55 protein-coding genes (2 of these 55 cut by a window edge) are annotated in these 57,671 nt (G+C 53.8%); 23 read left to right on the top strand and 32 right to left on the bottom strand.

What is annotated here, in order from left to right; genetic code table 11:
- Positions 1-1,125 carry the 3' portion of an MFS transporter gene (locus AC6HVW_RS11470; protein ID WP_071680444.1) on the top strand. Its footprint begins 267 nt before the window's first position, so only the last 1,125 of its 1,392 coding nucleotides appear in the window; its start codon lies beyond the left edge, outside the window; its stop codon occupies positions 1,123-1,125.
- Positions 1,126-1,212: 87 nt separating this feature from the next.
- Here AC6HVW_RS11470 and htpX read toward each other — a convergent pair whose 3' ends face one another.
- The 4 genes from htpX to AC6HVW_RS11450 form a co-directional block, all read right to left on the bottom strand.
- Positions 1,213-2,091 carry a protease HtpX gene (gene htpX / locus AC6HVW_RS11465; RefSeq protein WP_021178212.1) on the bottom strand — a complete coding sequence of 293 codons (879 nt, stop codon included), beginning with the start codon at positions 2,089-2,091 and terminating at the stop codon, positions 1,213-1,215.
- 266 nt (positions 2,092-2,357) lie between these two features.
- Complete coding sequence (prc, locus tag AC6HVW_RS11460) at positions 2,358-4,406, bottom strand: carboxy terminal-processing peptidase (RefSeq protein ID WP_071680446.1); 2,049 nt, start codon at positions 4,404-4,406, stop codon at positions 2,358-2,360.
- 19 nt (positions 4,407-4,425) lie between these two features.
- Entirely contained in the window at positions 4,426-5,139 is a 714-nt protein-coding gene (proQ, locus tag AC6HVW_RS11455) for an RNA chaperone ProQ (RefSeq protein WP_021804621.1), read from the bottom strand.
- A gap of 95 nt (positions 5,140-5,234) precedes the next feature.
- A complete protein-coding gene (locus AC6HVW_RS11450) occupies positions 5,235-5,732 on the bottom strand; it encodes a GAF domain-containing protein (RefSeq protein WP_021178215.1) in 498 nt (165 codons plus the stop codon).
- Positions 5,733-5,972: 240 nt separating this feature from the next.
- Here AC6HVW_RS11450 and yebS point away from each other — a divergent pair, with 240 nt between their 5' ends.
- The 3 genes from yebS (at position 5,973) to rsmF (ending at position 11,427) form a co-directional block, all read left to right on the top strand.
- Entirely contained in the window at positions 5,973-7,220 is a 1,248-nt protein-coding gene (gene yebS, locus AC6HVW_RS11445) for a membrane integrity lipid transport subunit YebS (RefSeq protein ID WP_071680831.1), read from the top strand.
- Entirely contained in the window at positions 7,189-9,822 is a 2,634-nt protein-coding gene (locus AC6HVW_RS11440) for a PqiB family protein (RefSeq protein ID WP_071680447.1), read from the top strand. Before yebS ends, AC6HVW_RS11440 begins: the two co-directional genes overlap by 32 nt.
- Positions 9,823-9,990: 168 nt before the next feature.
- Positions 9,991-11,427, top strand: coding sequence for a 16S rRNA (cytosine(1407)-C(5))-methyltransferase RsmF (rsmF, locus tag AC6HVW_RS11435; protein WP_071680448.1), 1,437 nt, complete (start codon positions 9,991-9,993; stop codon positions 11,425-11,427).
- 3 nt (positions 11,428-11,430) lie between these two features.
- On the opposite strand, the gene AC6HVW_RS11430 is transcribed toward rsmF, so the two are convergent.
- The 6 genes from AC6HVW_RS11430 to AC6HVW_RS11405 all read right to left on the bottom strand — a co-directional run bounded on the left by AC6HVW_RS11430 (position 11,431) and on the right by AC6HVW_RS11405 (position 17,419).
- On the bottom strand, positions 11,431-12,402 hold the full coding sequence (locus tag AC6HVW_RS11430) for a Csu type fimbrial protein (RefSeq protein WP_071680449.1): 972 nt from the start codon (positions 12,400-12,402) through the stop codon (positions 11,431-11,433).
- Entirely contained in the window at positions 12,399-14,921 is a 2,523-nt protein-coding gene (locus AC6HVW_RS11425) for a fimbria/pilus outer membrane usher protein (RefSeq protein ID WP_497569436.1), read from the bottom strand. The genes AC6HVW_RS11430 and AC6HVW_RS11425 overlap by 4 nt, the downstream gene beginning before the upstream one ends.
- 18 nt (positions 14,922-14,939) lie before the next feature.
- Positions 14,940-15,737 (bottom strand): fimbrial biogenesis chaperone, encoded by a 798-nt coding sequence (locus AC6HVW_RS11420; protein WP_071680451.1) that lies wholly within the window; start codon positions 15,735-15,737, stop codon positions 14,940-14,942.
- 18 nt (positions 15,738-15,755) lie between these two features.
- Positions 15,756-16,280: a Csu type fimbrial protein gene (locus AC6HVW_RS11415; RefSeq protein ID WP_071680452.1), complete on the bottom strand. Its 525-nt coding sequence runs from the start codon at positions 16,278-16,280 to the stop codon at positions 15,756-15,758.
- Between the two features lie 11 nt (positions 16,281-16,291).
- Positions 16,292-16,810 carry a Csu type fimbrial protein gene (locus tag AC6HVW_RS11410; protein ID WP_071680453.1) on the bottom strand — a complete coding sequence of 173 codons (519 nt, stop codon included), beginning with the start codon at positions 16,808-16,810 and terminating at the stop codon, positions 16,292-16,294.
- A gap of 63 nt (positions 16,811-16,873) precedes the next feature.
- A complete protein-coding gene (locus AC6HVW_RS11405) occupies positions 16,874-17,419 on the bottom strand; it encodes a Csu type fimbrial protein (protein WP_021804630.1) in 546 nt (181 codons plus the stop codon).
- 507 nt (positions 17,420-17,926) lie between these two features.
- On the opposite strand from AC6HVW_RS11405, the gene AC6HVW_RS11400 reads away from it, so the two are divergent.
- Positions 17,927-18,175, top strand: coding sequence for a DUF1480 family protein (locus AC6HVW_RS11400; RefSeq protein ID WP_021178226.1), 249 nt, complete (start codon positions 17,927-17,929; stop codon positions 18,173-18,175).
- Between the two features lie 53 nt (positions 18,176-18,228).
- Here the strand turns inward: AC6HVW_RS11400 and AC6HVW_RS11395 are convergent, their stop codons facing one another.
- The gene (locus AC6HVW_RS11395) at positions 18,229-18,834 is read right to left on the bottom strand and encodes a cysteine peptidase family C39 domain-containing protein (protein WP_021804632.1); all 606 of its coding nucleotides are present in this window, start codon (positions 18,832-18,834) and stop codon (positions 18,229-18,231) included.
- A 3-nt stretch (positions 18,835-18,837) separates the two neighbouring features.
- Entirely contained in the window at positions 18,838-19,224 is a 387-nt protein-coding gene (locus tag AC6HVW_RS11390) for an ASCH domain-containing protein (protein WP_021804633.1), read from the bottom strand.
- A 338-nt stretch (positions 19,225-19,562) separates the two neighbouring features.
- Here AC6HVW_RS11390 and yniD point away from each other — a divergent pair, with 338 nt between their 5' ends.
- Complete coding sequence (gene yniD, locus AC6HVW_RS11385; protein WP_223499378.1) at positions 19,563-19,670, top strand: small membrane protein YniD; 108 nt, start codon at positions 19,563-19,565, stop codon at positions 19,668-19,670.
- On the opposite strand, the gene AC6HVW_RS11380 is transcribed toward yniD, so the two are convergent.
- Positions 19,667-19,855, bottom strand: a complete 189-nt coding sequence (locus AC6HVW_RS11380; protein ID WP_059200596.1) for a hypothetical protein — start codon at positions 19,853-19,855, stop codon at positions 19,667-19,669. The genes yniD and AC6HVW_RS11380 overlap by 4 nt on opposite strands.
- 172 nt (positions 19,856-20,027) lie before the next feature.
- Here AC6HVW_RS11380 and AC6HVW_RS11375 point away from each other — a divergent pair, with 172 nt between their 5' ends.
- Positions 20,028-20,237: a DUF2767 family protein gene (locus AC6HVW_RS11375; protein WP_021804636.1), complete on the top strand. Its 210-nt coding sequence runs from the start codon at positions 20,028-20,030 to the stop codon at positions 20,235-20,237.
- Between the two features lie 151 nt (positions 20,238-20,388).
- On the opposite strand, the gene AC6HVW_RS11370 is transcribed toward AC6HVW_RS11375, so the two are convergent.
- Both AC6HVW_RS11370 and AC6HVW_RS11365 read right to left on the bottom strand, forming a co-directional pair.
- On the bottom strand, positions 20,389-20,961 hold the full coding sequence (locus AC6HVW_RS11370) for a HutD/Ves family protein (protein WP_071680454.1): 573 nt from the start codon (positions 20,959-20,961) through the stop codon (positions 20,389-20,391).
- Positions 20,961-22,331: a formimidoylglutamate deiminase gene (locus AC6HVW_RS11365; protein WP_071680455.1), complete on the bottom strand. Its 1,371-nt coding sequence runs from the start codon at positions 22,329-22,331 to the stop codon at positions 20,961-20,963. Before AC6HVW_RS11365 ends, AC6HVW_RS11370 begins: the two co-directional genes overlap by 1 nt.
- A gap of 183 nt (positions 22,332-22,514) precedes the next feature.
- On the opposite strand from AC6HVW_RS11365, the gene hutC reads away from it, so the two are divergent.
- The 5 genes from hutC to AC6HVW_RS11340 all read left to right on the top strand — a co-directional run bounded on the left by hutC (position 22,515) and on the right by AC6HVW_RS11340 (position 27,984).
- Positions 22,515-23,270 (top strand): histidine utilization transcriptional repressor HutC, encoded by a 756-nt coding sequence (hutC, locus tag AC6HVW_RS11360; RefSeq protein WP_021804639.1) that lies wholly within the window; start codon positions 22,515-22,517, stop codon positions 23,268-23,270.
- Between the two features lie 194 nt (positions 23,271-23,464).
- Positions 23,465-24,682 (top strand): imidazolonepropionase, encoded by a 1,218-nt coding sequence (gene hutI / locus AC6HVW_RS11355; protein WP_071680456.1) that lies wholly within the window; start codon positions 23,465-23,467, stop codon positions 24,680-24,682.
- Entirely contained in the window at positions 24,682-25,482 is an 801-nt protein-coding gene (hutG, locus tag AC6HVW_RS11350) for an N-formylglutamate deformylase (protein ID WP_071680457.1), read from the top strand. Before hutI ends, hutG begins: the two co-directional genes overlap by 1 nt.
- Positions 25,483-25,829: 347 nt before the next feature.
- Positions 25,830-27,365 carry a serine hydrolase domain-containing protein gene (locus AC6HVW_RS11345; RefSeq protein WP_071680458.1) on the top strand — a complete coding sequence of 512 codons (1,536 nt, stop codon included), beginning with the start codon at positions 25,830-25,832 and terminating at the stop codon, positions 27,363-27,365.
- A gap of 445 nt (positions 27,366-27,810) precedes the next feature.
- Positions 27,811-27,984, top strand: a complete 174-nt coding sequence (locus tag AC6HVW_RS11340) for a hypothetical protein (protein WP_021178238.1) — start codon at positions 27,811-27,813, stop codon at positions 27,982-27,984.
- A gap of 61 nt (positions 27,985-28,045) precedes the next feature.
- Here AC6HVW_RS11340 and AC6HVW_RS11335 read toward each other — a convergent pair whose 3' ends face one another.
- The 5 genes from AC6HVW_RS11335 to AC6HVW_RS11315 all read right to left on the bottom strand — a co-directional run bounded on the left by AC6HVW_RS11335 (position 28,046) and on the right by AC6HVW_RS11315 (position 33,579).
- Positions 28,046-28,924: a nucleoside-specific channel-forming protein Tsx gene (locus AC6HVW_RS11335; RefSeq protein ID WP_021804643.1), complete on the bottom strand. Its 879-nt coding sequence runs from the start codon at positions 28,922-28,924 to the stop codon at positions 28,046-28,048.
- A 394-nt stretch (positions 28,925-29,318) separates the two neighbouring features.
- On the bottom strand, positions 29,319-29,591 hold the full coding sequence (locus tag AC6HVW_RS11330) for a hypothetical protein (protein WP_071680459.1): 273 nt from the start codon (positions 29,589-29,591) through the stop codon (positions 29,319-29,321).
- Positions 29,592-29,676: 85 nt separating this feature from the next.
- Entirely contained in the window at positions 29,677-30,570 is an 894-nt protein-coding gene (gene yddG / locus AC6HVW_RS11325) for an aromatic amino acid DMT transporter YddG (protein ID WP_071680460.1), read from the bottom strand.
- A gap of 92 nt (positions 30,571-30,662) precedes the next feature.
- On the bottom strand, positions 30,663-32,033 hold the full coding sequence (locus tag AC6HVW_RS11320) for an APC family permease (RefSeq protein ID WP_071680461.1): 1,371 nt from the start codon (positions 32,031-32,033) through the stop codon (positions 30,663-30,665).
- Positions 32,034-32,160: 127 nt separating this feature from the next.
- Positions 32,161-33,579, bottom strand: a complete 1,419-nt coding sequence (locus AC6HVW_RS11315; RefSeq protein WP_071680462.1) for a glutamine synthetase family protein — start codon at positions 33,577-33,579, stop codon at positions 32,161-32,163.
- 236 nt (positions 33,580-33,815) lie between these two features.
- Between AC6HVW_RS11315 and puuD the strand changes: the two genes are divergently transcribed.
- The 5 genes from puuD (at position 33,816) to AC6HVW_RS11290 (ending at position 38,921) form a co-directional block, all read left to right on the top strand.
- Positions 33,816-34,577, top strand: coding sequence for a gamma-glutamyl-gamma-aminobutyrate hydrolase (gene puuD / locus AC6HVW_RS11310; RefSeq protein WP_021178244.1), 762 nt, complete (start codon positions 33,816-33,818; stop codon positions 34,575-34,577).
- The gene (gene puuR, locus AC6HVW_RS11305; RefSeq protein WP_021178245.1) at positions 34,574-35,131 is read left to right on the top strand and encodes an HTH-type transcriptional regulator PuuR; all 558 of its coding nucleotides are present in this window, start codon (positions 34,574-34,576) and stop codon (positions 35,129-35,131) included. Before puuD ends, puuR begins: the two co-directional genes overlap by 4 nt.
- A 15-nt stretch (positions 35,132-35,146) precedes the next feature.
- Complete coding sequence (puuC, locus tag AC6HVW_RS11300) at positions 35,147-36,643, top strand: aldehyde dehydrogenase PuuC (RefSeq protein WP_071680463.1); 1,497 nt, start codon at positions 35,147-35,149, stop codon at positions 36,641-36,643.
- 10 nt (positions 36,644-36,653) lie between these two features.
- Complete coding sequence (locus AC6HVW_RS11295) at positions 36,654-37,934, top strand: NAD(P)/FAD-dependent oxidoreductase (RefSeq protein WP_071680464.1); 1,281 nt, start codon at positions 36,654-36,656, stop codon at positions 37,932-37,934.
- A gap of 339 nt (positions 37,935-38,273) precedes the next feature.
- Positions 38,274-38,921: a winged helix-turn-helix domain-containing protein gene (locus AC6HVW_RS11290; protein ID WP_059200586.1), complete on the top strand. Its 648-nt coding sequence runs from the start codon at positions 38,274-38,276 to the stop codon at positions 38,919-38,921.
- Between the two features lie 57 nt (positions 38,922-38,978).
- On the opposite strand, the gene AC6HVW_RS11285 is transcribed toward AC6HVW_RS11290, so the two are convergent.
- Complete coding sequence (locus AC6HVW_RS11285) at positions 38,979-39,608, bottom strand: LysE family translocator (RefSeq protein WP_021804652.1); 630 nt, start codon at positions 39,606-39,608, stop codon at positions 38,979-38,981.
- Positions 39,609-40,146: 538 nt separating this feature from the next.
- Here AC6HVW_RS11285 and AC6HVW_RS11280 point away from each other — a divergent pair.
- Complete coding sequence (locus tag AC6HVW_RS11280) at positions 40,147-40,308, top strand: YnfU family zinc-binding protein (RefSeq protein ID WP_021178250.1); 162 nt, start codon at positions 40,147-40,149, stop codon at positions 40,306-40,308.
- Positions 40,309-40,594: 286 nt separating this feature from the next.
- Here AC6HVW_RS11280 and AC6HVW_RS11275 read toward each other — a convergent pair whose 3' ends face one another.
- The 8 genes from AC6HVW_RS11275 to icd all read right to left on the bottom strand — a co-directional run bounded on the left by AC6HVW_RS11275 (position 40,595) and on the right by icd (position 49,734).
- Positions 40,595-41,182 carry an AAA family ATPase gene (locus tag AC6HVW_RS11275; RefSeq protein ID WP_071680466.1) on the bottom strand — a complete coding sequence of 196 codons (588 nt, stop codon included), beginning with the start codon at positions 41,180-41,182 and terminating at the stop codon, positions 40,595-40,597.
- 14 nt (positions 41,183-41,196) lie between these two features.
- The gene (locus AC6HVW_RS11270) at positions 41,197-43,776 is read right to left on the bottom strand and encodes a fimbria/pilus outer membrane usher protein (protein ID WP_497569435.1); all 2,580 of its coding nucleotides are present in this window, start codon (positions 43,774-43,776) and stop codon (positions 41,197-41,199) included.
- A gap of 75 nt (positions 43,777-43,851) precedes the next feature.
- On the bottom strand, positions 43,852-44,556 hold the full coding sequence (locus tag AC6HVW_RS11265) for a fimbria/pilus periplasmic chaperone (protein WP_497569434.1): 705 nt from the start codon (positions 44,554-44,556) through the stop codon (positions 43,852-43,854).
- Between the two features lie 58 nt (positions 44,557-44,614).
- A complete protein-coding gene (locus tag AC6HVW_RS11260; RefSeq protein ID WP_071680469.1) occupies positions 44,615-45,160 on the bottom strand; it encodes a fimbrial protein in 546 nt (181 codons plus the stop codon).
- A 536-nt stretch (positions 45,161-45,696) separates the two neighbouring features.
- A complete protein-coding gene (locus tag AC6HVW_RS11255; RefSeq protein WP_254698902.1) occupies positions 45,697-46,677 on the bottom strand; it encodes a fimbrial protein in 981 nt (326 codons plus the stop codon).
- Between the two features lie 203 nt (positions 46,678-46,880).
- Complete coding sequence (locus AC6HVW_RS11250) at positions 46,881-47,093, bottom strand: hypothetical protein (RefSeq protein WP_497569433.1); 213 nt, start codon at positions 47,091-47,093, stop codon at positions 46,881-46,883.
- A 276-nt stretch (positions 47,094-47,369) separates the two neighbouring features.
- Positions 47,370-47,903: a fimbrial protein gene (locus tag AC6HVW_RS11245; protein WP_243849141.1), complete on the bottom strand. Its 534-nt coding sequence runs from the start codon at positions 47,901-47,903 to the stop codon at positions 47,370-47,372.
- Positions 47,904-48,480: 577 nt separating this feature from the next.
- Positions 48,481-49,734, bottom strand: coding sequence for an NADP-dependent isocitrate dehydrogenase (icd, locus tag AC6HVW_RS11240; protein WP_021804667.1), 1,254 nt, complete (start codon positions 49,732-49,734; stop codon positions 48,481-48,483).
- 140 nt (positions 49,735-49,874) lie between these two features.
- On the opposite strand from icd, the gene rluE reads away from it, so the two are divergent.
- The 5 genes from rluE to purB all read left to right on the top strand — a co-directional run bounded on the left by rluE (position 49,875) and on the right by purB (position 54,177).
- Complete coding sequence (rluE, locus tag AC6HVW_RS11235) at positions 49,875-50,501, top strand: 23S rRNA pseudouridine(2457) synthase RluE (RefSeq protein WP_166734806.1); 627 nt, start codon at positions 49,875-49,877, stop codon at positions 50,499-50,501.
- A 9-nt stretch (positions 50,502-50,510) separates the two neighbouring features.
- Positions 50,511-50,957 carry an NUDIX hydrolase gene (locus tag AC6HVW_RS11230; RefSeq protein WP_021178254.1) on the top strand — a complete coding sequence of 149 codons (447 nt, stop codon included), beginning with the start codon at positions 50,511-50,513 and terminating at the stop codon, positions 50,955-50,957.
- A gap of 95 nt (positions 50,958-51,052) precedes the next feature.
- Positions 51,053-52,156, top strand: coding sequence for a tRNA 2-thiouridine(34) synthase MnmA (gene mnmA, locus AC6HVW_RS11225; protein ID WP_021178255.1), 1,104 nt, complete (start codon positions 51,053-51,055; stop codon positions 52,154-52,156).
- 2 nt (positions 52,157-52,158) lie between these two features.
- Complete coding sequence (gene hflD, locus AC6HVW_RS11220) at positions 52,159-52,785, top strand: high frequency lysogenization protein HflD (protein ID WP_071680474.1); 627 nt, start codon at positions 52,159-52,161, stop codon at positions 52,783-52,785.
- A 21-nt stretch (positions 52,786-52,806) separates the two neighbouring features.
- The gene (gene purB / locus AC6HVW_RS11215) at positions 52,807-54,177 is read left to right on the top strand and encodes an adenylosuccinate lyase (protein ID WP_021804671.1); all 1,371 of its coding nucleotides are present in this window, start codon (positions 52,807-52,809) and stop codon (positions 54,175-54,177) included.
- Positions 54,178-54,282: 105 nt separating this feature from the next.
- Here the strand turns inward: purB and AC6HVW_RS11210 are convergent, their stop codons facing one another.
- The 3 genes from AC6HVW_RS11210 to AC6HVW_RS11200 all read right to left on the bottom strand — a co-directional run.
- Positions 54,283-54,891, bottom strand: coding sequence for a maltose acetyltransferase domain-containing protein (locus AC6HVW_RS11210; protein WP_497569497.1), 609 nt, complete (start codon positions 54,889-54,891; stop codon positions 54,283-54,285).
- A gap of 23 nt (positions 54,892-54,914) precedes the next feature.
- On the bottom strand, positions 54,915-56,177 hold the full coding sequence (locus AC6HVW_RS11205) for an MFS transporter (RefSeq protein ID WP_166735183.1): 1,263 nt from the start codon (positions 56,175-56,177) through the stop codon (positions 54,915-54,917).
- A 214-nt stretch (positions 56,178-56,391) separates the two neighbouring features.
- On the bottom strand, positions 56,392-57,671 hold the 3' portion of the coding sequence (locus tag AC6HVW_RS11200; RefSeq protein WP_497569432.1) for a beta-galactosidase. Its footprint extends 1,813 nt past the window's final position; the window shows 1,280 of its 3,093 coding nt (coding positions 1,814-3,093); the start codon falls outside the window, past its right edge; the stop codon is at positions 56,392-56,394.

Raw genomic sequence — 57,671 nt, 5'->3', positions numbered from 1 at the left:
CTGGTATTCAGCATTACCTCGTTATTCTGCGCCCTGTCCGATTCACTATTCACCTTGACGATTGCCCGCGTACTACAAGGGTTTGGTGCCGCAGCGATTATGAGCGTCAATACCGCCCTGATCCGCATTATCTACCCACAACGCTTTCTTGGCCGAGGCATCGGGATAAACTCGTTGATCGTAGCCTTCTCTTCCGCCGCCGGGCCTACGGTCGCCGCCGCCATTTTATCCGTGGCCTCTTGGCAGTGGCTATTTGCCATCAACCTGCCGATCGGCATCGTCGCACTGATGCTGGGGATGAAATTTTTGCCGGCTAACAGCCAGAAAAGCAGCAATCAGCGCTTTGACCCTACCAGCGCGGTGATGAATGCCCTGACGTTTGGTCTACTGATCACCGCCATCAGCGGTTTTGCCCAAGGCCAAAGCCTGCTGCTGATTGCCGCTGAAATCGCGGCGTTGCTGGTGATTGGTTACTTCTTTGTGCGCCGTCAGTTGCGGCAAACATCCCCTTTACTGCCGGTGGATCTGCTACGCATCCCTATTTTTGCGCTGTCTATGGGCACATCGATCTGCTCTTTTGCCGCCCAGATGCTGGCCATGGTGTCGTTACCCTTCTTCCTGCAGGCCTCTCTGGGCCGTGACGAGGTGGCGACGGGTTTGCTATTAACTCCCTGGCCGTTGGCCATTATCGTGATGGCGCCGATTGCAGGCCGCCTGGTGGAGCGTGTTCATGCGGGGTTACTGGGAGGGATTGGTTTGGCGACTTTCGCGCTCGGCTTGTTCCTGCTAGCGCTGTTGCCACATAACCCGACGGATCTGGATATCATCTGGCGCATGGTGCTGTGCGGTGCGGGCTTTGGGTTATTCCAGTCGCCTAACAACCACACCATTATTTCTGCCGCCCCACGTCACCGCAGCGGCGGAGCCAGTGGCATGCTGGGCACTGCGCGATTATTGGGGCAAACCTCTGGCGCGGCGCTGGTGGCCCTGATGTTCAACCTGTTCCCCACCAGCGGCACACACGCTTCGTTGGTGTTGGCGGGGATCTTCGCCAGCGTCGCTGCCGTAGTGAGTTGCCTGCGTATCACTCAACCCCGTGCGAATCTCGCTGAACCTGGCAAATAGCTTATCGGACGCAGCATGCATGTTATCTGCGGCGCCCGCTTGAATAGCAAAAACCCCGGCGAGCCGGGGTTTTCGTTTGATACCGGGTTATTTCAGATACTGGCCGGAACGCAGCGCTTCGATACGCTTGTCCAACGGCGGGTGCGACATAAACAGCTCGCTGAACGACTTGGATTTGCCGTTGATGCAGAAAGCCATCAGGGTGCCCGCTTCCTGCGGTTCATAGCTGGTTTTCAAGCGTTGCAGCGCAGCGATCATCTTCTCGCGGCCGACCAGTTTGGCTGAACCCGCATCGGCGTGGAATTCACGATGACGTGAGAACCACATGGTGATAATGCTGGCCAGAATACCAAATACCAGCTCCAACACCATCGAAACGCCGAAATAGATCATTGGGTTGCCGTTACCTTCACCTTCCCCATCGCGGTTACCGAGGAAACCGGCGGCCACCTGGGCAATCAGGCGCGACACGAAGATCACGAAGGTGTTCACCACCCCTTGGATCAGCGTCATGGTCACCATGTCGCCATTGGCAACGTGGCTGATTTCGTGGGCGATCACCGCTTCCGCCTCATCACGGCTCATGCTTTGCAACAGGCCGGTACTGACTGCCACCAGCGATGCATCGCGGCGAGCGCCGGTCGCAAAGGCGTTGATGTCCGGTGCCTGGTAGATGGCCACCTGCGGCATGGCAATACCCGCCTGCTGCGATTGGCGGCGCACCGTGTCCAACAGCCAGCGTTCGGTTTCGTTACGCGGTTGCTCAATCACTTCCCCACCGACGGAGCGCAGCGCCATCCATTTGGACATCAGCAGTGAAACAAACGCACCGCCAAAACCGAACAGACCGGCCATGATCATCAGGCCCTGAACGCTACTGGATTGGATCCCTGTCAGGCTAAGCACCAGCCCGAAAACCAACATCACCGCCAGGTTGGTGAGCAGGAACAAAGCTATACGCATCATAGAATGTTTACTTCCTCGTTATTTGTTAACAAAACGCGACCTCAGATACCCAGATCTTATGGGCATTGGTCACAATTTCAAGATTGGCAGGCCATTAAGCCACTAAAAATACGTAACTTTACAAAGTCACGAAGAAACAAGGGTTTTACAAAGTGTAAACGATCTCTGAGCCCAGAGTGGAGACCTCAACAGAAATTTTAGTGCGGGTATGGCAAAAAAAAAGCGCACCCGAAGGTGCGCTCGATAGCGTTAAACCCGCAAATAACTTACTTGGCGGCGGCCGTCTGTTGCGATGGCTGCTGCTTTTCGTTATTGGCCAGATCCAGTGCGATCTTGACCGTTTCATCCAGATACGGATCCGGTTCCTTGTAGTCCTTTGGCAGGTCTTCCAGGGACTTCAGCGGTTTCTTACCCTCACGCTCCAGACGCTCATTAATACGCTTCAGGCGCGTAGCATCATCGTCATGGTTCTCTTTCTCACGGGTAGCCAGATTAAGAGAAACGATGTTGCGCTTGTCTTTCAACGCCTTGTAATGGGCAATATCCTGCGCGATGTATTGGAACTCTGGATCCTTGGCGATACGCTGCGCATGGTCTTTCAGCAGTTGCGGTTCAAACGGTTTCAAATCACCGGTTTTGGTGTAGGCAGCTGCATTGACGCTATCCCACGGCATGGCGTTATCTTCGAAGCTCTCGCCGGTTTCTGCCGGATCGATCCCCGTTGGCATCAGAATATCTGGCGTGACGCCTTTACGCTGGGTGCTGCCACCGTCAACGCGGTAGAACTTCTGGATGGTGTACTGGACAGAACCCAGTGCAGGCCATTCAGGACGCAGCATCTGATCGTAAATCCGGTTCAATGAACGGTACTGCTGCACCGTGCCTTTACCAAAGGTAGGCTCACCCACGATCAGCGCACGACCATAGTCTTGCATTGCCGCAGCAAAAATCTCGGAAGCGGAGGCGCTGAAGCGGTCAACCAGCACCACCAGCGGGCCTTTGTAGTAGACAACGCCGTCGTTATCCGCATCTTCGCGGATCTTGCCGTTGTTATCACGCACCTGAACAACCGGGCCACTTGGGATAAACAAACCAGAAAGCGATACCGCCTCGGTCAATGCCCCGCCGCCGTTGCCACGCAGATCGATAATCAGACTGTCGACATTCTGCTTGGCCATCTTTTGCAGCTGGACTTTAACGTCATCGGTCAGGCCAACGTAGAAGCCAGGGATGTCCATCACTGCGACCTTCTGCTTGCCGACGGTCTTGATAGTCATTTTAACTGCGCGATCTTCCAGGCGGATACGCTCACGAGTCAGCGTAACTATCCGGGTTTTGGTGCCTTTACCTGCCGGCAGGATCTCCAGGCGAACCTTGCTGCCCTTCGGCCCTTTGATCTGCGAGACGACGTCGTCAAGACGCCAGCCGATCACGTCAACCATCGGTTTGCCTGCCTGGCCAACGCCGACAATACGGTCGCCAACGGCGATCGCCTTGCTCTTGGCTGCCGGGCCGCCTGCCACCATGGAGTTGATCACGGTGTAATCATCATCCATCTGCAACACGGCACCAATCCCTTCCAGCGAGAGACTCATCTCGGTATTGAACTGTTCGGTATTGCGTGGAGACAGGTAGTTGGTGTGCGGATCGATTTCGTGGGCAAACGCGGTCATGATCAGCGAGAACACGTCTTCGCTGTTGCTTTGCGTCAGGCGTTTGATCGCAAACTGATAACGCTTGGTCAGTGTGTCACGGATCTCTTTATCCGTTTTGCCGGTCAGCTTCAGGTTCAACTGATCGTATTTGACCTTGGCATCCCACAGACGGTCCAATTCAGCCTTGTCTTTCGGCCACGGCGCTTTGCTGCGGTCGACGTCAATGGTGTCGTTGCCGGTGAAGTTCATCGGCTTGTCGAGCAACGATAGCGCATACTGATAGCGCTCAAAGCGGCGTTTTTGCGCCAGATTGAACAGCGCATAAGGCGTAACCAGTTTGCCGGATTTCAGCTCTTCACCCAGCGTGCTGCGTTTGTCGGCAAATTGCGCGACGTCGGAGGCCAGCAGCACATTGTGGCTGTAGTCCAGCATATTCAGGTAGCGATCGAAGATCTTGCCTGAAAAATCCGCATCCAGAGCAAACTGGCGATAATGAGAGCGAGTGAAGCGCGAAGTTACGCGCTCACTCACGGTTGCATGTTCAGCTTCCTGCTCAAGCTTGGGCAGTTGATCGATGCGGATGTTGGCTGTATCCGCTCCGTAACTGACACCCGCCCACAGCAAAGCCGCAACTGCGGTTAATCTGACAAATTTGTTCATGCCTTGGTTGGCCTCCGTATCAGAACTGCAAGTGTTCTGCGCGCACAATCATCGCCAGACCGGAGGAGAGCTGTACACGAACGCCATCTTTAGCGATTTCGAGTACGGTTGCGTCCATCGCGCTCTGACCTGCTCTGACTTTGATTTCCTGGCCAATTTGCAGTTTTGAGATGTCTGTGACTGGCACATGACGCGGCTGGCTGGCCTCTTTGGCTACACGAGGTTCACGAGCTTGCTGTGGGCGTGCTTGTTGTGGGCGCGGCTTGCGGTTCTCTGCTGCGGCTCCGCCTTCACGACGTACGGCTGGCTTTTTGCCGGCAGGACGCGGACGACGAGGCTCGGCAGTGGCAGACTCACCAGCAGCTTCACGTTTTTTGGCATTCTGTTCGGCACGCTGTGCCTGAACGCGCGCTTTGGCTTCTTCAAGCTGCTGGCGAGCATGATCGACATGCTGCTGTTCCAGCTCACCGCACGGGTTACCGTCCAGGTCTACACGCTGGGCGCCAACTTTGACACCGTACAGGTAACGCCAGCTTGAGGTATACAGGCGCAAAGCTGAACGCAGCTGCGTTTTGCTGAGGTTCTCTTCCCCTTGTACACGTTCTACCAGATCCTGAAAAATACCGATTTTCAGCGGGCGTGCTTCGCCTTCGGCGCTAAAGCAGAGCGGGAAACGCTCGGCAAGAAAAGCAATGACTTCTTTAACTGTGTTCAACTTGTGTTGATTTTCCATGAAATTTCCTGATTACAACGGGTTGCCAACAAGCCGCAGGCATGAACAGGCGTCATTATAATGACGCCATCGCTAAATGCCACGTTAACCGTAGATCAACTTGCCGCTACAGTGACATATTTCGCAAAATTGCTCTGTGCCAGCCGTGCGCAAAGCCCCGCCACCACTGCTTTCAGGCCGATTTCGTCCTGTTCATCGAAGCGTTGATAAACTGTGCTGTCGATATCCAGAACACCGATGACCTGACCACTGACGTCTAACGGCAACACAATTTCCGCGTTGCTGGCGGCATCGCAGGCGATATGTCCAGGAAATGCATGAACATCGCCAACGCGCTGCACCTGATTCTGCGCCGCTGCCGTACCGCACACGCCCTTACCCAACGGGATCCGCACGCAGGCAATCTTGCCTTGGAACGGACCTAGCACCAGTTGATGGCCTTCCATCAGGTAAAAACCGACCCAGTTCACGTCATCAAGACGCTCATTGAGTAGCGCACTGGCGTTAGACAATGCGGCGATAAAATTATCTTCCCCATCCAGCAATGCGCTCAAATCGCGTTTTAATTCCGCGTAGAATGATTCTTTAGTCATGATTAACCGTTCAAATACTCAAATAGCCCCGACTTAACCCGTATAAAATAAGCATTAAATGCGTATAGCCACAAGGTTAATCATCTGTTGCTTCACAAAACACGGTACAACAGGGTATGTTTGCCGTCTAAAAATCATTTGTAACCTGCGATGCTAATCCCTTTTTACCGGTTGATGGCATTGACAGGTTGGTTTTCAAGCTACGCTAAGTAGACCTCAGGTCGCCAAACAGCACTCATGATGAAGATACTCGCCATTACCGGCCCGCTCTCCAAGGCTCGCCACCAACGCTGTTGTGAATGCGATTTGCTGTTCACGTTGCCGCCGTTAACCCGCAATCAAGCCGCCTACTGCCCACGTTGCAACGCCAAAGTGGTGAATGGCCGCGACTGGTCAATGACCCGCCTGACCGCCGTAGCCGTCACCATGCTATTGCTGATGCCCTTTGCCTTTAGCGAGCCGTTGATCAGCATTCGCCTGCTCGGCACGAAGATTAACGCTAGCCTGTTGGAAGGCATCTGGCAAATGAGCAGCCAGGGGGATCCGTTTACCGCCAGCATGGTCGCCTTCTGCACCATCGGCGCGCCGCTGACACTATCACTGTCATTGCTGTACCTATGGTTTGGCCATGCGCTCGGCATGAACCTGCGGCCAGTGCTGCTGATGCTGGAGCGTCTGAAAGAGTGGATCATGCTCGATATTTACCTGATCGGCATGGTGGTCGCGGCGATCAAGGTCAAGGAATATGCAGATATTGAACCCGGCAGCGCCCTGATTGCCTATCTGGCATTGACCCTGCTCAGCCTGCTGACGCTGATCCACATGAACCTGGAGCAGATGTGGGAACGCTACTATCCGCAGGAACAGCCAGAGGGCAAACCAGAGGCGTTACACGTCTGCCTGGCCTGCCATTTTACCGGTTTTCAGGATGAGCGTGGCCGCTGCCCCCGCTGTCATGTGCCGATGCGCCATCGCCAGCCTTATAGCCTGCAAAAAACCTGGGCCGCGCTGATTGCCGCCATCGTGCTGCTGATCCCCGCCAACCTGCTGCCGATCTCGGTGGTCTACGCCAACGGCGCGCGTATGGAAGATACCATTTTCAGCGGCGTCGTTTCGCTGGCCAACTCGGGCAACATGCCAATCGCCGCCATCGTATTTATCGCCAGCGTCCTGGTGCCCTTTACCAAGGTGATCGTACTGCTGGTGCTGCTGTTCAGCATTCATTTCAAAACGTCGCACAGCCTCAAAACCCGCATTCGGCTGCTCCGGCTGGTCACCTGGGTTGGCCGCTGGTCGATGCTCGATCTGTTCGTGATCTCGTTGATGATGTCGCTGATCAATCGCGACCAACTGTTATCTTTTACTATGGGGCCAGCAGCTTTTTACTTTGGGTCTGCGGTTATTTTAACTATCCTTGCCGTACAGTGGCTGGACAGCCGATTGATTTGGGATGCACATGCAACAGGAAACGCCGAATACGCCGACTGAGGCGCGGGTCAAAAACAAGCGCCGAATCTCGCCATTCTGGTTACTGCCGTTTATCGCCCTGCTGATTGCCGGGTGGCTGGTCTATACCAATTACCAGGAGAGCGGCAATAGTGTCACCATAGACTTCCAGTCTGCGGCGGGTATTGTCGCTGGCCGTACGCCGGTACGTTACCAGGGTGTGGACGTGGGCACCGTGCAAAGCATTTCGCTGAGTAAGGATCTGCGGAGTATCGTGGTTGAAGCCAGCATCAAGAGCGATCTGGAAGACTCACTGCGGGAAGGCACACAATTCTGGCTGGTCACGCCCAAAGCCTCGTTGGCTGGGGTGTCCGGCCTGGATGCGCTGGTCGGTGGTAACTACATCGGCATGATGCCGGGCCGTGGAAAACCACAAACCCACTTCACCGCGCTGGATACGCAACCGAAATACCGCCTGAATACCGGCGAGCTGATGATCCACCTGCAAGCAGACGACCTCGGTTCCCTGAACACCGGCTCGCTGGTCTATTATCGCAAGATCCCGGTCGGTAAAGTGTATGACTACACTATTTCGCCGGGTAACAAGGGCGTGATCATCGACGTGCTGATCGACCGCCGCTTTGCCAATCTGGTGAAGGACAACACACGTTTCTGGAACGTTTCCGGTTTTAAAGGCGATTTCAGCCTGTCCGGTGCCAGCGTGCAGATGGAAAGCCTGGCCGCGCTGGTAAACGGTGCGATAGCCTTTGACTCCCCGCTAGACGGCAAGCAGGCCAAGGCCGATCAAAACTATACGTTGTATCCGGATCTGGCCCGTAGCCAGCGTGGGGTTAACATCTCACTGGACCTGCCCGACGGCAACAGCCTGAGCGAGGGGCACACGCCGCTGATGTATCAAGGATTGCAGGTCGGTACCTTGACTCGTCTGGCTCTGCAACAGGATAGCAAGGTCACCGGCGAACTCACCATCGACCCTTCGGTGGTCGATCTGATGCGTAGCGGCACACGCATTGAGATGCGCAGTCCAAAAATCAGCCTTAACGACGCCAAGCTGAGCCAGCTGTTAACCGGCAACACCCTGGAATTGGTGCCGGGTGAAGGTGAACCCCAGCAGCACTTTACCGTGTTGGACAGCAGTAAAACGCTGCTGCAACAGCCTGGCGTGGTGACGGTCACCTTGAATGCCCCGCAAAGCTACGGCATCGACGTTGGGCAGCCATTAATCGTGCACGGTATCAAGGTCGGCCAAATCCTGACCCGTACCCTGACCGACGGCGGTGTCACCTTTACGGCAGCGATCGAAGCTCAGCACCGCAGCTTGCTGCATAAAGACAGTAAATTCGTGGTCAACAGCCGGGTGGATGTCAAATTCGGGCTGGACGGCGTGCAAGTGTTAGGTGCCAGCGCTCAGGAGTGGCTAGACGGTGGCGTACGCCTGATCCCCGGGGGTAAAGGCGAGCCGGACGCGCAGTATCCGCTGTACAGCAACGCGGAAAAAGCCGCCGAGGGCATCGTCGGCAACAGCCCACTGCCCACCTTGACGCTTACCGCCACCAGCCTGCCAGATGTGCAAGCCGGCTCGGTGGTGTTATACCGCAAGTTCCAGGTGGGTGAGATTGTCAACGTACGGCCCAAGGCCAACGAGTTTGACGTTGAGGTTTATATCAGCCCGGAATACCGCAAGCTGTTAACCAGCGAAAGCATTTTCTGGGCGGAAGGTGGTGCCAAAGTGCAATTGAACGGCAGCGGCCTGACAGTGCAGGCTTCCCCGCTCAACCGCGCGCTGAAAGGCGCTATCAGCTTTGATAACCTGCAGGGCGTAACGCTGGATAAAGGGGCCAAACGCGTGCTGTACGCCTCCGAAACCGCCGCTCGCGCCGTGGGTAGCCAGATCACGCTACGCACCTATGATGCCAGCAAACTATCCCCCGGCATGCCAATACGCTATCTGGGCATTGATATCGGCCAGCTTGAATCACTGAAGTTGGCACCGGAGCGTAACGAGGTGTTGGCCAAAGCAGTATTGTACCCAGAGTATGTGAAAACCTTTGCCCGTCTCGGCAGCCGTTTCGCCATCGTTTCACCGGAGATTTCTGCCGCTGGGGTCAATAATCTTGACTCCCTGTTGCAGCCCTATATCAACGTGGAACCCGGCCACGGCGGATCAATGCGTACTTTTGAGCTGCAGGAAGCCAGCATTACCGACTCCCGCTACCTGGATGGCCTGAGCGTGATCCTGGACGCCGCCGAGACCGGTTCGCTGCAAATTGGCACGCCGATCCTGTTCCGTGGCATTGAAGTGGGTACCGTGACCGGTTTCTATCTGGGGGCGATGTCAGATCGCGTGCACGTCTCGCTGCGAGTCAGCAAGAAATACCAGCATCTGGTGCGTAACAACACCGTCTTCTGGCTGGCCTCTGGCTATAACCTGCAGTTTGGCCTGACGGGCGGCGTGATCAAGAGCGGTACCTTCCAGCAGTTTATTCGCGGCGGTATTGCCTTTGCCACCCCACCTAGCATTCCACTGGCCCCTAAAGCCACGCCGAACAAACACTTCCTGCTGAATGCGGAAGAGCCTAAAGATTGGCGCGAATGGGGCACCGCCATCCCAAGGGACAACTGATAGCTCTCGGCAGGGTTCAATGTTCTGAACCCTGCCGCTCCCCCCAAGATAATCCATACCATTACTGCTTTGCCATCCATCTCATTGACCGAAACTTGCCGGTATTCTCAGGCAGGCAGTTTATGGTAAACTAGCCCCTTCGATTTTTTTCCGCCCTGAGAGCTCCCTGTGGCTAAACCTGCCCCTGCTTTTTTGCCTCCTGCTTTTCTCGACGCAACTCGCGCCATCATGCCTGACCATTTATCCATGGATGACTTCATCGCTATTTGCCAGCAACCCTTGCGGCGTAGCCTGCGGGTCAACACGCTGAAAATCAGCGTTACGGACTTTCTGGCGCTGGTCAAAGACTACGACTGGCGGCTGGAGCCCATCCCCTGGTGCCCCGAAGGATTTTGGATCGAGCGCGAGGATGAGGCATTACGGCTGGGCAGCGCGGCTGAGCATCTAAGCGGCCTGTTCTACATTCAGGAAGCCAGCTCCATGCTACCGGTGAGCGCCCTGTTTGCCGAGCGTGAAACCCCGCGCCGAGTGCTGGATGTCGCCGCAGCACCAGGTTCGAAAACCACCCAGATCGCCGCGTTGATGGGCAATCAGGGCGGCATTGTCGCCAATGAATATTCGGCCAGCCGAGTCAAGGTGTTGCATGCCAACATCAGCCGCTGCGGCGTCAAAAATACGGCGCTGACCCATTTCGACGGCCGGGTGTTTGGCGCAGCCTTACCGGAAAGCTTTGATGCCATCCTGCTGGATGCGCCCTGCTCTGGTGAGGGCGTGGTGCGTAAAGATCCGGATGCCATGAGCAACTGGTCGCCAGAAAGCGTAGCCAGCATCGCGCAAACCCAGTGGGAACTGATCGACAGCGCCTTCCACGCCCTGGCCCCCGGCGGCGTGATGGTTTACTCCACCTGCACGCTGAATGCACAGGAAAATCAACAGGTGATACATCAACTGTTGGCAACCTATGGCGACGCCGTCAGCATTGAGCCGCTGGGTGACCTGTTCCCACAAGCGCAACTGGCCCTCACTCCAGAAGGCTTCCTGCACGTCTTCCCACAGATTTATGACAGTGAAGGCTTCTTCGTCGCCCGGCTACGCAAAAATCACAGCGTTCCGGCCTTGGCCAAACCGAGCTATAAGCTGGGCAAGTTCCCTTTCGCCCCACTTTCGGCCCAGGAGTCCGCACTGGTGGCGCAGGCTGCCGCAGCCTCGGGTTTGGTCTGGGATGAAACCAGTAAATTATGGGCGCGGGATAAAGAAATCTGGCTGTTCCCAGCCGCGCTGGAGCCTTTGGTCAGCAAAGTGCGTTTTTCACGCATTGGCGTTAAGTTGGCGGAACGCTTCCCAAAAGGGTTCCGCTGGCAGCATGAGGCGGTGATCGCCTTGGCTGCCAGTGGCAACCCACAGACTTTTGAGCTCGATGCAGCACTGGCCCAGGAATGGTTCCATGGCCGCGATCTCTACCCCTCGCAACCCCCACAGAGCAATGAGTGTATCGTTACTTATCAGCATCAACCGCTAGGGCTGGCCAAACGGATCGGCAGCCGGATTAAAAACAGCCTGCCCCGCGAACTGGTGCGCGACGGAGTACTAGATTTCCATCAATGACGTCTAATAGGCGACGGTAATCGTGACAGTGTCACTATAGCTCCCCGCAGGCTGGTTGTTTTGCGACAGGTTAACCGAGGCGGTATAGGGAAAGGATTGCGAGGTGCCCGTGCCCGTCGCGTTGCTATTGGTGGCGGCGGTCCAAACGGTGCTATCCCCCTTGAACAGCTGATACTGAATATAGCTGGTGGTGCCGTTTACCGTAGACGCCATTTGCCGATATTGCCCCGAACTGGCGACGCTGCTGGTCAGGTTGACCGAGTAGCTGGCGTTGAGGGTGCAACGTACGCTGATGGTATTGGACACGACCGTAGTGAGGCCAGACGGCAACGCCGCGCTACCGAACCCGACATTTGGCGCGCTGTCGATATAGCAAAAATTGGTGACAACCAGCGACAGGCTGACATTGGCGCCGGACGTTATACTCCCGGTGTCCGCGACACAAATGGGGCCAAGCGCAATCGAGCAGATGCTCCAGTCCCAAGCGATCGGAATGGTATCCGTATAAGTGCCAGCAGCCAGATTAGAGTTCATTTGTGGCCGGATAAAAATCGGCAGCGTGCTGTTTGGCCCGGTAAACAGGCCTAGTAAATCCAGTGCGGTAGTACTGGTCCAGGTAATGACGCTGCCCTGATTATACAGGGTGCTACAGCCACCATCCTTGCACAGGCTGTATGGCAGATACTGGCCGGTTGCCGCACTGTATAAACGCGGCTGGTTGCCAACTGGATGTAAAGTCGCACCGATGGTGGCCTTAATGGTGTTAGTACCGCCAATATTAAGCAGCGAGCCGGTACATTTCAGACCGCTACTGACAGAGGTGGTTAACGGAGTCGTGCTGACGTCAAAGGAATTTTGTGTGCCCAGGCTGCCCGCGGTTGCAGGGGCGGTGCAGCCCGCCCAACCGAATGGCATAACCCCCACTAACAGCAGCAATGCCAATCCTGCTCGCATCCATCCTAATAACATAATCATGATTTTTTCTCTTCGGCACTGCCTTGGCAGACCAGCGGCCCGACCTGTTCAATGCTGTGATAATTGGGGTTCAGGTCGAAATCTACACGGCACATTGAGCGGTCGTCCTGCTGAATACTTAACTGGCCGTGGGATTGTAAATGTGAGAAGTACACCAGCCCGTCATAGCCGACAACGGTGGTTTGTTGCGTGGTTTGTTCCGTGACCAACGTGCCCAATTTCAGCGGTTGCCCGGCGGTGTCATGCAACGTGATATTGGCCGAGAGGACTTTTTGTACCGGGAATTTCACCACCATCCCGCTGCCTTGCTTAACGGCAATGCGATTGTTGACCTGGTTAGCCACCACGTCCGCCGGTAACGGCAGTGTGTCGATCTCGACCTTGGCCGGATAGTACGAACTGATCGACGGGATCAACAGGTGCCCATTGCTGTCGGTGGTGCCCATCTTCTGATTCTCATACAGCACCGAAACCCCGGCATAATTATCGGTATCCACCACGATAAACGCGTCGTTGATCTTGTCCGACAGGAACCAGGAGTTAGCCATGAACACCACTGAGCCGCTCAGGTCTGCCCAGTAGGTATATTCTCCTTGTGGGCCGAAGATGCCGCCTTGCAGCGTGGCATAGCGGGTTTTCCAGGTGGCATCGGCCTGTTGATAGGCATCGCCACCACCGCTGTAAGCCAGGTTCCAGCCCATGCCGCCATCCGTGGGAGCCGCCTTGCTGGCCCCCACCTGATGCTGATAATGCCCATTATTGTTACGTGCTAACCCTGCATTGAGGCTGACATCACTACCCAGTGGAATAATGAATTGCAGCTGCGCACTGTAACCGTTATCCCCCAACGTTTTATTGAGTGAGACAAACATGCTGCTCTGGCCCCACAGGGCACGGCTGTAAGAGAAGTTCACCAGGCGGGTATGCGAGTTGTCATAGGCCTGCACGTCGTAATAGCCCAAGCCCAAGGTGCCATTACTCGAGCCAAACGGCGAAGCGCTGAAGGTGGCCTGATCGGATTGGCGGCTCAGGCGGGTATTGCTGGTGTAAGACGTGAGATCCTGATAACCCACGGTGCGCGAAGCACGTTGTGCCGAAAAGCTAAATAGCGTCGAATTATAGGAGTAGCCCAGTGTGTACTGGCTACCGTCTTTTTTGTCCGTCACGTTAGTGCCCAGCGGATTGTCTATATTCTGATTGGGGTCGGGCATACCTGGCGTATTCGGCCGGACAATCTGGTCGTTCACCACGTCGCTGGTCGCCACCGGCGGATGATTAGCCTTGCTCTGGCTGGCAGACAGGCTGAGCGTACCCCATGTTCCCACCGCGATATCGGCCCCCAACCCGCCGAGTGCCAGCCCTTGCGTGGCCTCGCTGTGCCCGGAAAGCGTCAGATAATTACTCAGCCCGTAGCGGTAAATCCCGCTGAAAGCCGCGTCGGAATAATCGCCGTTGGAGATGCCATAATCCTGGCGCACCGCGCCGAGTGACACATCAAAGTCGCTCAGGTTTTTACGCAACAGGGTGTTGGAAACATAAAACGGCACCGTGGTCGATACCTGGCGCCCGACCGCATCGGTGGTGACGATCGTCGCTTCACCAGCCCCGTTGATGTAAGGCACATTGGTGAGGGTAAACGGCCCGGAGTTCAGATTATTGCTGCTGGCCTTAAAGCCGTTGAGAAATAAATCCACGGTGCTGGGGACCGCTGCGGTACCGCTATATTGCAGCAGCGGATAGGTCACCAGATCCGGGCGCAGGGCAAAATTGCGGCTGATGCGTAATCCCCCCATGCGGGCCGAATTACTCCAGGTTAGCGAGTTGCTGACAAAATCCCCCAGCTGATAGCTGATCAGATCTTGTTCATCGCTGTAACGCCAGAACGTATCGTAGCGCAGATAGCGGTCTTGTACGGCACTGCCGCCCTCGCCCGATGCGGTGTCGATATTGTAGCGATAGGTCCCGGTGTTACTGATAAACCCCAGGTTGCTAAACAAACGCTGCTCCATCCAGGTGGCAACCGATCTGGAGCCTTCGTGAGGATCGGTATAATAGGAATCGTAGTTAAGCAGCAGACCGGTGCTACTTTGCGCCACAGTGTAATTCATTAACTCACCACCGCCGACGTCCTGTTTTGGCAGCCAGGCATCCGGTACCTGAAAAATCAGCTGCTGGGCAGCAGAATCATATTTCACCTTCACCCCAGGCAACTCCTCAACCTTAATCAACCCTTGCTGACTATTGGTCTGCACGTGGTTCTTTGCCAGCACGCCGGCCTCCACGTAATACGCATTGTCCCGATAGGTCACAGGAACCACCTGCCCGTCGCTCTGACCATTGACGACCAGGGTCAGGTAGAACATCGCATTGGTGATCACCGGTGCCGCACGCGGGGCATCGGGCAATGATGAGTATTCCTGCGCCTGAACGCAGAAGGTACTCAGGCAAAGCAGGCACAGACCGCCCCGGCAATTCAGCGGATACTGATGACCGGAACGAGTAATGGCTCGGATCGGCATTCGTCGCGCTTCCTGCCGCTATTCGCCGCGTGGAATGACGATGGGTTTGGTGTTATCGGCAATTTGCGCATTGAGTTGCGCACCAGGGCTAACCCCGGCAGGAACCGGCCAGCGCATCGACTGCCCAGGCAAGACGTAGCCCATAAAACCCGCGATCATGGTTTTCACGCCCTGCTGTTGGTTGCCTTTCTCTGACCAGAACACATTACTCAGCCGCGCATGCACAATGCCGCTATTACGCACCTGCAAATAGGTTTTTCCGCCGTCATTGACCGTATGCCATTGCAACACTGGTCGCGTCGCCGTGGCGGCATCACGTTTGATATCGCTACGTTCGTTGGTCCATAAGCCGCCACCATACATAAACAGCGGCAGCAGATAGCGCATCTGTAATTGCAGCCCTACTACCGCTTTGCTTTGCCCCCCGGCAGCGCCACTGATCGGCGACGGGATTTCATCAACGATGATGCGGTAGGCCTGCTCGGTATTAGCCGGCACCGGCGTATTGCGGATCAGCCTGATCAGTTGGCGTTGCCCCGGCGGTACGGTGGCAAAAGGTGGGCTAGCGACCACGTTATTCTGATCGGCATAGCGCTCGTTAAAATTTTCCTGTTTCCACGCCAGCACCCGCACCTGTAGAGAAACGGGTTCTGCCCCGCGATTTTCCAGCCATAAGGCCGAGCCGTTCTGATCGGACTCAATGATTTGATACACCGGCCAGACCAGCACAGAGCTGGCGGCTTGTGCCGTGATGGAAGCACACAGGGTGTAACTCAATAATACAGCGCTGATAATACGTCTAAACAAGGTCGACATGGCTCATATCCTGATGATTCAATAAGTTAATGTTACGGTGACCGTATCGGTATAAGTGCCTGCCGAAGGCAGTGTGGTCACGGCGTATAACCGGGCATAAACCGGGTAAGTTTGTGTGGTGCTGGGAAAACTGGGGATAGACATCACCAATGCGCCATTGCCCCAGACTTGGCTACGGTTGGCATCGCGAAACAGCTGATAACCCAGAGTGTCGCTATTGGCGCTGTTTTGCATAAAACGCCGGGTAGCGCTGCCCCCGTGGATGCCGTAATCCATGGCTATGCTGACAGTCGCTCCCGGCGTACAGGTCACCACCACCGAACCGGCACCGGCGGTGCTCACGGTATCGACATTACTGGCAATGGTGGTCATGGTGCCGAAATTGATGGTGCCGAGGTTGGATGTGGGGCTGGAAAACGAGCTGCCAAAAGCACAGCCGTTGGTCAGGGTTGCCGTCACGGTAAAGGTGGTGGTAGTTGGCGTAGCAGCACGTAGCGCACCGCACATCATCAACGGCAGCAGAAGCAAGGAGACATGGCGCATCAATGCCCCCTCTACCAGGACACGGTGACATTCACCGTATCCAGATAAATACCGGCTGCCGGTGTGGTTTGCGCCGGAACACGGCCATAGACGGTGTGCCATTGATCGGCTCCGTTGCCAGTGTCACTCAACCCGGTGGTGTTATCCCAAATCGTTCCCCCAGGTTGGTTGGTGTAAAGGTTGTACAACACGCTAGCCGAGCTATTGGTGGTATTTACCATTTTGCGATTCGTAACCACGCCGCTGCTGCCCCCATCCAGCAAGATTTTATAACTCAGACCACTGACGCATTTGACACGGATTGAGCCCGCCAACTGGGCGCTGGTCGCGTTGATCACATTGCTCAGAGCAGCAAAATTGCCGAAATTCATCGTGCCAAAGCTGGTATTGCCAGACGTCGTTGTTCCCGCTTCACAGGCGGGCAGCAACGTGGCCGCAATACCGATCGTCGCCGCCTGGCCTAAGGAAATGTTGAGCAGCAAAGACTGCGACAAGATCGCTGGCAACAGCAGCAATACCCTGATCCCCATGCTCATTCCTTCCCGTATAGAAAACCAGTCAGGGGCTGATTCGCCCCCGACGGAATAACAGCCTTACCAGGAAAGCGTGGCGACTACGGTATCGTTGTAAGTCCCTGCGGTTGGTGTGGTACTGAGTTGGTCGCCAGGTAATACGCGGCCATAAATCGGGATGTTTTGCGCCGTGGTGCCCGTCGTTAAAGCAATCGGCGTATTAATGGCGATTTCCGTGGTACGTGCACTATCAGAATAGAGGCGATAAGGAATGGTGTCGCCGCCGGAACTCATGGCGCGCAGCCCGCCCGTTGCCGCCAGACCGCCATTGAGCGACAGCGTCGGGCTAAGGCCGTTGCTGCAGGTGATGGTGACCGCGCTGGAGCCATTGGCACCAAACACCGTACCGTTGATTACGCTGGTCAGATCGGAGTAACTGCCAAAGTTCAAGGTCCCCCATTGGTTGGTGCCGCCGGTCGCGCCGCCATTACCCACGGTACAGCCGCTACCGATCGTCAACTGAATACCGACTTGCCCTGTCAAGGTCCCCGCCGCCTGCACACCAGAAGCCAACGTCAAGGTTGCAGCAGCCAACAAGGCCAGTAATAAACGTTTTTTTTCGCCCATGATAACTCCCAATAACAACTTACACCGATGTGTATTCATGCAACCAGGTTGCGTATGGAAATTCTCTGGTGGACTCACGCACTGCCAAAAACTGCCAAAGGACGACGCTCAAGCCGGGTTCTGTTTTTTTGCAAGGGAACCCTGACGGTAACAACCTGATGAAACAGGCTATCGTGGTTAAATATAGATTAATAAATTTAGCTTAAGCGGAATTTATCTGCTTTGAATGAAATAAGAATAAAAAACCATTTTCCATGTTATTAACAAACTTTACTCCAGCAAAGCGCGCCATACCTCGACTTTAAAATGGTTAAGGAGTGCGATAGTGAGGAACGTTAATATTTATCGTGGCTATTAAGTAAGCATTAATGGTTGTGTCGAGTGCCACGGCAGCGTCCGGCGGGTCGATGGCTACTTTTTTTGTGACTTTTTCGCCTGTTTGTCTATGCTTAGTGGGTGGTCACAACTGGTCACACCTCATACCACTAGCTTCAGCAAGGAGTTCCAATGGGCAAAACCGTCGTGAAAATAGGCAGCTTCGAGGTTGATGACGCGCATTTAACGCCAGCATCTGAACACGCCGAAGGGAAAAGCACCCTGGCGATCCCCTGCAAATCGGACCCCGACCTGTGCATGCAGCTAGACGGTTGGGACGAGCACACCAGTATTCCGGCTATGCTGGATGGCCAACAGTCGCTGCTGTACAAACAGCATTACGATCGACATGCGGATGCCTGGGTGATGCGGCTGGAGTAGAGAGGTTCAGGAGAAAGGACGCGCCGTGTTCCCATTGGGCACGGAACGTTGTTTTATACGATGGCGATACCGCGCCCGGCAAAGAAGCGGCCAAAATCTGCCAGTGACATTGTCACCTTCTGGCGACTGGCAAGGCTATCACCGGAAGGATTATGAAAGGTAACGCTATGCCGATCTGCAGCGAACACCAACACTAGATGCCCACCCCGCGCTGGCGGCTGTGCCGCTGGCTGCCGGATACTCGGATGCACCGAGGCGATAAAATAGCGGTGTTGCTCCAGCAACTGCGGCAACTGACGTTCATCGAGATTGACTCGCACCTCTGCCGTTAGCGCAAACTGTTCACGCACAAACACCACAAAGGGCGCATAAATCAGCCCCTTGATCCGTTCGCCGTCGCGCACATAGGCCCCGTAAGGCATGCTGCGGCGTGCCAGCTCCAGCAAGGGCGGCGCCGTGCCATCCCGGTGCGTCAGCACCATTTTCAGACAGGCCATGCCGCACACGTGGTTGGCCCACTCAACATATTCCGCCTGGCTGGCCGCCCCGCTCTGCACCCAGTTGGCATCATCCGCCAACGTGGCACGCCCGGCAATCAGATCGGCAGCCAGCTCTGGCGTCGCCCATTGGCACACGTAGGGCACTTCAGGCTGTGACATCACTCAGAACTTTTCGATAACCTTGAAATGCATCAACACCAGCGTCATATCCGGTGAGAACAGTTCATACTCTTCAAAGAAGCGTTTATGCTCTTTGCGCCAGTAATCCAGCGAGCGATCGCCTTCACCTTCCGCCAGGGCATGAGCCGCATCCACCTGCTCATAGGTGCTCATATCCACCTTCGTCAGCTCAATGGCGCACACCGGCTCATTCTTGCCGTCCACCACCACAAAGACATCGCCAGGCTGCGGAATACCTTCGCCATCCAGATTGGAACAGGTGGCGGTTTTGACGCCATCCAGCACTAGCTTCACCAACTCATCCGCCTGCTGTTCGGTATCACCAAACGCCCAACGTTCTACATTTTCATACTTTTCAGGAATGGCCATTGCTTTACCTTTATTGATTGAGTCACAGGTGCTCAGGCAATATTACACCGTATTCCCTCACGTCTGCATCCATCACGTTGCCGCACCGGCTCGCAGCCCCTGCTTTTTACCTGACTTTACGGTAAAGTTCTGTGCGTATCGCAGTGCAGCATTCATACTGTGCATCAACACGTCCTCAATGGCAGCCAACCTGCCAGGGCAATAAAATGAATCAGGCAGAGCAAGATCCCGATGACACCTTCAGTGATTTACTGAAAATCATCACAGTTATAGCCATCATCCTCATCGCTCTGGGTAGTTGGTATCTCTGCGTCTAAAGAAAAATAAGGAACCCCGAATTGCCAACCAAGCGTATGCGTACCAAACACTGGAAAATGTTTGTGATCCTGGTGCTGATCTGTCTGGCCCTGCTGCTATTACGCTGGGCAGCTATCGTCTTCGGCTAATCCTGCATTTTGTTAACCGCCTCTCCCGCTCGGGTAGGAGGCGCTTTGGCCACTGGCTCCAACAGCTCACGCAAATAGGCGATGCGGGCCTCCCCCTGTGGTAGCCACCAACGGCACCAGCGGTTTTTCACTTCGGCATCTCGGCTAAGTTGATAATAAGCCGCTAATTGTTCGACCAGTTTCATGGTTGCGCCCCTCTCGTTGATTTGACCAATCCAGTATTGAATATAAAAACCAGAAGAAACACTGATGGGATGATTTTTATACTTCCGGTTTTATTTTCTCTATGGCCTGACGGCTGGCGTAGCCGGTTGGCAACTGCTACATTGAGCAAAAATCACCCAGCCGAGGTTAGCGATGAAGTTCTCGGAACAGGAGATCAAACCAGTATGGGATGAGGTTGCCCGATTGATTGGCGACAGCGTGATGCAGTTGCGTCATCGAGGCGAGGAATTGTCGGTGGAGAGCCTGTCCAGGCAGTTGGCGCAGCATCTGGCGGAAAGCCACGATATCGAGCAGCGCATCCTGATCGGTGCAGCGATCAACATGCTGAAAGAGGGAAAGTGAATCGCCAACCGAAATGGTTGGCGATCCTGTAAGAGCCCAAGGTATGCAAGCCCGGCCTCTCTTGGTGTTATATTCTCACGTCAGCCCTGGCAGAGTAATCGGAATAGTCCAGATTGGTGACAAAGAATGCGCAGGCTCGGCCTACAGCCCCCTATAGCAGCGTGGCAGGCACGATATCGGCCCATAAGGCCCGCGCATCATTGCCCTGAGCCACCAGCCTTAGCGGGCCATCCCCTGGTAGCCACCAGCAACCCTGTCGTGCGGCCAGCAACTTGCCGTCTGGCAACTGCCATTGCCCTCGCAGCACATACAACACACCGGCATGCTGTAGCGATAGCCCGATGGTTTCAGCAATGCGTTGCACCTGCGCCTGGTAGTGACCACGCCGCGTCATGATGTTGAAGTCCTGGCAGCTGCCGCCTAATAATCTGGCCTCTAGCGCCACATCCCCAGAGAAGGCAAACGGCTCACCGATGTTCTGCAACCGGTGATCGATCAGGCCTTCGCTGAACAAATGTACGCCATCGCCTTCCAGCAAAGTGATGGACCGGTCAATGCCGTTAAAGGCCGAGAAAGGCCCATTCTGCGCGATGGTAGCAATGCTGGCACGCCAGCCGAATTCGGTGTTGCCCGGCGGTTGGCAGGTAATTTCGCGAGTTTCTCCGCCGCCATTACGCCAAGGGCTCACCGGCAGATCGGCAAAATCGAAACGGTTCAGTTTCATCACGCCTCCTGTTGGAACGTTTTCAGCACCTGTAGGAACTCAGCGCTGCTTTGCTGTTGCAACGCGTGACGTCCCTGCTCAATCACCTGCCGGCCAGCAACAAATACGTCGCGGATCTGCTCTTTGCCCCCGGCAAACAGCCAGCGGTTGAGGATAGAGGCATCAGGCGCAGATGCCAGATACGGGTCGTCACCATCCAGCACCAACCAGTCCGCACGATAGCCTACCGCCAGCTTGCCAATTGCCGTACCACAGGCCTGAGCTCCGCCCCGTAATGCCTGTTGATAAAGCACGTCTGCCACAGCGGGTTGCTCTGGCGTGGTCAGGCGGTTACGGCGCTGATCGCGCAGCCGCTGCCCATACTCAAACCAGCGTAACTCTTCCACCACGTTTAGGGAAACGTGGCTGTCCGAACCGATCCCCCAGCGCCCTTGGTGGTGCAAATAACTGTCACCAGGGAAAATGCCGTCACCCAGATTCGCCTCAGTAGTCGGGCATAATCCGGCCACTGCTTTGCTGTGAGCCAGTTGCTCAAGCTCCACACGATCCAGATGAGTGGCATGCACCAGACACCAGCGGCTATCCACCGGCAAATGTTCATACAGCCAGGCCACCGGGCGTTGGCCACTCCAGGCCAGGCAGTCGTTGACCTCTTTTTGCTGCTCGGCGATATGAATATGTACCGGCAAGGTCTGGTCAGAGGCCGCCAAGATCTGCTGCATCTGCCCCAGTTCAACCGCCCTCAGCGAATGGAAACATAACCCCTGATTCTGCAATGGCTGGCCTGCCAGTTGGCGGGCTATCACCTGTTGCTGTTCGAGGTAGCTCTCCGCACTCTGAATAAAGCGCCGTTGCCCCGCTTGCGCAGGCTGAGCACCAAACCCGGCGTAGCTGTAAAGCACCGGCAATAGGGTCATGCCAATGCCTGCCTGAAGCGCTGCCTCACTGAGGCGCCCGGTCATCTCGCCCCGGTCGGCGTAGGCTTTTCCTTCCGGTGTGTGATGCAGATAATGGAACTCGGCAACCTGGGTGTAGCCGCCCTTGAGCATTTCGATATACAGTTGACGGGCGATAACCCCAACCTGCTCCGGGGTTAAGCGCTGAACCAGGCGATACATCAGATCGCGCCAGGTCCAGAAGCTGTCTTGTGGGTTGCCCGCGACTTCCGCCAGCCCCGCCATCGCGCGCTGGAAGGCATGAGAGTGCAGGTTTGGCATGCCCGGCACCACGTCGCCGTGCAGGCGCAGGCAACCGTCTGAGTCAGCATTGGTGGTCACTTGGGCCAACTGGCCGTGAGCATCGACTTCGAGCCGTACGTTATGGGCCCAACCGGTCGGAAGCAGTGCGCGAGAGGCAAAATAAGCAGGCATAGCAGTATTCCAAAGTAGGTGTAACGGCTAAGAACGCACGACTGTCACGCCGCGCAGGTAAAAAATTTGTAAACCAGTTTCATTCATCTGGTGAACGGACGCTTACTTGTATATACATATACATATCTTCAACATCAACAGTAAACTGGTGTTATTATTTTTTTATTTGACGAGGTTAACGTCGTGGTAGATCAACAGACCGTGTTGCAGCTGGCTGCAGCAATGAGCGAAACCCCCGCCCCGATCTATCAACGGGTCAAACAGGCCATCGTAAGCCAAATCCGTGCGGGCCACTGGCAGCCGCACCAACGCGTTCCCTCGGAAAGTGAACTGGTCAGCGAGCTGGGCGTTAGCCGCATGACCATCAACCGGGCCTTGCGTGAATTGACCAGCGAGGGCTTTTTGATCCGCATGCAGGGCGTTGGCACCTTCGTGGCCGAGGCCAAGGCACACACCGCGTTGCTGGAAGTACATAATATCGCCGATGAGATCGCCGCCCGAGGGCACCGCCACAGCAGTAAAATTTTGCAGCTGACCGCCCGCCCGGCCAGCGCAGAGGAGGCGACGGCATTGGGGATCCCGCCGGGCCAGCAGCTGTTTTACTCGCAGATTGTGCATTATGAAAATGACGTGCCGGTGCAGGTGGAAGATCGCTGCGTCAATCCGCTGGCAGCCCCAGATTATATGAAGCAGGATTTTGATCGGGTCACGCCCTATATTTACCTGACCCAGTCCGCTCCGCTGACCGCAGGTGAACATATTGTCGAAGCCGTGGTGCCAACCAAGCAAGAGCGCGAACTGCTGCAATTGGAAGACCACGAGCCAGGCCTGCTGATCCATCGTCGCACCTGGTCTGGCAAAATGGTGGTGACTTCTGCGCGCCTGCTCTATCCAGGCAGCCGCTATCAGCTGTTTGGCCGTTTTATCAATCAGGTTTAAGTTGGACAGAGCGTGCTACCCAGTGGGCGCAGCGTAAAGCGCCCCTACGGTCGAATCCAATGACGTTCAACCCTGCCTTTTTCGCGTTTCATCACATCTCGGTAACAAATTTTTATCCCCTCTCTTGTCGCAGCCCGGCGAATGCGCTAGGTTGTTTTTAATTGTATATACAACCATGTGGGAGCGGGAACACCATGACGTCTGAGATCCACTGCGACAGCCTGTGGCACGGGGCCGATATCGTCACCATGCGTGACGGCAAGTATCACATCATCAGCAACGGGGCGATCGCCATGCACGCAGGCAAGATCGTCTGGCTGGGTGAACAGGCATCGATGCCTGCCCTGACGGCGACAAGAACGGTGCAGCTTGACGGTGGCATCATCACCCCCGGCCTGGTGGATTGCCATACCCATCTGGTGTTTGGTGGCAACCGCAGTGGTGAGTTTGAACAACGTCTGAACGGGGTAAGCTACGCAGAGATTGCTGCTCAGGGCGGAGGCATTATCTCCACGGTCAAGGCCACGCGCGATGCAGAAGAACCCCAGTTACTGCATGAAACGCTGCTGCGTCTGCTGCCACTGCTGGCCGAAGGCGTCACCTGCGTGGAGATAAAATCCGGTTACGGATTAACGCTGTCCAGCGAGCTGAAAATGTTACGCGTGGCACGTCAGTTAGGCGCGACCTTGCCGGTCGAAGTGAAAACCACCTGCCTGGCCGCTCATGCCCTGCCACCGGAATATGCCGGACGTAGCGACGACTATATCGATCTGGTGTGCAATACCATCATCCCTGAAGCCGCAGCAGCAGGTCTGGCAGATGCAGTAGACGCGTTTTGCGAACATCTGGCCTTCTCCCCTGAGCAGGTTGAGAGGGTTTTCGCCGCCGCTGAGCTTGCTGGCCTGCCGGTGAAACTGCACGCGGAGCAGCTTTCAGCGCTCGGCGGCAGCGCATTGGCGGCACGGCATCATGCCCTTTCCGCCGATCACCTGGAATATGCCACCGAACAAGATGCGATAGCGATGGCGGCAGCCGGAACCGTCGCGGTGCTGTTGCCGGGCGCCTACTACCTGTTACGAGAAACGCAGTGCCCACCGGTTGAACTGTTCCGTAAACACGGCGTCAAGATGGCCATTGCCAGCGATGCCAACCCTGGCACCTCACCCGTATTATCGCTGCGTCTGATGATTAATATGGCCTGCACCCTGTTCCGCCTGACGCCGGAAGAAGCGCTGGCAGGCGTCACGCTGCATGCCGCCAAGGCTTTGGGCCTGCAGGAAACCCACGGCTCGCTGGAAGTTGGCAAAGTAGCAGATTTCGTTCACTGGCCGCTCTCACATCCGGCAGAGCTGGCTTACTGGTTGGGCGGACAACTGCCCTGCAAGGTGATTTTCCGAGGAGAACTCCGTTAATGTTAATCCGCGATCCTTTCGAGTTCCAGAGCGGCCAACTGCCGCTGTTGATCAGTATTCCCCATGCCGGCACCCGCTTGACGCCAGCGGTTGAGAAAGGGCTAACCGATGAGGCCCGCCCCCTGCAAGACACCGACTGGCATATCCCACGGCTGTACGATTTTGCCCGTGCCATGGGTGCCAGCATCCTGGTGGGTAATTATTCGCGCCTGGTGATTGACCTGAACCGCCCGGCAGATGACAAACCGCTCTACACCACTGCCACCACCGGTCTGTTTCCGGATGTGTTGTTCGATGGCCGCCCCAGTTTTCTGCCGGACGCCGCCCCATCGGACGAAGAACGGGCCGGATACCTGCAGAACATCTGGCAGCCCTACCATCAGCAACTACAGAATGAGCTGACACGGCTAAAAGCCCAACACGGTTACGCCTTACTGTTTGACGCCCACTCGATCGCCTCCTTGATACCGCGCCTATTCGACGGCAAGCTACCCGATCTCAACCTGGGCACTAACGGGGGTGAAAGCTGCCCTTCCTCACTGAGTGACAGGCTGGTCAGCTGTTGTCAGCAACAACAGCAGTTCAGCCACGTGCTCAACGGGCGCTTTAAAGGGGGCTACATTACCCGTGCCTATGGTCAACCGAAGGAAAACCAGCACGCGGTGCAGTTGGAGTTGGCGCAGGTGAACTATATGTCCGAGCAGACATTTGAATTTGATGCCGCCCGTGCCGCGCCTTTACAACGCCTGTTGCAGCAGATGATAGAAAGCATGCTGGCCTGGGGCGAGCAACAACGCTAATCCGCCACAACTCCGGTGCCGCTATCGCGCCGGAGTCAACCTTGCCCTCACCGATATCCCCTCCTGTCTTTCATACCCTTCCATGACGATTTGAGTACTGCATCCCAATTTTGATGGAAAGGTTGCCCACTGGTCTGAACAGCGCACAAAACAGCGGCCCGTGACTTTTGCCTTGCGCCACAATTGGGCCTCTTTCATCCCATGCCCACCCGTTGCTGGCCAGAGATCAGGGATTGAAAGACCACCCTTGCCTTACCCGCCATCCACGTCTCTATCGTGGCTGTGGTAGACACTCGTGTGTAGTCGGCCACGGTGATGTGTGGCGTTCGTTATCCCAGGAGGAAACTATGTCTGACACCCCGCTAAACTGGCGCGCCGCACAGGCAACCGCCGCTCAACTGTTGGCAGGCTGGCAAACCGCAGGCCAACCCGGTGGGGCTATCACCCTGTTTGACACTGATAACACCCAGGCAGTGGTGTGTGCTGGGCTGGCCGATCTGGCACGCCGCGATCCTTTCACTGCTGATACCGTGGTGCGCTATGCCTCCATCACCAAACATATTTTTGCCGCGCTGGCGCTTAATGCCACCGATAACGCTCTGCAGCTTGACGATCGCCTTGGCAGTCTACTGCCCAAATTGCAGGGACAATTGGCGGAGGTGACGGTAGGCCAGGCTTTGGACATGACCAGCGGGCTACCCGATATTCGGCAAACGCTGGGGCTGCTTGGCGTCTCGGTCAACACCGTCAGTGAGGCCCAGCCAGTAATGGAGTTTATCCATGGTTTAACCCGGCTCAACTACCCGCTAGGCAGTGAGATCACCTACACCAATACCGGCTACCGCCTGGTAGAAGCGGCGCTGAAGACTAAAGGGTACGCTTTTGATGATCTGGTTCAGCAGCATCTGGCCCGCCCTCTGGACGTACAGCTACAAGCACCCGAAAGCTGGTTTGATGTGGTGTCTGGGCTAGCTCCCGGCTATTGGCATACGGCCAATGGTTGGCAACAGACCAGCGCCGGCTTGCATCTCTCCGCCTCTGGCAGCCTGACAGGGAGCGCCAACGCCCTCACCCGCTGGTTGCAATGCCTGCTGGCCAATAACGGCCCTGGCAAAGGGGTCCTGACGCAGCTAAGTGCCCCACGTCGGCTCAGCCAGGGCCAAGTCAGCCGTTACGGACTGGGGCTGGCGCAAACGCCGCTTGGCAGCCAGATATTGCTGGGCCATGGCGGTTCTCATGCCGGTTATAAGACCTATTTTCTGCTAGCGCCTGACCGGCAAGCGGGTGCCCTGCTGGTCGCCAACCGTGAAGATTGTGACAGCTTTGCCATCATTCTTCAGGTGATGGCGGCGCTGTTGAACGAACCGCTGCCCCAACGCAGCACGGCGATCCCAGATGGCATCTACGCCACCCGGGCGGAACCCTATTGGTTGGAAGTTAAAGGGGGCAACGTGGCCTATCTGGGCTCCAACGAACCGTTGTATCAAAGTGAAGACGGTTATGCGGTATCGCTCTCGGCCTATCAGCCAATGCGCCTTAAGTGGACAGGTGAAGCCGTAGAAGGTGAAGTTGGCCACGTTGTACGCCGCTTTCTGCCGGTCGCTAGCGAATCGGTTTGTCTCAAGCAGGTTCAAGGGCACTGGTATCATCCACAATACCGCACCGCGTTCGAAATTTGCGGCAACCAGATCCACATCGGGGTCGGCCCGGCGGTGCAAACCGGCACCCTAAGTTCGCTGGGGGATGGGAGGATATTGGTTGAAAGCAACGATGGGCCCAACCTGAATCGGTTTTGTCTGTATTTCCGCGGTTACCAGGTCGATCTGATCGCCAGCCGCAGCCGTGTACTCACGTTCAAAAAGAACATCTGCGCCCGCGCGTAAAAGTTCGCCGTGCTATGACGGGGCGCTGCATACTGCGCCCGCCTATCAGCCCGACATATCATTCACACCAATTATTAAAAAACAGGTCGTGGCTATCAGGCAAAAAATTGTTCACGCGCAAAACTACTCATGATATCCGAGTAAATGCCGTAGATTTTTCTTGCGGCAAAATAAGCCATCCAGTAATTTTAGTCGGCCACAGAAATGAGTAAACCTGCTCTTTTTCGTTGCACCTCAAAACCCATCTTATGTCATCGATAAATGATACTACTCAATTTCCCGCCGTCCCGTGCGGGATTTCTTTTACTACTTTTCACTATTATAACGCCACTTTTTAGTCTTTTTTGTTGCTGTTTTGTTGCGAATAATCTACCTTTAGGCCTTGAAAAGCTCAACCACTCAGCGTGGCGAAACCGCTATTTCTGGGCGTTTAGGAGTTATAACCATGCACATGACGTTGATGGAGTACATCCAGCTGCACTTCAATGGTGATATTTATCGCTATGCGCAATTTGAAGGTGTCAGCCGTGAGCAAATCCTCAAGTGGATCGACAATGAGTGCTACGTTATCAAGGGTAAATTGGTTATGCCGGTTAAACATTTACCCGCGGAAAGTTAGCCTTAATGATGAAAAAAAACCCCGCCAGCGCGGGGTTTCCTGTTTCTGATACCACGAAAAATCAGAAGTTATAACCGGCAACCAGGTAGTAACCCCAGCCGGTAGACTTGATTGGCCCCTGCGGCGTACCGATGTCCACCCCATCATTCCATTGACCACCGTTATGGAAGTAACGTGCCACGAAGGAGTAATGCCAGTGATCGTAGTTCAGCGCCAAAATGTGGCTGGAGGCGATAGAGTTGCTGGTACGTGCCTGACGGCCATCCACCACGAAGTTGTCGCTGCCCAGATCGGAATCAAAGTCAAAGTTGGTGAAACCGATATAGCTCAGGTTGCCGCCCCACATTTCGGTCAACGGCACAAAATATTTCACCTTGAAGCGATAGCCGTCCCAGCTGTTCTCGTTGGATGCACCATAGTTCTGCCATTGGTATTTGGCATAAATGTTCATCGACAGGCTCATCGGCAGGCCGGTTTCGATATCGGTGCCTAGGCCCATATACCAGGTGCTTTGACGGGAGGCGTTGTTACGCCCCATGTCGTAAATGTAGTTGTTGGCAAAATACCACTCTTTGAACGGCCCAAAGCCCAGGTTGGTGCCAGTCAGTTTGTCGATGGAGAAGCGCGGTTCGATCTCCATAAACAGCGGTGAACCTTTATCCCAGATACCACGGTTTGGCGTGTTACCGGTGCCGAAGAACTTTGGCACATCCACGTAGCCATAGAAATCCAGCCAGTCTTTCTTGGCAAAGGCTTCATACTCCAGATACACGTCATTGTTCAGCTGCGGCCCGAAGCGGGTATGGTAGCTGCCTACTACGTTGACACTCTGATGCCACCAGTCTGAAAGATACTGGCTGTCTTTGCTTTCTGCCGCCATGGAAGCGGGGCTGAAAGACGCGGAAAGAAGCACACCTGCTGCGAGAGCTATTTTCTTCATTTTATTACCACATGCTGAGTGGGCCAATTCCCTGCCCGTTGGAATGATATGTGTCTGGCGACGCCTGCTGTAAACAAACGGTTACCTATTACCGGTCGCCGTGCGCATTATAGAAAGCTCTCACTGTAATAATCTGTGATCCAGTCAGGCATTTTACCATCGCGTAATCGATTGCGTTCTCATTTTATAAAATAAATTGCAGTGCAAAACATTTTTGATGTGATTTTCATCATATCGATAATTTTTCAATCGCCGATTTTTGGTGTCTTTATGTTCAACACCAAATTTTAACCTGAGGTTAAAAAGCGCATAAAAAAGCCGACGCTTATGTCGGCTTAGTGGCAGGCGGGCGCAGGATACGGCCCCCTTATATGGCGAACCCGTTGGTTTTTTTTCAGCGGGCTCCGGGTACGGCCTTGGCAATGTTCTCTTGCCGGAATATCACCTCATCACCCGTGGCAATTTCCCATTGGCTGACCGGGATATCGACTTTCGGCGAGGCCACGACTACCGAGCCGTGGATCAGCTTATCGTCACGGCGCAGGATCATCACATCCAACTGGTATTCATGCGGTAGGTTAGCGGTGGTCAGGCGAACGACATCACCAGTGCTGAAACTGTGACCATTAAGCGCTGGCTGCTGAATAAATTGAATATCTTTTCTCATTTTCCCGTTCCTTCTGGCAGAACACTTACCTTGAGATTAGCTCGAAATTCATTATTCTGCCGCCTGCGCAGGTAAAAAATAGGCCTCAGTCGGCGCGGGTGGCCCGCCAGCAAATCAGCGATCCTAGCGTGACCATCATCACCCCTTGCCAGAAGTTGAGGGTCAGCGCGGTGCTGAGTACCACGGCGGCAAACACCGATGACAATACCGGGGTAAAGTAAGATACGGTCGCCAGCAGCGTCATATTGCCATGCAGGATCCCGACGTTCCAAGCGGCATAGCCAGCCCCCATCGCCGTCCCCACGCACAGCAACGCCACCACAACCGGCAGGCTAAAGTGCATGCCGCTTTCATTACTGAAAGGATAAATCAGCCACAGCGCCAGCGCGGTCAGCGAGATAAACAGCACTACCGCGTTTTTGCCCTGGGCGATCCTCTTGGTCACGTTGCAATAGATGGCCCAAATCACCGCACCGCTGAATGCCAGCCCGTAACTCAACGGATTACTGCGCACGTTGGCCAGCATTTGTGCCGGTGACCAACCGCCGCTGCCACTCATGATCCAGCCAATCCCGAACAGGGAAAGTAACAAACCAGGCACCACCCACCATTTGGCCTTTTGTCCATTGAACAGGATGGCCATCAATACGGTAAAACAGGGCCAAAGATAGTTGATCATCCCCAGCTCAATGGCCTGCGTACGGTTGCTGGCATAGCCCAGCGACAGCGAGAGGCAAATCTCATACAGCACAAACAGCAGGCTGCCGAGGAGCAGATAGGAACGGCGGAACTCGCGCAGCTTGGGAATGCCCATAACCACCAGCAGAAACAGCGTGCCCACGCTATAGATCATCGCCGCCCCGCCGACCGGCCCCAGCCCTTCACTGACGCTGCGGATCAGGCCAACCACGCTGCTCCATAACACAATGGCCAGCAGGCCGAGCAAGGTAGCTTTATGGGAAGCAGACAACGGAGGCATTAGCGTAGGATCCAATTGGTTATTTTTGTTTGGATTTTTACTCTACTGCCCTACCGGGGAAAAAGAAAGGGCGCAACGCTGCGCCCATGCCTTTACTGCTGAGGTTGGCGCTCCAACTGTGGCGGCGGCTGGCGGAAACGACGGGTAAGATAGGCAAGATAGCCAAACCCGAGCGCCGCCCACAGCAGCCCTAAGGTCAGGGAGCTTTTCTCCAGGTTCAGCCACAAGATCCCAACCGTCAGCGCGCCCACCAGCGGCAGGATCAGGTAATGGAAGCGGTCTTTCCAGCTCTTGTTGCGCCCTTGCCGAATATAGAAGTGACTGATCACCGAAAGGTTGACGAAGGTAAAGGCCACCAGCGCGCCAAAGTTGATCAGGGCAGTCGCCGTCACCAAATCGAAGGATAATGCCGATAACGCCACCAGACCAACCAGCAGCACGTTAAGCGCTGGCGTGCGCCATTTAGGATGCACGTAACCAAAGAATTTTTCCGGGAACACATTGTCGCGCCCCATCACATACAGCAGCCTGGACACGCTGGCATGGGAAGCCAGGCCAGAAGCCAGGGTGTTGATAAAGGTGATGCACAGGAAGATCGACTGGAACAGCTTGCCGCCCACATACAGCGCGATTTCCGGCAGTGCCGCATCAGGCTGTTTGAAACGCTCCAGCGTCGGGAAGAACAGCTGAATAAAGAACGACACGGTGATGAAGATCACCCCACCATAGAGTGCAGTAAGGAAGATAGCGCGCGGGATCACACGGGCGGCATCGGGCGTTTCTTCACACAGCGTGGTGACGGCGTCAAAACCCAGAAACGAAAAGCACAGGATGGTGGCGCCGGTAATGATCGGCAATAGATGGGCGTTTTCACTGATAAAGGGTTGCAGACTCCACACCTGGCCAACCCCTTCGCCATTGTGCAATCCTCGTACCACCAGGAAAATAAACACCACGATAATCGCTACCTGCGCCACCACAAACAGGGTGTTGAAGTTTGCCACCAGGCTGACGCTTTTCAGATTGATGGCGGTGATCAGGATCACAAACCCCACCACCCAGACCCATGGCGGAACCTCTGGGAACAGGGCCGTAAGATAAATTTTGGCCAATAGCGTATTGATCATCGGCAAAAACAGGTAATCCAGCAGCGATGACCAGCCAACGAGGAAACCCACGTGCGGGTTGATAGCCTTTTGCGCGTAGGTGTAAGCCGAGCCCGAGGTCGGGAACTGGCGCACCAGCTTGCCATAGCTGATGGCGGTAAACAGCACCCCGGCCAATGCCAACAGGTAGGACGCCGGAACGTGCCCGTCCGTCACGCCAGAAACGATACCGAAGGTGTCAAACACCGTCATTGGCGTCAGATAGGCCAGGCCCATCATCACCACTTGCCACAGTTTCAATGTCTTGCGCAGTTGCGGTTTGCCCGCGCCATTATCGTCGATGGCACTTATCGTCATTGGGTTATTCCTCACCGGCGTCCTGTACGCCAAGTTGGAAGAAGTCATCACCGTCGCGCACGGCTTCGCCAGGCCACAGGTAGCCCGCGGGAATGCGCCGGCGCGCGGTAGGATCGGGCTGAGGACGTCAGGCGTTTTTCAGCATCCACTCGATTTCGGTTTCGGTGATCAGCCGCTCAAACTGCTGCAGCTCATCGGTCTTACAGGCCAGATAGACGTGGCTGAAACGTTCGCCCAGCAGCGCATTGAGCACCGGCTGGTGTTCGAACTCATACAGCGCATCGCTCTGGCGGATCGGGAAAGGCAGCCCCTCTTGCTCCAGCCCGTTGCCGGTGACTGGCTCAAGCAGCGGTAACTGAGTGTCGAGGCCGTAGACAATCCCGGCCAGAATGGTTGCCATCACCAGATAAGGGTTGGCATCGGCACCCGCCACGCGATACTCCACGCGGTGGCTGTCGCGATCGCCACAGGGAATACGTAACGCTACGGTGCGGTTGTTATGGCCCCAGGATGCTTGGGTAGGAACGTACATCCCCGCCTGGAAGCGGCGGTAAGCATTAACGTTAGGAGCCAGCAGCGCCATAGAGGCAGGCATCAAGGCGATCATGCCAGCCAGCGCCTGCTTCAACAACGCGGAGTCTTCGCCATCCGCATCGGCAAAGACGTTGTTACCTTGCTTGTCCAGCATGCTGATATGCACATGCATACCGCTGCCCGCATGTTCCTCGTAAGGCTTAGCCATGAAGGTTGCATGCATATGGTGTTTCTCTGCCACCATGCGTACCAGCCGCTTTAACGCCAGGGCATGGTCACAGGCCTGCAATACATCATTGGTGTGATGTAGATTAACCTCAAACTGGCCCGGTGACGCTTCCGCTACCGCACCGTCGGCCGGGAGCCCTTGCAGACGAGCCAATTCGTCGATTTCGCTCAGCACGTCGGCAAAGTGGTTGAGATTGTCTACCGAATAGACCTGGCTCTGGGTGTTACGCTCCTGGGTGCCGGGGGCGCAAGGGGGTTGCAAATAACCTTCCGGATCGCGCTGGCGATCGATGAGATAGAACTCCAACTCTACCGCTACTACGGGGAATAACCCGCGCTGACGCAAACGCTGCCACACTCGGTTCAGCACATTGCGCGGTTCAACGTCAAAGGGAGTACCATCTTCATCCAGCATGGTGAGCAGTACCTGGCCCAGATATTGCGGATCGGCCGCCGATGGCGTCAGGGTTCCGGCTACCGGCACGCAAATATGATCCGGCTCACCCATTTCCTGCCCCAAACCCGCCTCTTCCACCACGTTGCCAAGAATATCCATCGCGAACACCGAGGCTGGGAAGTAACAGCCCTTCTCCAGTTTACCCAGCCCGCTCACCGGAATGCGCTTGCCGCGGAAGCTGCCGTTGAGATCGGTCAGCAGCACGTCGATATGCTGGGTTAACGGATAACGTTCCAGATACTTCTTCACTTCGCGCTGGAACGTGCTACTTCGCCTTTCTTCATTGTGTTGCACAAAGTTTTCGACTTCTACGATGTTGGTTTGCATGTTTCACCCGCCGTTGTGTTTGGTCTGTGGTTCTCACACTTACTGGCTTCGATGTTTTGACCATCTTGCTCAATATAATGTCCACCAATGAAACATAGATGCAACAAAAATGTTTTGCAAGTGTTAATTTTGGTTTGAATATTGGCCATTCGACTGCTAGATTTAGTGAATATTGAACAAAAAAGGCGATTAAACGGCTTATCGGTCATAATTTCGAACAACCTGTAGGGGATAGCATGGGCAATATATTTAACAGACCAATCGTCGGCGTCGTGATGTGCAGGTATAGGTTAAACCAGCACCTCACCCAGACCTTGCAAGAAAAGTACCTGAATGCGGTGTTAGCTGCCGGAGGATTACCGATCGCCCTGCCGCACGCGCTGGCAGAGCCGGAAATGCTGGCAGAGTTGCTGCCCCACCTCGACGGCATCCTGCTGCCGGGTAGCCCCAGTAATGTGCAGCCGCACCTTTATGGTGAAAACGGCGATGAGCCTGACGCCGATCCTGGGCGCGATGAATTGAGTCTGGCGCTGATCGGCCAGGCACTGAGCAGGCGCATCCCCCTTTTCGCCATTTGCCGCGGTATGCAAGAGCTGGTGGTCGCGACTCAAGGCACGCTACACCGTCGTTTATATGAACAACCCGAGCTGCTCGAGCACCGTGAAGATCACGATCTGCCGCTGGAGCAGCAATATGCCCCTGCTCATGAAGTTACCGTGCAAGACGGAGGATTGCTGGCGCAGCTGCTGCCGGATTGCCACCGATTCTGGGTGAATTCCCTGCACGGCCAAGGAGCCAAAACCCTCGGCCCAAGCGTGCGTGTTGAAGCCTATGCCGCCGACGGCCTGGTGGAAGCCCTCAGCATTCGCGATCAGCCCTTTGCCTTAGGGGTGCAGTGGCATCCTGAATGGAACAGCGATGAATACGCCCTGTCCCGTCTGCTGTTCGAAGGATTTATTAACGCCTGTCAGCACTATCAGAAGGAAAAACGCCTATGAGCGACGTCAGCTTGGCTCCGGGGAAACGCTTGTCGCAGATCCGCCAGCAGTTAGGGCTTTCACAGCGCCGGGTAGCCGAACTGTCTGGCTTGACGCACAGCGCCATCAGCACCATTGAACAGGACAAGGTCAGCCCGGCCATCAGTACGCTGCAAAAGCTGCTGACAGTGTATGGGCTGTCGCTATCGGCTTTTTTTACCGAGCCGGAACAGCCGCATGAGCCGCAGATCGTGATCGACCATGACCATCTGATCGAAATCGGCAGCCAGGGGGTTTCGATGAAGCTGATCCACAACGGCGATCCCAACCGCACCCTGGCAATGATGATCGAAACCTACGATCCGGGCACCACCACCGGTGAACGGCTCAAACATCAGGGGGAAGAGATTGGCACCCTGCTGGAAGGTGAAGTGATGCTGCAGGTCAACGGGCAAAGCTTTCACCTACGGGCAGGCCAGAGCTACGCCATCAACACCGCGATCCCCCATAGTTTCAGCAACACCTCGGCGCGCATTTGCCGAATTATCAGCGCACATACGCCGACGACATTCTGATTAACGGAGCAAGGTATGGACTTCCACCACCTGGAATATTGGCAACAACGGGCACAGGCCCTGAAGATTGAGAACCGGCTATTTATCAATGGCCGCTACCTCCCGGCGGCAGAAGGGGAAACCTTTAGCATTCAGGATCCTGCCGGGGTTCGTGAACTGGTACAGATGGCCCGTGGCAGCCACATTGATATCGATTTGGCCGTCAAGGCGGCTCGCGAGGTGTTTGAACGCGGCGACTGGTCGCAAGCCTCCCCTGCCAAACGCAAGGCAACGTTGTTCAAACTCGCTAACCTGATGGAAGAGCACAGCGAGCAGTTAGCGCTGCTGGAAACGCTGGATACCGGCAAGCCCATCCGCCATAGCCTACGCGACGATATTCCAGGGGCGATCCGCTGTATCCGCTGGTATGCCGAAGCCATCGACAAGGTGTATGGCGAAATTGCCCCAACCGGCCATGATGCGCTCGCCCTGATCCAGCGAGAACCTATCGGCGTGGTGGGTGCCATCGTGCCGTGGAACTTTCCGCTGCTGTTAGCCTGCTGGAAGTTAGGCCCGGCGCTGGCGGCCGGTAACAGCGTAGTGCTTAAACCCTCCGAAAAATCACCGCTCACCGCGGTTTATCTAGGCGCTTTGGCACAGCAGGCAGGATTACCCGATGGCGTCCTGAACATTATTCCTGGTTTCGGCCACGATGCGGGCAAGGCGTTGGCACTGCATAACGACGTTGATGCCCTCGCCTTTACCGGTTCCACCCAGGTGGCCAAGCAGTTGATGAAGTACGCCGGTGAATCCAACATGAAGCGCGTGTGGCTGGAGGCCGGTGGCAAGAGCGCCAACATTATCTTCGCCGACTGCCCGGACCTGGATAAGGCGGCGCAAGGCGCGGCGGCCGGGATCTTCTATAACCAGGGCCAGGTGTGCATTGCCGGTACGCGCCTGCTGGTAGAGGAAAGTATTCAGCAGGCATTTCTACAAGCGTTGCAGCGACATGCAGCAGCCTTCGCACCGGGCAATCCGCTCGATCCGCAAACGCTTATGGGTACGCTGATCGACCAACAGCACTGTGAAAAAGTCAGCAGCTATATCGAACAGGGTCTGAGCCAGGGAGCCTCGCTGTTCCTTGATGGACGAGCTCATCCGCAAGGCGATCATCACGGCTATCTCGGCCCTACTATTCTCACTCAAGTGGATAACGCGATGCACGTCGCGCGGGAGGAGATTTTTGGCCCAGTCTTGGCCGTCACGACCTTCAACGGTGAGCAACAGGCACTCGCATTAGCCAACGATAGCGAATATGGGTTGGGTGCGGCCGTCTGGACCCGCGATCTGTCACGGGCACACCGCATGGCCCGCCAGTTGAAAGCGGGCACCGTGTTCGTCAACAACTACAACGACGGCGATATGACCGTACCGTTCGGCGGCTACAAGCAAAGCGGTAACGGCCGCGATAAATCGCTGCATGCGCTGGATAAATTTACCGAACTGAAAACCACCTGGATTTCACTGGAATAAGGAATTGATGATGACTGAACACGTAAAAAGCTACTATGCGGCAACGGCCAATGACCATCAGCCTTATCCGCAGTTGAATGAATCGATCGACTGTGACGTCTGTATCGTGGGGGGTGGCTACACTGGCCTGTCATCGGCGCTGTTTCTGGTCGAAGCCGGTTATAACGTGGTAGTGCTGGAGTCTGCCCGTATCGGCTTTGGTGCCAGCGGCCGCAACGGTGGCCAACTGGTCAACTCCTACAGCCGCGACATCGACGTGATCGAAAGCCGTTACGGTGCAGAAAGCGCCAAGCTGCTGGGTAGCATGATGTTTGAAGGTGCAGAGATTATCCGCAGCCGTATCAAGCGCTATGCTATTGACTGTGACTATCGCCCCGGCGGGATCTTCGCCGCGCTTAACAATAAGCAGTACCACGCGCTGATCGAACAAAAGCAGCACTGGGAGCGTTACGGCAATACGCAACTTGAACTGCTGGATTCCGACCGTATCCGCCGGGAGGTTAACAGCGATCGCTATGTTGGCGCGTTACTCGATCACAGCGGCGGCCATATTCATCCACTAAACCTGGCATTGGGCGAGGCCGAGGCCATTCGCCTGCAAGGAGGACGGATATTCGAACAATCCGCAGTCACCAATATCCGTCACGGAGAGCCAGCAGTGGTCAGCACCGCCAACGGCCAAGTCACCGCTCGTTACGTGATCGTGGCCGGGAACGCCTATCTAGGCGATAAACTGGAGCCAAGGCTGGCCAAACGTAGTATGCCGTGCGGGACTCAAGTGGTCACCACCGAGCCCTTGGCTCCAGAAGTGGCAGCTTCACTGATCCCACAAAACTATTGCGTGGAAGATTGCAATTACCTGCTGGATTATTACCGTTTAACCGGCGATAACCGGCTGTTGTACGGCGGTGGCGTCGTCTATGGCGCCCGCGATCCGGATGATATCGATAACCTGATCCGCCCCAAGCTGCTGAAAACTTTCCCGCAGCTGAAAGGCGTACGTATTGATTACCGCTGGACCGGCAATTTCTTGCTGACGCTGTCGCGCATGCCGCAGTTTGGTCGGTTGGAAAACAATGTCTACTACATGCAAGGCTACAGCGGGCACGGCGTGACCTGCACCCATCTGGCGGGCAAGCTGATAGCAGAGCTGATGCGTGGCGATGCAGAACGTTTTGACGCCTTTGCCAAACTGCCGCACCTGCCGTTCTTTGGCGGCCGTAACCTGCAAATCCCCTTCACCGCCATCGGCGCTGCCTACTACACCCTGCGCGATCGAATTGGGGTTTAATTCAACGCTGCCTTCGCACAAATCTGCTACTTAAATTGATACATTTTTCTAACTAGGCTGATTCTTAGAGGTCGGACTAGTTAGAAGCTTTGTTTAGCAAAATTATCAGTAAGTTAGCGATATTAATTTTTATTTAATACCGATTAATATTTTACAGGTCATTTACTTAATATTAATAACTACCGTGATGAAATAGAGCGGATTTTAAACTGAAATTTGTTGATTCCACTATATTTTATATTGCTTCTTTGTTGCTCTACCGACAAAAAAACAATATTATGAGACCTAGGATTAACGTTAATTAAGTTAATTACACTGTCTGACATGGAGTGAATCAGCATGACAAAGCCCCAATATCTCATCGAAGGAGATGTCCTTTTCTGCCCGAATAGCGTCGGTTTTTATCATCAGGAACTTCAGGAAGAAATCGTCACCATTTCCTCATCTGCAGCTCGACTTTTCTCCTTTCTTATTAAAAATAAAGGAGAAATTGTTGAGAGAGAAGTGCTTCTGCAAAAAGTGTGGGATGATTACGGTCTACAGGCCAGCAATAATAATCTCAACCAATGCCTGAGCACGCTACGGCGGATCATCAAGAGCATGGGTATTGATAAAAACATCATAGAAACCATACCAAAAGTAGGGTTAAGAATAGCCAGTGATGTCGCCATTGAAGAGATCGCAATTAATCAGGGTGAGCCTGAATTACCTCGTAAAGAGAAAAAGAATTTTCTGAGCAAAATTAAAATCACTTACGTTTTAATTGCGCTGGTGATTATATTAACGGTGACTACAGTAGTGCATATATTTCACATCTACCAGCACTACTACCAATCAGATGCGAATTATACCGCTATGACGTGGAACAATCCGGGCTGCGAGTTAACTGCAGATCCGTCAGTAGATCACATGCCTAAGCTTTCCTCTTTTGCTAACACAGGCAGTCACCTATTAAAAAGGGAGCTGGTAAGCTCCCTGAAACTCTAGACATTCTCACCAAGTAGCGGCGCAGTGTGCTGCGCCCGCTGATTTAACCGATAGGCTCTAGCTCACATCGCTACGCCGATAAAGCGCAACACCTACGGCCAATACGCCAAGCATGCCAGCACAGCTACGGTTTACCCAGCGCATCACGTTCGCCGAGAATTTACGCATCGCATGGCGGCCGCCGTAGGCATAGATCGTCATCATCACGCAGTCGATCATCGCGCTGACCAATGCCAGGATCAGGTATTGCATGGCGATCGGCTTTTCTGGCTGAATAAACTGCGGCAGAAAGGCCGAGAAAAACAGCAGGCCCTTAGGGTTGGACAAACCGACCATCAGGGAACGCAGGAATGCCGTTTTCCCGGTCGCAGCGGCGGCGCTAGCGTTTACCGCCAACGCCTTTACCGGCGCTCGCCACAGCACCCAGGCCAGGTAGACCAGATATAACGCACCACCCCATTTCACCACGGCAAACAACTGCTCAGAGGCCTGCAACAACGCCCCTAGTCCGCAACCGACGGCGCCGATCAGCAACAGATCGGCCAATACCGCCCCCAGGAAACCGTAACTGGCAATACGCATACCGTGGATTGCACCATTGTTTAGCGCCAACAGCATGGAAGGGCCAGGCGTCACCATCACCGCACTGACGGCAATCACGTAAAGCAAAAGCGTAGTTAACTCCATCAACAACTCCGGACAAATGTAAAACTCTCTGCGCCGCTGCATCGCAGCACGACAACTTCGTTATGGGTGGGGAATATAGGGGATCTGCCCGATGTGATTCAAGTCACATTCTGTCTGGAACGGGGTGATGGAGCAAGAAACCATCCCCCAAGCCATCAATTCAACAAAAAACAACCAGCATGCGGACTTATTGCTCACAAATAACGAACAAATTCACAAAACGTATGAATAAAGCCAAATGCATACAAATTAATTAACTATAATGTTGCAATAATGCAGCAATTTATTGATGAACTCTCGTCTCAAAAAACATATAGTAATAGCAGATTAATCATCAATGATTTCCCTGGTGTTGTTGTGTTTGCCCCTCATTTTTTGCGGGGCTTTTTTCTTCCCCCTCGCCCCTTCATCCCACTTGTTACTCCCTTTTCAGCGCGCGTCTAGCTACGTCTCTACCAGTGGTTTACCAATCTATGTGGAGCTATCACCGAGCGATAAAGGTACACTGAACTCCTCCTACCTCTACCCGGTGAAAAAGATGTCTTTCTTTGATGCTTTTAAGCTATTCGGTGACGCCCCCGTTGATGTCACCTGCCCTGAATGCGCAAAAAGTTCGCCGCAAAATCGCAGCAAGGTGAAAAAAAACGTCACGCTGATCTGCCCCCACTGTGGACATTATTTCCGTAAACGCGAAGATTGAGAGTGCCAGGAACGAACTGCGTCGGCTGAGATAGGCGGGAGTGGCTGCAAAAAAACCGCTATCAATGGGCTCGATAGCGGCAAAGACCACATGGGACTTAGGAACGTTGTTTGAATGGATATGGCAAACACGGCCATTATGCCCATGTACAGTGAACGGGTAATGCCTACCTTCTTCATTTAGGAATCTACCCCGAGATTTCCACTGCGGCTTACACCGTGAGTATGAACTCCCAGCCTCTGACGCTCAACTCGGTTGGAATAAAAGCACTGCTTCTAAACTACCATCAGTTTCCCATCCGCATATGAGCCATAATGTCATTCACCGCATCGTCAACTGTTCTGTGGTTGATGACCATAACAATGGGGCAGTTTACTTTTTCCAGCCATTGCTGATGCCGGACAGCATTTCTACTGACGTCAATTGATGTCTCATACGCTGCAGCCCATTCAACAAACTCCCTGTAGCGCTCATATTGATCACCGCCGGGTAAAATGGCATCCCCGAATCTCATTGACTCTCTGTGGCGGATACGTTCAAGACGAGTTTCATTTTCTACGTATACGTAGACCACAAGCTCAAAGAATGGGATAAACATGTCGCCCCAGCCACATAGCGAGCCACTCAGTATCCACTGTCTGTGGGATGCCAATGCAGTTGACAGGCGCCGTTGTCTTTCTTGAGTTTCATACACCACGGTATAGGGCGGCGATGTGTTGCGCCAATAGAAATCATCGGAATCAAAATGTTGGCAATCAATTCGTTCAGCCAATCGTCTTGCGATCGATGTCGTCCCCACTCCAGAGGCACCCAAAATGTGTATTCTGTTTATTTTCGGCGTCACCGGGGGCTGATTTTTAAGTATTCTGGCCATTAAACTATTTAGCCCTATTGGCAAACTGAATCGAAGACCTGGATCGCCGAAACGGGACGGTTTTTTGCCTGTGGCATCAGCATATATCCCACAGTACATTGCATGTCACTACCGGCGCCCCATTTCACAATCAGCTCTCCTTTGTCTTCCGCTACACGAGCATACATTTGCCCACCTTGCCCCACTGAACCCACATTGTTGCCTTTGCTATCAAAGATATCCGCGCCGAACGGTACCGGTTCCCCCTGATAGGTCGCATTCACCAGAATCGCCGTCCCTTGTTTAGTATTATATTTCAATTTCACCACCGCCCCGGAATACGGCGCAACTTTCTGGCTGGTGTTATCCAACTCAACATCCGCTGCGGTGCCTTTCGGATCAATACTGATTTCGTTCATCTGGTAAGGATTCAGGTAAGGCACCATTGCATAGCCGCGGGAGTTAACGTTCACCCCAGGATACGACGACACGCTGGCCCCTTCTGCTCCCTTGGCTTCTACCAGGGCAAAGGTGTCTGAGGTGTAGGGAGTAAAGGTGATCCCTCCTGCGTGGGCGATCACCGTTCCTGTCATACCGGCAGAGCCGCTCTGGTAGCCTTTCCCGGTGCTGTAGGTTCCACTCAGTGCGCTGACCCGGCTGCGGTAGTTGCCATTCACCGAACCGCTGGTCCCCATCCCCTGATTGGCATTCATCGCGGTTATGCCATAACTGAACTGATTCTCCACACCGGAGGTACCGGATACCGTGGCCTGCTGGCCATAACGCCCACTGCTGTCATGGGACAGGTCCATTCTCAGCTGTGGCGTGTGGAGTTCGTCATTCCGGCCCAGTGGCAAGCTGAAGCTTAGCAGGTAGTTGGTTTGCATCTGCCCGATGCTCGAGTGACTGCGGTTGGCACTGATGCCGTAGGACAGGCTTTTATAACGGTTGTTATACCCCACCTGATACTGTATATCGCTGCCATCCTGATTCCAGTAGTCCTGCACTGAACCACTGACATACAGTTGCCCCCAGTTATCCGGCAAGCCTTGCCCGGCGGTCAGCGTCAGGCGGTTTTTAACTCGTGATATGGAGTCCAGAAAATCCCCCTGTTCCGCCGCATCACGGGTTTGCGCAGCGGTCAGAAAATCCAGATAGTTTTGGGAAGAAGAGCGATGGAATACCGCCGAAAGGTTGCTGTTGGTTTCGCTGATAAGCTTGCTGTAGCTCAGTTGGTAACTCTGCCCGCTTAGGGTGCCGCCTGGCTGGCTCCGCCCGTTCGCATCGGTGCTATCACCCAGTTTCGTGCCGGCCTGAGTGACGTCAAAGGCCAGTGCCCCGATAGGGATCCCCAATGCCGCCCCTACCTGCACCGCATAATAATCCTGGCTGATTTGCAAGCCACCATAGCCGGTAATGGCATTGGTCAGGCCATATTGATAAGTACTCTGGAATAGAGTCGGTTCATCACGCAGGTTTTCGCTACGCAATTGACCCGCAGTGACGGAATAGCGCGATGACCCCGGGCGCAGCAGCTGTGCCACCGAAGCATAAGGCACACTGAAGGTCTGTTCGGTGCCATCGGACTCACGCACGGTAACCACAAGATCGCCGCCGTAACCGGTCGGGTAAAGGTCATTAATCAGGAACTCCCCCGGCGTCACCGTGGTTTCATACAATACCTGGCCCCCCTGTGTCACGGTCACCCGGGCATTGGTACGGGCGATCCCCCGAATTTCCGGCGCATAGCCACGCAGGGATTCCGGTAACATCCGCTCGTCGCTGGCCAGTTGAACTCCGGTAAACGGCAAGGTATCAAACAATTGCCCGGTAGTATTCGATTCCCCCAGCAACATACGTCCTTTCAGTAGCGGAATGTCGCGCTGTAAATAGGTATTGATACTGCTGTATTGGCTGGGCCCGTCACTCATCTGGCTATAAGAGCCGTTGTGACGCAAATACCAAGCCCCCACGTTCAGCCCGGCGTTCACCCCGGCGAACAGCGAGTTAAAGGTGTTGCCATGCGATTCGCTGGTGTAACCATTAACGTTGTAACCAAGCAGGAACGCCGGGATACCGCTGTCCCATAATTCCGGGCTCACGGTGCCCCGGGCAATATTGAGCATATAAATATGAGGGATAATGATATCCAGGCGTTGTTCATTACTGTCGAAATTCACCTGGGCTTCAGGAAGCTTATTTTGCAGATCCATACATAGGGCGCCGCTAGACTGCTGTTTTAAAAAATCGGCGGGCAGTTTTTCGTAGTTGAACGCAATATTTCTTATAATGTCGCTGGTCAGGCAAGGATAGACCGACTTATCGGCCCGAGACTTGAATTCAATATCGGTATTACTGATCAGTTGATCGTTAACATACAGCGCGGTTTTGTAAATTCCGGGCAACCCGGAGGCGCCTTCGGCGAAACGGCTGAGATCGACCGACTGTACGTCATCAACGTTCAAAAAAGACGAGTCGAACTCCAGGCTCTTGGCACTGGTTTGCGGTGCGTTTTCAGTTGCTGCGTTGACACTTCCCGCCACAAAAATCGATAACGCCGCTACCGCCAAAGAGGCGAACGGCTCACGAATAGCGTAGCGCAAAAATTTTGACATCCCGCCCCCTCAAGAGCTTGATACCGGGTCTATCATTAAGACTTAAATATAAAAATAGTGATAGATATTATTATGTTACTTTATTACAGCATCGAAGGCGTTGACCGCACCATAGTCATTAACAACACTTCCACTGATTTTGTTGCCCCCATTGCCAGCCAGATTCAACACCATGCTTGAGCGCGGTGCCACCATGGCGTTATCGAGTTTTTTGCCGTTGACTGACAGGTTCACAAAGTTGACATAAAACGGCGTGGGATTGGTTGCCTGTACTTTGCCGCCTTGCGTGTTCCAAGTTACCGCTTTAGAAGCATCATTGGCATTGCCTTGCAGGCCCGCCGGACGATAGAACAGCTTGATCCTGGTACGGAAAGCCATTTGCAGACGGTTTTCGTTCATTTTGGCTTCGCTCTTGGCCGGAACTTCCAGCACATTCAGCCAGAACACCGATTCCTTATCCATTGGCAAGCTTCCGCCAGCATAGCTGATACGTAGTGTCTGGCCCTTACCCTGCTCAACCCGGTTCATCGGCGGAGTCAGTACAAAGGGAACTTTGATAGCCGCAGGTTTGGCATTGGGATCGCCATTATCTATCCAGCTCTGCAGCAGTACCGGCGAGGGACCGACATTATTGATTTTGACGCTGACTTCTTTAGCATCCGACGGATAAATCACACGTGTGCCGCTGAGTACCACGCTGGCCAGGCTGCTGCTACTGAAAAGAGCAATCGCTGCAAAAGTGCCAACCTGACGCGCAATATTTAGAGGGAAAAGTTTCATAAAAAACTCCTAACCCAACGGGAGATGAAGGGGGATGACTCCCCCCTTCTAAAACTGATTATTGATACTGAATAGAATAGACTACATTGCTGATCACAGTGCCAGCAGTAGTGGCTCCTTCAGCATAATAACGCACGGCATAAGGCAGAGTAGCGCTACCGCTGGCAACATCTTTATAAGTGGTGTTGGTCACCTGGTTCGCGTTACCTGCCTCGATTACTGCCCGAGACGAGCTGGACGCGTCCAGCAGTTGCAGACTGACGTTGGAAGCCGTGCCAGTCAGGTTTTTCAGGCGCCCGGTCACGGAATCTACCGAAGCCCCCGCTTCAAAGAAGGCTGAGGCAGTTTGCAGTGTGCCTGAACAGTTGTTCAGTGCCATCACGAAACCCGTTTCCCCGGCGGTTTGGGTCGCACCGTTCAACTGACTGGTGCCAACAGTTGGCAGCACGACAGTGGCGTCTGCCGTCTGACCATCAACTACGACATCACAGGTGTTGGCGGTCAGTTCACCGTTGAAGGTGATGGTACCGGTAGAAGCGGCCTGAGCCAGACCCACTGAACCAAATACCGCAACCAGGGAAGCTACAACTGTTAATTTTTTCATATTTATTCCTAGTGACCTTACGTCATTAAACTAATAGGTTACCCACAAAATGTGGGTATATTTATGCAATACATAACTCTATAAATATGACGAGTATATATTGCCAATAACACAGCATTGAAAATGCAGGGCAATAACTGCCGCTATAAAATTAAATAGAAATACATTCACAATATATCAATAAATAGTAGTTCCGTGTTGAAAGCCTTTTCAGCGAGTCTTTATCCCTTACCCCATCACGAGTTATTCGTCCGGTGTTGCATACTGTCTTGCTGTTGGGATAAATGTTATCGCCAAGAACAGAATATTCTTAGTGAAATAGTATAAAACGCAGGGGAAAAATTTATTTTCATGTAGATCAATAAATTAAACAACGTTCTTATATGAAAAACCGGATTTCTTTATCGTTCTAACAGCACTGCCTTACCATATAAGAAAATCAATCAACAAATTGATATATAACAAAAAATACCAGGAAAGGGGGTTTTGGTAGCGATACACAGATAGCTTCGCTTACTCGAAAGGTATTTCATTACTCAGTAATAGTTGATCGTAAACGTGACTTTGCCGTTCGCCTTGCCAGGCGAAGTCCCAGAAGCGGTTTGAATATAACGGGCGGCCAATGGAACACGAATTGTCGGGCTACCATCTTTCGGTAGCGTTATTGACTGCTCTGCCGCAAAGTTAAACAGCGTCGGCGTTTGGCTGCTATTTCCCCACCCAAGCTGTATCCCCACCCCCGATGCGGAACCGGATACCGTAGAATCGATAGCCATAATCCCATTGGCAGCATCGATCACCGACGTTGTCGGGGTCAATCGCACGCCAATACTATTATTAGTTGAGTTGGCTACCTGCCCGGAGCCGATAGTATAATCAAACAGTAATGTACTGTTGGCGGCATTATAATAACCATAGAAGGTTGGGCAGTTGGTCAAGGTGATCGATGCATCGACCCACGGAGTGGTTGCCCCCTGTCTGGTAAAGTATTGCCGCGTGTCGTAACTCCCCAGATTAACATTCACATCTGGCGTAGTGCAGGTCTGGGCTGATACCGTTAATTGCCCCTGAAACTTGATAATGTACGCTTTGATGGGAAGCCCGGCTGTCGGCGGATAATTTATCGGATTCACAACCGACAGTGCGGCAGTCGGCAGTGTCGCCCCATTGAGGGTGTAACTGCCCGGCGTAATGGCTCCGATTTTAATCAACGTTGCATAGATCGTTCTGTTAGTCAGAAAAGGTTTATAGGATCCACCAGTCACCAGGCTGTTCACATCCGCCGGAAACTGATAGTTAGGTTGGCCTAATATCGCCGCATCGCCATTATTATTGCGGGAGATGGCAATACCTACCCCCGGGATACTGTTCTGATAGACAGCGCCACCGAAAGGGCTACCCGCCCAGTTGGCGAGGGGAAGAGGCGCTTGCTCAACAGTCCAGGCAATGTTAAGCCACATTGAGGTATCCGTCGGCGAGTCGCAGGACATCACCGAAAGGCCGGTAGCACCACTCACCCATCGGCCTTGATAAATCACCGTTCCGACTGGAAGATCACTCCCCGCCGAGATCGCTGAAGGAGATAGGATCACATTATCGGTTCGTGGGGAGCCATTCAACGGCGAACAAACTACCGCGGCCCAGGCACTATTGCTGGCAGATATGAGCAAAAGCAATCCGATCGTATCTTGTATTATCACCTTCATTTTTACCTCTGGCGCTAATGGCGCACCACGTTTGCCATTTTCGATGTCAGCAACCCGATGCCGAGCCGGTTTAAGACCGCCATATTCGCCGCAAGTCGGATTTTCAAGCTGACACTAGCGAGACTCGGCACCTTGACGACACAGACGTAACCGGACAACGAATAGAAACCCTCTTTAATTCGCTTGAACCGGCAAAAATCCAATCTGACGAGCCAGAAAAGTTCCATGAAAAACTCCTGACCCAATGAGAGAGAATAAGGGGGATGACTCCCCTTCGAAAACTGATCATTGCTACTAAATAGAATAGACTACATTGCTGATCACGGTGCTGGCAGTGGTACCTCCTTCAAAATAAGGGCATATGGTATAACTTCACTTTTCCGTTTACGATGTAACAATATAATTTATTGAACTTTCTTCAGTTCGACAGGTTTAGCCAGCGTCCCCGAGCACACATAGAACGGGAGCCATCAGGCTCCCGATATTCAATAGTGAATTTTTAGTTATTGAAAATTCAGCATAAAACCAGCCGCAGCCTGATAATCACCCGCTTGAATATTTCCCGGCACACCATCTCCCTGAAGGTAAACGGTAAAAGGAAGGGTATTATTACCATTCTGGAGCGAAAAGTTTTTGCTGGGCTTTCCCAGCTCAAGCACATTTCCTGAACCATCGGTCAATGCAACACTGGCACCGCTAGCCGTACCTGTAATGCCAAGACGACCATCCTTTCCCTCCACGCCAACAAAAGTAACGGTTACGCTATTACCTGCAGAAACTTCACAATTTTCCAATTGAATATTGAAATGTTGCGGAGCCGACTTACCAGAGCCATTGTTTTCAAGCAGTGCGGCATCGGCCACCTGCCCTAACGCAACTGTCTGATCAGTGGACTCAGGTGCTATAGCGCAGGATGTTTGCGTCTTAATAATGCTGCCTGACACGGTCATTTTCCCACTACCTTCGGCCATCGCCGCCGAGCTAAAAACGAAGGTTGTTAAAAATAGTACAGCGAACAAGTTTTTAACTTTCATCATAAAATTCCTTATTAAAAAACAATTGCACCGAATGTGCATGTCAATAATCGCATTTCATCAGAAAATTAAAATTCATTTACGTTGTGTCAGCGACAGACAAAAAATAATTTAATCCAACCTGGGTTAGTCAATTTCGTACGACCTAAAACGTGGGGGAAAAGATTTATTGAGGGCAGTCGCGGCTACTGGTGTACCCACTCGTTGAACGCAGGTCCCCCATGAACCTTCATCACAATTGAACTTACTACTCCCTTTTTATATATCACCGAGTGAGCGACATAACGGCCATAACAGATTCGTAACCATTTTTTACCAACAGGTTTCAGTAAGCTAAACACCTGCACTCAATAATAACGATGCAAAGATTGGCAATAGCAAATAGGTATGGTTGGAATAGATTCGTCAAAATGGCAGTTCAAGTCATGCCAAAAAAAGGCGGAATATTCGAAATGCAGTTAACTGATCCGACATCGAATTCTGGCTTTTATTCATACAGTTTTGCAGAAGATTTTTTGAAGGGGAAAAAAAACAAACGGGAGCCATAAGCTCCCGTTATCACCTTACGCTTAAATCACAATTACATGTGTTTAACGATAGCGTCGCCAAACTCGCTACATTTCAGCAGTTTAGCGCCTTCCATCAGACGTTCGAAATCGTAGGTCACGGTCTTGGCAGCGATAGCGCCTTCCATGCCCTTAACGATCAGGTCAGCCGCTTCGAACCAGCCCATGTGACGCAGCATCATCTCAGCGGACAGGATGATGGAACCTGGGTTCACTTTGTCCTGGCCAGCGTATTTAGGCGCAGTACCGTGGGTGGCTTCAAACAGCGCACAGTCGGAACCGATGTTGGCACCAGGGGCGATACCGATACCACCAACCTGAGCGGCCAGGGCGTCGGAGATGTAGTCACCGTTCAGGTTCATACAGGCGATCACGTCGTATTCTGCCGGGCGCAGCAGGATTTGCTGCAGGAAGGCGTCGGCGATCACGTCTTTAACCACGATCTCTTTACCGGTGTTCGGGTTCTTGATTTTCAGCCATGGGCCGCCGTCGATCAGTTCACCACCGAACTCTTCACGTGCCAGTTCGTAGCCCCAATCCTTGAAGGCACCTTCGGTGAACTTCATGATGTTGCCTTTGTGAACCAGCGTCACTGAATCACGATCGTTGGTGATAGCATATTCGATAGCCGCACGAACCAGGCGCTTGGTGCCTTCTTCGGAACAAGGCTTAACGCCAATACCGCACTGCTCTGGGAAACGGATCTTCTTCACGCCCATTTCATCACGCAGGAATTTGATCACTTTGTCGGCTTCTGCAGAACCCGCTTTCCATTCGATACCGGCGTAGATGTCTTCGGCGTTTTCACGGAAGATCACCATATCGGTCAGCTCTGGCTGCTTAACCGGGCTTGGTGTGCCCTGGTAATAACGCACCGGGCGCAGACACACGTACAGATCGAGCTGCTGGCGTAGTGCCACGTTCAGAGAACGAATACCGCCACCCACTGGTGTAGTCAGTGGGCCTTTGATCGCTACGCGGTAGTCACGAATAAGTTCCAGTGTTTCTTCCGGCAGCCACACGTCTTTCCCGTAAACGTGGGTGGATTTTTCACCGGTATAGATTTCCATCCAGGAGATTTTACGTTCGCCGTGGTAGGCCTTTTTAACCGCTGCATCCACCACGTGGATCATGGCAGGAGTCACGTCAACGCCAATACCGTCACCTTCGATGAACGGGATGATAGGGTTATGCGGAACAACCAGTTTACCCTGGGCATCAACCGTAATCTTTTTACCTTCTGCCGGAACAACTACTTTGCTTTCCATCAACCTCTCCTTTCTGTCTTCAAGCGCAATTTTTGTTAATGCTTTGTAAGATGCGTGTCAATACTACTTGAATATTCAGCTCGCGCCAATCCGAAACGGATTAGGCTATAATGCGCTTATCATTCGAAATCTCAAAGACCATGACTAAATTCTCTGTTAAAAATCACCAAGTTAAACGATTCAGCCGCAGTAAACCCGCAGCCCGCCAGAAATCGCAGGTACCGCGGCGAGTGGTTATCTTCAACAAACCCTTTGATGTGTTACCACAGTTTACCGACGAAGCTGGCCGCGTCACCCTGAAAAAATTCATTCCTTTCAGCGATGTTTATGCCGCAGGAAGGCTCGATCGTGACAGCGAAGGCTTACTGGTGCTGACCAACGACGGCAAGCTACAGGCACAGTTAACCCAGCCTGGCAAACGCACCGGTAAGATTTACTATGTGCAGGTGGAAGGCGAACCCCAGGAGAGCGATCTGGCTGCATTGCGCCTTGGCGTGACGCTGAACGATGGGCCAACCCTGCCCGCCGGAGCGGAACGGGTTGAAGAACCAGAATGGTTATGGCCGCGCAATCCACCGATCCGGGAACGCAAGACCATCCCCACCAGTTGGCTGAAAATCACGCTCTACGAGGGCCGAAACCGCCAGGTGCGTCGCATGACGGCACATATCGGCTTCCCTACCCTGCGCCTGATTCGTTACAGTATGGGCAATCTTTCCCTGGGGAGCTTGCAACCAGGGGAATGGCAGACCGTCGATTCACTATAAGGAACCGCCATGTTTAAGCCGCACGTCACCGTTGCCTGCGTGGTTCATGCCGCCGGTAAGTTTTTGGTAGTCGAAGAAACCATCAACGGTAAAGCCCTGTGGAATCAACCGGCCGGCCATCTCGAAGCGGATGAAACGCTGGTCCAGGCCGCCGAGCGCGAACTGTGGGAAGAAACCGGCATCCGCGCCACGCCGCAGTCTTTTCTGCGGATGCATCAGTGGATCGCGCCAGACCGCACGCCGTTTCTGCGCTTCTGCTTTGTGATTGAGCTGGAGCAGCCGCTGCCCACCGAGCCGCAAGACGATGATATCGACTGCTGCCTGTGGCTGACCGCCGAGCAGATCCTGGAGGCTGAAAACCTGCGTTCACCGCTGGTGGCCGAGACGATCCGTTGTTATCAGCAACCGGAACGCTACCCGTTGTCGCTGGTTGCCAGCTTTAACTGGCCGTTTTAACGGCAAATAAGGGCCGTGCGCGCAGGCAGCCAACGTGGTAAAATCCTGCGCTTGTTTTTTATCGCACAGTACGTGTTCAAGTTCGTGAGATCCCCATGTCAGACAACAGCCAGAAAAAAGTGATCGTCGGAATGTCCGGCGGCGTCGACTCTTCCGTTACCGCCTATCTGTTACAACAACAGGGCTATCAGGTCGCTGGGTTGTTCATGAAGAACTGGGAAGAAGACGACGACGAGGAATACTGCTCGGCCGCCACTGATTTGGCCGATGCGCAAGCCGTCTGCGACAAGCTGGGCATCGAGCTGCATACGGTGAACTTCGCGGCGGAGTACTGGGACAACGTGTTCGAGCTGTTCCTTGAAGAGTACAAGGCGGGCCGTACCCCTAACCCGGATATCCTGTGCAATAAAGAAATCAAATTCAAAGCGTTCCTGGAGTTTGCGGCAGAAGATCTGGGGGCGGATTTTATCGCTACCGGTCACTATGTCCGCCGCCAGGACGTGGACGGCAAAAGCCGCCTGCTGCGCGGCGTCGACGGTAACAAAGACCAGAGCTATTTCCTGTATACCCTGAGCCACGAGCAGGTCGCGCAAAGCCTGTTCCCGGTCGGTGAGTTGGAAAAGCCAGAGGTGCGCCGCATTGCGGAGCAACTGGAACTGGTTACCGCCAAGAAAAAAGACTCTACCGGTATCTGCTTTATCGGCGAACGTAAATTCCGCGACTTCCTGGGACGCTATCTGCCAGCACAACCAGGCCCGATTGTTAGCGTCGACGGCCAAACCATCGGCGAGCACCAGGGCTTGATGTACCACACCCTCGGCCAACGCAAAGGCTTGGGCATAGGCGGTATGAAAGACAGCAGCGAAGATCCGTGGTACGTAGTGGATAAAGACGTCGCCAACAATATTCTGGTGGTCGCTCAAGGCCACGAACATCCGCGCCTGATGTCTATCGGCCTGATCGCCCAGCAGTTGCATTGGGTGGATCGCCTGCCGTTGACACAACCTCTGCGCTGTACGGTTAAAACCCGTTATCGCCAGCAGGATATTCCCTGCACCGTGACGCCGCTAGACGCCGAACGCATCGAAGTCCGCTTCGACGAGCCGGTCGCAGCCGTCACCCCAGGCCAGTCCGCCGTGTTTTATCAGGGCGATATCTGCCTGGGCGGCGGCATTATTGAACAGCGTATACAGGAGTAACCGTGGCGAAGAATTATTACGATATCACGCTGGCCATGGCCGGGATTAGCCAAGCGGCCCGTCTGGTACAGCAGTTGGCGCACGAGGGGCAAATGGATAGCGAAGCCTTCCATACCTCACTCAACAGCCTGTTGCAGATGGATCCCCCTTCTACCCTGGCGGTGTTCGGCGGCGAAGAGCGTAACCTGAAGATGGGGCTGGAAACCTTGATTGGCGTACTCAACGCCAATAACAAAGGCCCGGCCGCCGAGCTGACCCGCTACACCATCAGCCTGATGGTGCTGGAACGCAAGCTGAACGCCAACAAAACGGCGATGAATACGCTCGGCGAGCGGTTGAGCCAGTTGGAGCGTCAGTTGGCGCATTATGAACTCGGTTCAGATACCATCATCAGCGCCCTGGCCGGTATCTATGTCGATGTTGTGGCACCATTGGGGCCGCGCATCCAGGTAACAGGTTCACCCGCCATCCTGCAAAATCCGCAGGTGCAGGCCAAGGTTCGTGCCACCCTGCTCGCCGGTATCCGTGCCGCCGTGCTGTGGCAGCAGGTTGGCGGTAGCCGCCTGCAGTTAATGTTTTCCCGTAATCGTCTGCTCAAGCAGGCGCAAAATATCGTTGCTCATTGTTAAACTTCCCAGGAGTTGCTACCGATGGAATTATCCTCACTGACCGCCGTTTCCCCCATTGATGGACGCTACGGTGATAAAGTCAGCGCACTGCGCACCATTTTCAGCGAGTATGGCTTGCTGAAATTCCGCGTGCAGGTTGAAGTACGTTGGCTGCAAAAACTGGCCGCTTGCGCAGAGATCAAAGAAGTTCCCGCTTTTGACGCCGACGCAAACGCTTACCTTGATAAGATCGTCGCAGAATTCAGTGAAGAAGACGCTCAGCGCATCAAGACCATCGAGCGCACCACCAACCACGACGTTAAAGCGGTGGAATACTTCCTGAAAGAAAAAGTGGAATCAGTACCTGCTCTGCACGCCGTGTCTGAGTTTATCCACTTCGCCTGTACTTCTGAAGACATCAACAACCTGTCCCATGCGTTGATGCTGCACACTGCGCGTCAGGATGTGGTGTTGCCGCACTGGCGCAAAATCATCGAGTCCATCAAAGGGCTGGCGCTGGAATATCGTGATATTCCGCTGCTGTCACGTACCCATGGCCAACCCGCTACCCCGTCTACCGTGGGTAAAGAGTTTGCCAACGTGGCCTACCGTATGGAGCGTCAATATCGCCAGTTAGAGCGCGTTGAGATCCTCGGTAAAATCAACGGCGCAGTAGGTAACTACAATGCCCACATCGTGGCCTATCCGGAAGTGGACTGGCACCGTTTCAGCGAAGAGTTTGTCACCTCGCTGGGTGTGACCTGGAACCCGTACACCACGCAGATCGAGCCGCATGACTATATCGCCGAGCTGTTCGACTGCGTGGCGCGTTTCAACACCATCCTGATCGACTTCGACCGTGATATCTGGGGTTACATCGCCCTGAACCACTTCAAGCAAAAAACCATTGCCGGTGAGATCGGTTCTTCCACCATGCCGCACAAGGTTAACCCGATCGACTTCGAGAACTCCGAAGGCAACCTGGGCCTGGCTAACGCGGTACTGGGCCATCTGGCTAGCAAACTGCCGGTTTCCCGCTGGCAGCGTGACCTGACGGACTCTACCGTGCTGCGTAACCTGGGCGTGGGCCTGGGCTATGCGCTGATTGCCTATCAAGCCACCATGAAAGGCATCAGCAAGCTGGAAGTGAACCGCGCACACCTGCTGGACGAGTTGGATCACAACTGGGAAGTGCTAGCTGAGCCGATCCAGACCGTGATGCGCCGCTACGGTATCGAAAAGCCGTACGAGAAGTTGAAAGAGCTGACCCGTGGCAAGCGCGTAGATGCAGCCGGTATGCAAACCTTTATCGATAGCCTGGAACTGCCGGAAGACGAGAAAACCCGCCTGAAAGCCATGACGCCAGCTAACTACATTGGCCGCGCCACCACCATGGTTGACGAGCTGAAGTAAGCGTCTTCCCTTGCAGCTTTAGAGGCTCTTTAGTTACCCGCCCAAGGGCGGGTTAACTTTAACCGAGCTGAATCTGCCCCCCTATGAAATAACAAGCCCTGCCGTCTATAGTGAGCTATCTGTGAAACGCCGCCCTTTATGGTAGAAAACTCGATCGTGCTCACCGATGGGTCTTAGTACACGGCAGGGAACACCCGCAGCGACCACGTCTGCAGGTACATCCTTGGTCACCACGCTTCCTGCACCAATAACGCTGTTACGACCGATGGTGACACCAGGGTTAATGATGACCCCACTACCAATCCAGACATTATCTTCAATGGTGACGGGCAAAGAAAACTGCTGGCCGGTAATACGCACCGCAGGATCCACCGGGTGCCCCGTGGTAGATATCGTGACATTCGGCGCAATCATCACGTTGTCGCCAATCAGCACCTTACCGTCATCCACCACTACCAGATTAAAGTTGGCGTAAAAGTTTTCACCAATAGCGATCTGGCTACCATAAGCAACATGCAGTGGCGGCTCAATCCAAACGTTCTCGCCGACGCTCCCTATCAGTTGACGGATCAGCGCTTCACGTTTTTTTTGCTCTGAAGGCCGCGTATGATTGAAGTCATAAACCAACTCTTTTCCGCGCAAGCGCTCTTCTACCATCCCTTCATCCATATCCGTGTATAAACACCCGCTGGCTAACTTTTCCCGTTGCGTCATCATCGTATTATCCTTGTCGCTGACTATGCCATATCCCTTACGGCTTCTGGTTCAGGTTTAAACGCTGACAGCGGCCCACGTCCCGACAAAGTGAAGACTGATATCAGAGTAAATGTTAGCGCAATAAGCCCCAGAATAAGGTAGGTTCCGTGGAAACCGACTTTTTCATACATGTTCCCGGCAAAGACTGACATGAACATAATGGCTAATTGCTTAAAGAAACAGAAACAAACCAGATAAATAGTGGCAGAGAAACGCACCTCAAATACCGAAGTGATATATTTAAAACAGCCAACGATCAGGAACGGAATTTCAAACATATGCAAGGTTTTCAGAATAACCACTTCTACCGGTGTAGACGCAAATGAAGAGCCGATAATACGTATCGACATGATGAGCCCCGCGAGCAACAGTGCATTCTTCCCACCGATGCGATTCACAATTAGCGGGGCAAAGAACATGATTGATGCATTCAGTAACTCTCCCATCGTGGTGACATAGCCAAACACACGCGTACCTTGTTCAGTTGATGAGAAGAAGGAGGTGAAGAAGTTGGCGAATTGCTGATCAAACACATCATAGGTACAGGAAACGCCTACCACATACAGGGCTAAAAACCACAGTTTAGAGTCTTTCAGTAATTCGAACGCCAAGCGTAAATTAAACGGCTTACTGTTAGCGCCCAATTTGTCAGCAACCTCGGCGGAACTACCGGCTTCAGGCTTGGCGATAAGTAGCAGGATCGCCAAGATCACGGCACAGCCAGAACCGAGCCAGAATACAAATTCGTTGTTGATGGTGAACATAATGCCGACTACCGAGGCACACAACGCCCAGCCCACACAGCCAAATAAGCGTGCTCGGCCAAATTCAAACGCGCTGCGGCGGCTTACCTTCTCAATATACGCCTCAATGGCTGGTGCACCCCCGTTATAAATAAAACCAAGGTAAATCCCGCCAGCAATGGAACCCAAGACAATATTAGTGCGTAATAGCGGACCGAAAACATAGATAAAGAACGGTGCGAATAATATCAGCATCCCCGTAATTATCCACAGCAAGTGTTTTCTTAACCCCAGTTTATCTGACAGCAGGCCAAATATCGGCTGAAACAGTAATGAGAAGAAGGATATGCTGGCAAAGATAATACCGGTATCGCTTTTACTGACCTGATTGATGTCATGCAACCAGATAGGGAAGAATGGGAAGTAGGCCCCCATGATGAAGAAATAGAAGAAGAAAAACAGCCCAAACATCCAGAAGTTGGTATTTTTTAAATAGTACATGCGAACTCCTTGTGCAAAACCCAAGCGCGTTTGAGTCCATACTCAGGTACGCGATATTATTTATATATTCATCAGGTAGGATGATGGATGTTTTTCTGTATTATAAAAAGTCGGGTTGTAGGGAGGTGCTAAACCCACTACTCCAGTCACATAGATAACCCTGTGACTGGAGTAAACAAGTGCGACCAAGAATCCATCCCATGATAAATAAGTATTATTCACCGTACTGCCAAACCAGCTTGTAGTTATAGTGCTCAGCATCCAAGATAAAATCCGGGCTCACACTCGGGCTCCATGAGTCATCGCCGCCGACCCCCATGTGGAAACCATCTATATTGACCCAAACCCCCTGCTCCGGGCGCAACAAATGGTTATGCGAGGTATCCGCTAATTGTTGCTGACTATATTGGCTGAGGCCAAAGTGGAAATCCCCCTGCCACTGCCAACGACCAAATTTCAGTTGGCGAGTATTGCAACGCAATCCATTCTCCGTAGGGAAAATGTATGGCGTATGTAGCTCAGAAAGCGGTAACGTCCACCGCCCAAGCTGAGCGGAAAGCTGGCGGTCAGGGTAGTTTTCGTGTGGGCCTAAGCCCAGCCACGTTGCGTGTTCGGCAACCTCCGCCAACTGGCAGCTCAAGCCAATCCGCGCCGGTGCTGGAATTCCGTAGGCTACATCAACATTGACATCAATCTGCAGTTTACCCTGGCAGTCGATCAAATAGGTCTTGTGGCTGATGAACATGATGCTGTTTTGGTAGGCATAAGCATGGGTCGTGCGGATCTGCACGCCTTGCGAAATCGAATCGGCTTCACATTGCAGTAAGCGCGTTTCTAGCGCGTACATACCCGCTCTCTTCCAACGTTCTACCCATGCATTAGGATCGATGTGAGCGGCATCGCTCACACCAATGTCATTATCAAGCGGTGCACGGGTAAAGTTGTCGCGTAACGGCGTCAACAGAGCGGCGTTTTCATCCTGCCACCACTGCTCAAGCAAACCGGTTTGCCGATTGAACTGCCAGCGCTGTGTATCCCACTCAATGCTGAAAGCGTCATTATGCTCGTTTAACCGAGGTGACTGCGCCTGAACGCCATTGTGATCGATTGGTAAGGTTAATGGTCGAGGTAAACGCCACTGGTCCCAGGCACAACGATGATGCTCTTCAGACCATGCTGTTGCCTTGATTTGGCGAACCTCCACGTTCAACCACAGTTCACCGCTCTCTTTCAGTTCGGGAATATCACCCAATACGATTTTCTGTGTCCCCTGCGCCGCTAATGACAGTTCAGCCTCGCCCCGTGCAATAGCTTTCCCGTCCAAGGCTACATTCCAATAAAGCCGCTCGTTATCGCTGGTACGGAATAAATACTCACTGTTCACTTCAATCGTTAACGGCTGCTGTTCGAGCAGTTGGAACTGGAAAAACTGCTGGGCACGCTGCGCTTCAAACAGTGCCGGGTGCGGGCTGCGATCGGGGAATACCAGCCCGT

The organism is Serratia sp. NCCP-200 (assembly GCF_059697885.1).
This window is presented reverse-complemented; position numbering and strand designations above follow the sequence as displayed.

Excerpts from the sequence above, each read along its gene's own strand:
- AC6HVW_RS11270 (WP_497569435.1), bottom strand. The coding sequence starts at position 43,776 with ATGTCAAAATTTTTGCGCTACGCTATTCGTGAGCCGTTCGCCTCTTTG.
- AC6HVW_RS11330 (WP_071680459.1), bottom strand. The coding sequence starts at position 29,591 with ATGAGAAAAGATATTCAATTTATTCAGCAGCCAGCGCTTAATGGTCAC.
- AC6HVW_RS11395 (WP_021804632.1), bottom strand. The coding sequence starts at position 18,834 with ATGTCACAGCCTGAAGTGCCCTACGTGTGCCAATGGGCGACGCCAGAG.
- icd (WP_021804667.1), bottom strand. The coding sequence starts at position 49,734 with ATGGAAAGCAAAGTAGTTGTTCCGGCAGAAGGTAAAAAGATTACGGTT.
- AC6HVW_RS11410 (WP_071680453.1), bottom strand. The coding sequence starts at position 16,810 with ATGGGGATCAGGGTATTGCTGCTGTTGCCAGCGATCTTGTCGCAGTCT.
- AC6HVW_RS11315 (WP_071680462.1), bottom strand. The coding sequence starts at position 33,579 with ATGCAAACCAACATCGTAGAAGTCGAAAACTTTGTGCAACACAATGAA.
- AC6HVW_RS11320 (WP_071680461.1), bottom strand. The coding sequence starts at position 32,033 with ATGACGATAAGTGCCATCGACGATAATGGCGCGGGCAAACCGCAACTG.
- AC6HVW_RS11295 (WP_071680464.1), top strand. The coding sequence starts at position 36,654 with ATGACTGAACACGTAAAAAGCTACTATGCGGCAACGGCCAATGACCAT.
- proQ (WP_021804621.1), bottom strand. The coding sequence starts at position 5,139 with ATGGAAAATCAACACAAGTTGAACACAGTTAAAGAAGTCATTGCTTTT.
- AC6HVW_RS11345 (WP_071680458.1), top strand. The coding sequence starts at position 25,830 with ATGTCTGACACCCCGCTAAACTGGCGCGCCGCACAGGCAACCGCCGCT.
- AC6HVW_RS11280 (WP_021178250.1), top strand. The coding sequence starts at position 40,147 with ATGTCTTTCTTTGATGCTTTTAAGCTATTCGGTGACGCCCCCGTTGAT.
- AC6HVW_RS11340 (WP_021178238.1), top strand. The coding sequence starts at position 27,811 with ATGCACATGACGTTGATGGAGTACATCCAGCTGCACTTCAATGGTGAT.
- AC6HVW_RS11250 (WP_497569433.1), bottom strand. The coding sequence starts at position 47,093 with ATGGAACTTTTCTGGCTCGTCAGATTGGATTTTTGCCGGTTCAAGCGA.
- AC6HVW_RS11210 (WP_497569497.1), bottom strand. The coding sequence starts at position 54,891 with ATGACGCAACGGGAAAAGTTAGCCAGCGGGTGTTTATACACGGATATG.
- AC6HVW_RS11275 (WP_071680466.1), bottom strand. The coding sequence starts at position 41,182 with ATGGCCAGAATACTTAAAAATCAGCCCCCGGTGACGCCGAAAATAAAC.
- AC6HVW_RS11440 (WP_071680447.1), top strand. The coding sequence starts at position 7,189 with ATGCAACAGGAAACGCCGAATACGCCGACTGAGGCGCGGGTCAAAAAC.
- puuD (WP_021178244.1), top strand. The coding sequence starts at position 33,816 with ATGGGCAATATATTTAACAGACCAATCGTCGGCGTCGTGATGTGCAGG.
- AC6HVW_RS11370 (WP_071680454.1), bottom strand. The coding sequence starts at position 20,961 with ATGAAACTGAACCGTTTCGATTTTGCCGATCTGCCGGTGAGCCCTTGG.
- prc (WP_071680446.1), bottom strand. The coding sequence starts at position 4,406 with ATGAACAAATTTGTCAGATTAACCGCAGTTGCGGCTTTGCTGTGGGCG.
- mnmA (WP_021178255.1), top strand. The coding sequence starts at position 51,053 with ATGTCAGACAACAGCCAGAAAAAAGTGATCGTCGGAATGTCCGGCGGC.
- AC6HVW_RS11390 (WP_021804633.1), bottom strand. The coding sequence starts at position 19,224 with ATGGCCATTCCTGAAAAGTATGAAAATGTAGAACGTTGGGCGTTTGGT.
- AC6HVW_RS11400 (WP_021178226.1), top strand. The coding sequence starts at position 17,927 with ATGGGCAAAACCGTCGTGAAAATAGGCAGCTTCGAGGTTGATGACGCG.
- AC6HVW_RS11265 (WP_497569434.1), bottom strand. The coding sequence starts at position 44,556 with ATGAAACTTTTCCCTCTAAATATTGCGCGTCAGGTTGGCACTTTTGCA.
- AC6HVW_RS11450 (WP_021178215.1), bottom strand. The coding sequence starts at position 5,732 with ATGACTAAAGAATCATTCTACGCGGAATTAAAACGCGATTTGAGCGCA.
- AC6HVW_RS11290 (WP_059200586.1), top strand. The coding sequence starts at position 38,274 with ATGACAAAGCCCCAATATCTCATCGAAGGAGATGTCCTTTTCTGCCCG.
- AC6HVW_RS11230 (WP_021178254.1), top strand. The coding sequence starts at position 50,511 with ATGTTTAAGCCGCACGTCACCGTTGCCTGCGTGGTTCATGCCGCCGGT.
- AC6HVW_RS11285 (WP_021804652.1), bottom strand. The coding sequence starts at position 39,608 with ATGGAGTTAACTACGCTTTTGCTTTACGTGATTGCCGTCAGTGCGGTG.
- hutG (WP_071680457.1), top strand. The coding sequence starts at position 24,682 with ATGTTAATCCGCGATCCTTTCGAGTTCCAGAGCGGCCAACTGCCGCTG.
- htpX (WP_021178212.1), bottom strand. The coding sequence starts at position 2,091 with ATGATGCGTATAGCTTTGTTCCTGCTCACCAACCTGGCGGTGATGTTG.
- AC6HVW_RS11335 (WP_021804643.1), bottom strand. The coding sequence starts at position 28,924 with ATGAAGAAAATAGCTCTCGCAGCAGGTGTGCTTCTTTCCGCGTCTTTC.
- AC6HVW_RS11245 (WP_243849141.1), bottom strand. The coding sequence starts at position 47,903 with ATGATGAAAGTTAAAAACTTGTTCGCTGTACTATTTTTAACAACCTTC.
- puuR (WP_021178245.1), top strand. The coding sequence starts at position 34,574 with ATGAGCGACGTCAGCTTGGCTCCGGGGAAACGCTTGTCGCAGATCCGC.
- AC6HVW_RS11205 (WP_166735183.1), bottom strand. The coding sequence starts at position 56,177 with ATGTACTATTTAAAAAATACCAACTTCTGGATGTTTGGGCTGTTTTTC.
- AC6HVW_RS11365 (WP_071680455.1), bottom strand. The coding sequence starts at position 22,331 with ATGCCTGCTTATTTTGCCTCTCGCGCACTGCTTCCGACCGGTTGGGCC.
- AC6HVW_RS11375 (WP_021804636.1), top strand. The coding sequence starts at position 20,028 with ATGAAGTTCTCGGAACAGGAGATCAAACCAGTATGGGATGAGGTTGCC.
- purB (WP_021804671.1), top strand. The coding sequence starts at position 52,807 with ATGGAATTATCCTCACTGACCGCCGTTTCCCCCATTGATGGACGCTAC.
- yebS (WP_071680831.1), top strand. The coding sequence starts at position 5,973 with ATGAAGATACTCGCCATTACCGGCCCGCTCTCCAAGGCTCGCCACCAA.
- hutI (WP_071680456.1), top strand. The coding sequence starts at position 23,465 with ATGACGTCTGAGATCCACTGCGACAGCCTGTGGCACGGGGCCGATATC.
- puuC (WP_071680463.1), top strand. The coding sequence starts at position 35,147 with ATGGACTTCCACCACCTGGAATATTGGCAACAACGGGCACAGGCCCTG.
- AC6HVW_RS11415 (WP_071680452.1), bottom strand. The coding sequence starts at position 16,280 with ATGCGCCATGTCTCCTTGCTTCTGCTGCCGTTGATGATGTGCGGTGCG.
- AC6HVW_RS11380 (WP_059200596.1), bottom strand. The coding sequence starts at position 19,855 with ATGAAACTGGTCGAACAATTAGCGGCTTATTATCAACTTAGCCGAGAT.
- AC6HVW_RS11425 (WP_497569436.1), bottom strand. The coding sequence starts at position 14,921 with ATGCCGATCCGAGCCATTACTCGTTCCGGTCATCAGTATCCGCTGAAT.
- AC6HVW_RS11260 (WP_071680469.1), bottom strand. The coding sequence starts at position 45,160 with ATGAAAAAATTAACAGTTGTAGCTTCCCTGGTTGCGGTATTTGGTTCA.
- AC6HVW_RS11405 (WP_021804630.1), bottom strand. The coding sequence starts at position 17,419 with ATGGGCGAAAAAAAACGTTTATTACTGGCCTTGTTGGCTGCTGCAACC.
- AC6HVW_RS11430 (WP_071680449.1), bottom strand. The coding sequence starts at position 12,402 with ATGATTATGTTATTAGGATGGATGCGAGCAGGATTGGCATTGCTGCTG.
- AC6HVW_RS11420 (WP_071680451.1), bottom strand. The coding sequence starts at position 15,737 with ATGTCGACCTTGTTTAGACGTATTATCAGCGCTGTATTATTGAGTTAC.
- rluE (WP_166734806.1), top strand. The coding sequence starts at position 49,875 with ATGACTAAATTCTCTGTTAAAAATCACCAAGTTAAACGATTCAGCCGC.
- yddG (WP_071680460.1), bottom strand. The coding sequence starts at position 30,570 with ATGCCTCCGTTGTCTGCTTCCCATAAAGCTACCTTGCTCGGCCTGCTG.